54 protein-coding genes, 1 pseudogene and 2 riboswitches (2 of these 57 only partly in view) are annotated in these 55,405 nt (G+C 72.4%); of the genes and pseudogenes, 23 read left to right on the top strand and 32 right to left on the bottom strand.

Translation table 11 applies throughout. The annotated features are described in order from the left end of the window. On the top strand, positions 1-265 hold the 3' portion of the coding sequence (gene bfr, locus ACZ3TI_RS06945) for a bacterioferritin (RefSeq protein ID WP_465724193.1). It extends 215 nt beyond the left edge of the window; only the last 265 of its 480 coding nucleotides appear in the window; its start codon lies off the left edge, out of view; its stop codon occupies positions 263-265. A 46-nt stretch (positions 266-311) separates the two neighbouring features. Here bfr and ACZ3TI_RS06940 read toward each other — a convergent pair whose 3' ends face one another. Continuing rightward, positions 312-656: a (2Fe-2S)-binding protein gene (locus ACZ3TI_RS06940; RefSeq protein ID WP_465724191.1), complete on the bottom strand. Its 345-nt coding sequence runs from the start codon at positions 654-656 to the stop codon at positions 312-314. Between the two features lie 165 nt (positions 657-821). After that, positions 822-2,171 (bottom strand): class II 3-deoxy-7-phosphoheptulonate synthase, encoded by a 1,350-nt coding sequence (locus tag ACZ3TI_RS06935; protein ID WP_465724189.1) that lies wholly within the window; start codon positions 2,169-2,171, stop codon positions 822-824. 280 nt (positions 2,172-2,451) lie between these two features. Between ACZ3TI_RS06935 and ACZ3TI_RS06930 the strand changes: the two genes are divergently transcribed. Beyond that, on the top strand, positions 2,452-4,413 hold the full coding sequence (locus tag ACZ3TI_RS06930) for an anthranilate synthase family protein (RefSeq protein WP_465724187.1): 1,962 nt from the start codon (positions 2,452-2,454) through the stop codon (positions 4,411-4,413). A gap of 87 nt (positions 4,414-4,500) precedes the next feature. Here ACZ3TI_RS06930 and ACZ3TI_RS06925 read toward each other — a convergent pair whose 3' ends face one another. The 3 genes from ACZ3TI_RS06925 to ACZ3TI_RS06915 are packed head-to-tail and all read right to left on the bottom strand — an operon-like array spanning position 4,501 to position 7,243. Then, positions 4,501-5,196 carry a response regulator gene (locus tag ACZ3TI_RS06925; RefSeq protein ID WP_465724185.1) on the bottom strand — a complete coding sequence of 232 codons (696 nt, stop codon included), beginning with the start codon at positions 5,194-5,196 and terminating at the stop codon, positions 4,501-4,503. Further along, positions 5,193-6,404, bottom strand: a complete 1,212-nt coding sequence (macS, locus tag ACZ3TI_RS06920; protein ID WP_465724183.1) for a MacS family sensor histidine kinase — start codon at positions 6,402-6,404, stop codon at positions 5,193-5,195. Before macS ends, ACZ3TI_RS06925 begins: the two co-directional genes overlap by 4 nt. Before the next feature lie 29 nt (positions 6,405-6,433). Further along, positions 6,434-7,243, bottom strand: coding sequence for a lysophospholipid acyltransferase family protein (locus ACZ3TI_RS06915; RefSeq protein ID WP_465724182.1), 810 nt, complete (start codon positions 7,241-7,243; stop codon positions 6,434-6,436). Positions 7,244-7,418: 175 nt separating this feature from the next. Here ACZ3TI_RS06915 and ACZ3TI_RS06910 point away from each other — a divergent pair, with 175 nt between their 5' ends. Together ACZ3TI_RS06910 and ACZ3TI_RS06905 are read left to right on the top strand one after the other, a co-directional pair. Then, positions 7,419-8,213, top strand: coding sequence for an alpha/beta hydrolase (locus tag ACZ3TI_RS06910; protein ID WP_465724180.1), 795 nt, complete (start codon positions 7,419-7,421; stop codon positions 8,211-8,213). Continuing rightward, positions 8,206-8,946: a hypothetical protein gene (locus tag ACZ3TI_RS06905; protein ID WP_465724178.1), complete on the top strand. Its 741-nt coding sequence runs from the start codon at positions 8,206-8,208 to the stop codon at positions 8,944-8,946. Before ACZ3TI_RS06910 ends, ACZ3TI_RS06905 begins: the two co-directional genes overlap by 8 nt. Here ACZ3TI_RS06905 and ACZ3TI_RS06900 read toward each other — a convergent pair. From ACZ3TI_RS06900 to ACZ3TI_RS06880, 5 genes are all read right to left on the bottom strand, one after another. Next, positions 8,943-9,752, bottom strand: coding sequence for an endonuclease/exonuclease/phosphatase family protein (locus ACZ3TI_RS06900; protein ID WP_465724176.1), 810 nt, complete (start codon positions 9,750-9,752; stop codon positions 8,943-8,945). The genes ACZ3TI_RS06905 and ACZ3TI_RS06900 overlap by 4 nt on opposite strands. A 115-nt stretch (positions 9,753-9,867) precedes the next feature. Next, the gene (locus ACZ3TI_RS06895; protein WP_465724174.1) at positions 9,868-10,812 is read right to left on the bottom strand and encodes an ROK family glucokinase; all 945 of its coding nucleotides are present in this window, start codon (positions 10,810-10,812) and stop codon (positions 9,868-9,870) included. Between the two features lie 192 nt (positions 10,813-11,004). Then, positions 11,005-11,493, bottom strand: coding sequence for a DUF5304 family protein (locus ACZ3TI_RS06890; protein ID WP_465724172.1), 489 nt, complete (start codon positions 11,491-11,493; stop codon positions 11,005-11,007). Positions 11,494-11,586: 93 nt separating this feature from the next. Then, entirely contained in the window at positions 11,587-12,759 is a 1,173-nt protein-coding gene (locus tag ACZ3TI_RS06885) for an ArsA family ATPase (protein ID WP_465724170.1), read from the bottom strand. Positions 12,760-12,783: 24 nt separating this feature from the next. Beyond that, positions 12,784-13,218, bottom strand: a complete 435-nt coding sequence (locus tag ACZ3TI_RS06880) for an SRPBCC family protein (RefSeq protein ID WP_465724168.1) — start codon at positions 13,216-13,218, stop codon at positions 12,784-12,786. Between the two features lie 333 nt (positions 13,219-13,551). On the opposite strand from ACZ3TI_RS06880, the gene ACZ3TI_RS06875 reads away from it, so the two are divergent. Next, entirely contained in the window at positions 13,552-15,345 is a 1,794-nt protein-coding gene (locus ACZ3TI_RS06875) for an AMP-dependent synthetase/ligase (RefSeq protein ID WP_465724166.1), read from the top strand. 62 nt (positions 15,346-15,407) lie between these two features. Here the strand turns inward: ACZ3TI_RS06875 and ACZ3TI_RS06870 are convergent, their stop codons facing one another. Beyond that, a complete protein-coding gene (locus ACZ3TI_RS06870; protein ID WP_465724164.1) occupies positions 15,408-16,544 on the bottom strand; it encodes a glycosyltransferase family 4 protein in 1,137 nt (378 codons plus the stop codon). A 238-nt stretch (positions 16,545-16,782) separates the two neighbouring features. Between ACZ3TI_RS06870 and ACZ3TI_RS06865 the strand changes: the two genes are divergently transcribed. After that, positions 16,783-18,153: a glycosyltransferase 87 family protein gene (locus ACZ3TI_RS06865; protein WP_465724162.1), complete on the top strand. Its 1,371-nt coding sequence runs from the start codon at positions 16,783-16,785 to the stop codon at positions 18,151-18,153. Positions 18,154-18,162: 9 nt separating this feature from the next. On the opposite strand, the gene ACZ3TI_RS06860 is transcribed toward ACZ3TI_RS06865, so the two are convergent. The 6 genes from ACZ3TI_RS06860 to ACZ3TI_RS06835 all read right to left on the bottom strand — a co-directional run bounded on the left by ACZ3TI_RS06860 (position 18,163) and on the right by ACZ3TI_RS06835 (position 25,565). Further along, entirely contained in the window at positions 18,163-19,203 is a 1,041-nt protein-coding gene (locus ACZ3TI_RS06860) for a hypothetical protein (RefSeq protein ID WP_465724160.1), read from the bottom strand. Positions 19,204-19,376: 173 nt separating this feature from the next. Continuing rightward, entirely contained in the window at positions 19,377-20,423 is a 1,047-nt protein-coding gene (locus ACZ3TI_RS06855; RefSeq protein ID WP_465724158.1) for a C40 family peptidase, read from the bottom strand. 223 nt (positions 20,424-20,646) lie between these two features. Beyond that, positions 20,647-21,768 (bottom strand): NlpC/P60 family protein, encoded by a 1,122-nt coding sequence (locus ACZ3TI_RS06850; protein WP_465724156.1) that lies wholly within the window; start codon positions 21,766-21,768, stop codon positions 20,647-20,649. 10 nt (positions 21,769-21,778) lie between these two features. Then, a riboswitch (cyclic di-AMP (ydaO/yuaA leader) is annotated at positions 21,779-21,933 on the bottom strand. A gap of 356 nt (positions 21,934-22,289) precedes the next feature. Beyond that, positions 22,290-23,327 carry a C40 family peptidase gene (locus tag ACZ3TI_RS06845; protein ID WP_465724154.1) on the bottom strand — a complete coding sequence of 346 codons (1,038 nt, stop codon included), beginning with the start codon at positions 23,325-23,327 and terminating at the stop codon, positions 22,290-22,292. A gap of 200 nt (positions 23,328-23,527) precedes the next feature. Beyond that, complete coding sequence (locus tag ACZ3TI_RS06840) at positions 23,528-24,910, bottom strand: NYN domain-containing protein (RefSeq protein WP_465724239.1); 1,383 nt, start codon at positions 24,908-24,910, stop codon at positions 23,528-23,530. A gap of 391 nt (positions 24,911-25,301) precedes the next feature. After that, on the bottom strand, positions 25,302-25,565 hold the full coding sequence (locus ACZ3TI_RS06835; RefSeq protein ID WP_465724152.1) for a hypothetical protein: 264 nt from the start codon (positions 25,563-25,565) through the stop codon (positions 25,302-25,304). A gap of 201 nt (positions 25,566-25,766) precedes the next feature. Between ACZ3TI_RS06835 and ACZ3TI_RS06830 the strand changes: the two genes are divergently transcribed. Continuing rightward, the gene (locus ACZ3TI_RS06830) at positions 25,767-26,549 is read left to right on the top strand and encodes a rhomboid family intramembrane serine protease (RefSeq protein WP_465724150.1); all 783 of its coding nucleotides are present in this window, start codon (positions 25,767-25,769) and stop codon (positions 26,547-26,549) included. Between the two features lie 41 nt (positions 26,550-26,590). Beyond that, complete coding sequence (locus tag ACZ3TI_RS06825; protein ID WP_030240061.1) at positions 26,591-26,872, top strand: Lrp/AsnC ligand binding domain-containing protein; 282 nt, start codon at positions 26,591-26,593, stop codon at positions 26,870-26,872. Positions 26,873-26,886: 14 nt separating this feature from the next. Here ACZ3TI_RS06825 and ACZ3TI_RS06820 read toward each other — a convergent pair whose 3' ends face one another. From ACZ3TI_RS06820 to ACZ3TI_RS06810, 3 genes are all read right to left on the bottom strand, one after another. Further along, positions 26,887-28,266: an aminotransferase class V-fold PLP-dependent enzyme gene (locus ACZ3TI_RS06820; RefSeq protein WP_465724148.1), complete on the bottom strand. Its 1,380-nt coding sequence runs from the start codon at positions 28,264-28,266 to the stop codon at positions 26,887-26,889. A 52-nt stretch (positions 28,267-28,318) separates the two neighbouring features. Next, positions 28,319-28,437: riboswitch (SAM riboswitch) on the bottom strand. Between the two features lie 108 nt (positions 28,438-28,545). Further along, a complete protein-coding gene (trpD, locus tag ACZ3TI_RS06815) occupies positions 28,546-29,622 on the bottom strand; it encodes an anthranilate phosphoribosyltransferase (RefSeq protein WP_465724146.1) in 1,077 nt (358 codons plus the stop codon). Positions 29,623-29,738: 116 nt separating this feature from the next. Further along, complete coding sequence (locus ACZ3TI_RS06810) at positions 29,739-30,164, bottom strand: response regulator (RefSeq protein ID WP_465724144.1); 426 nt, start codon at positions 30,162-30,164, stop codon at positions 29,739-29,741. 397 nt (positions 30,165-30,561) lie between these two features. Between ACZ3TI_RS06810 and ctaE the strand changes: the two genes are divergently transcribed. The 5 genes from ctaE (at position 30,562) to ACZ3TI_RS06785 (ending at position 35,382) form a co-directional block, all read left to right on the top strand. Continuing rightward, positions 30,562-31,182, top strand: a complete 621-nt coding sequence (gene ctaE, locus ACZ3TI_RS06805) for an aa3-type cytochrome oxidase subunit III (RefSeq protein WP_097238232.1) — start codon at positions 30,562-30,564, stop codon at positions 31,180-31,182. Positions 31,183-31,369: 187 nt separating this feature from the next. Beyond that, entirely contained in the window at positions 31,370-32,179 is an 810-nt protein-coding gene (qcrC, locus tag ACZ3TI_RS06800; RefSeq protein ID WP_465724133.1) for a cytochrome bc1 complex diheme cytochrome c subunit, read from the top strand. An 8-nt stretch (positions 32,180-32,187) separates the two neighbouring features. Continuing rightward, entirely contained in the window at positions 32,188-33,240 is a 1,053-nt protein-coding gene (gene qcrA / locus ACZ3TI_RS06795) for a cytochrome bc1 complex Rieske iron-sulfur subunit (protein WP_465724131.1), read from the top strand. After that, positions 33,237-34,898: a cytochrome bc1 complex cytochrome b subunit gene (gene qcrB / locus ACZ3TI_RS06790; RefSeq protein ID WP_465724130.1), complete on the top strand. Its 1,662-nt coding sequence runs from the start codon at positions 33,237-33,239 to the stop codon at positions 34,896-34,898. The genes qcrA and qcrB overlap by 4 nt, the downstream gene beginning before the upstream one ends. 112 nt (positions 34,899-35,010) lie before the next feature. After that, entirely contained in the window at positions 35,011-35,382 is a 372-nt protein-coding gene (locus ACZ3TI_RS06785; RefSeq protein ID WP_465724128.1) for a GntR family transcriptional regulator, read from the top strand. Between the two features lie 25 nt (positions 35,383-35,407). On the opposite strand, the gene ACZ3TI_RS06780 is transcribed toward ACZ3TI_RS06785, so the two are convergent. From ACZ3TI_RS06780 to ctaC, 4 genes are all read right to left on the bottom strand, one after another. Next, entirely contained in the window at positions 35,408-36,664 is a 1,257-nt protein-coding gene (locus ACZ3TI_RS06780; RefSeq protein WP_465724126.1) for a L,D-transpeptidase, read from the bottom strand. A gap of 171 nt (positions 36,665-36,835) precedes the next feature. After that, a complete protein-coding gene (locus ACZ3TI_RS06775; protein ID WP_465724124.1) occupies positions 36,836-37,252 on the bottom strand; it encodes a cytochrome c oxidase subunit 4 in 417 nt (138 codons plus the stop codon). After that, positions 37,252-39,027, bottom strand: coding sequence for an aa3-type cytochrome oxidase subunit I (gene ctaD, locus ACZ3TI_RS06770; protein WP_465724122.1), 1,776 nt, complete (start codon positions 39,025-39,027; stop codon positions 37,252-37,254). Before ctaD ends, ACZ3TI_RS06775 begins: the two co-directional genes overlap by 1 nt. Continuing rightward, positions 39,024-39,878, bottom strand: coding sequence for an aa3-type cytochrome oxidase subunit II (gene ctaC / locus ACZ3TI_RS06765; protein WP_465724120.1), 855 nt, complete (start codon positions 39,876-39,878; stop codon positions 39,024-39,026). Before ctaC ends, ctaD begins: the two co-directional genes overlap by 4 nt. Before the next feature lie 363 nt (positions 39,879-40,241). Here ctaC and ACZ3TI_RS06760 point away from each other — a divergent pair, with 363 nt between their 5' ends. Beyond that, positions 40,242-41,642 carry an aminotransferase class V-fold PLP-dependent enzyme gene (locus tag ACZ3TI_RS06760; protein WP_465724118.1) on the top strand — a complete coding sequence of 467 codons (1,401 nt, stop codon included), beginning with the start codon at positions 40,242-40,244 and terminating at the stop codon, positions 41,640-41,642. Here ACZ3TI_RS06760 and ACZ3TI_RS06755 read toward each other — a convergent pair. Further along, positions 41,635-42,612 (bottom strand): carbohydrate kinase family protein, encoded by a 978-nt coding sequence (locus ACZ3TI_RS06755; protein ID WP_465724116.1) that lies wholly within the window; start codon positions 42,610-42,612, stop codon positions 41,635-41,637. The genes ACZ3TI_RS06760 and ACZ3TI_RS06755 overlap by 8 nt on opposite strands. A 280-nt stretch (positions 42,613-42,892) precedes the next feature. On the opposite strand from ACZ3TI_RS06755, the gene ACZ3TI_RS06750 reads away from it, so the two are divergent. Both ACZ3TI_RS06750 and ACZ3TI_RS06745 read left to right on the top strand, forming a co-directional pair. Then, entirely contained in the window at positions 42,893-43,099 is a 207-nt protein-coding gene (locus ACZ3TI_RS06750) for a hypothetical protein (RefSeq protein ID WP_465724114.1), read from the top strand. Positions 43,100-43,212: 113 nt separating this feature from the next. Next, positions 43,213-43,902 (top strand): hypothetical protein, encoded by a 690-nt coding sequence (locus ACZ3TI_RS06745; RefSeq protein ID WP_465724112.1) that lies wholly within the window; start codon positions 43,213-43,215, stop codon positions 43,900-43,902. A gap of 79 nt (positions 43,903-43,981) precedes the next feature. Here the strand turns inward: ACZ3TI_RS06745 and erpA are convergent, their stop codons facing one another. After that, a complete protein-coding gene (gene erpA, locus ACZ3TI_RS06740; protein ID WP_030061066.1) occupies positions 43,982-44,335 on the bottom strand; it encodes an iron-sulfur cluster insertion protein ErpA in 354 nt (117 codons plus the stop codon). A 246-nt stretch (positions 44,336-44,581) separates the two neighbouring features. On the opposite strand from erpA, the gene ACZ3TI_RS06735 reads away from it, so the two are divergent. Beyond that, entirely contained in the window at positions 44,582-45,442 is an 861-nt protein-coding gene (locus tag ACZ3TI_RS06735; protein ID WP_465724109.1) for a GNAT family N-acetyltransferase, read from the top strand. 94 nt (positions 45,443-45,536) lie between these two features. On the opposite strand, the gene ACZ3TI_RS06730 is transcribed toward ACZ3TI_RS06735, so the two are convergent. The 3 genes from ACZ3TI_RS06730 to ACZ3TI_RS06720 all read right to left on the bottom strand — a co-directional run bounded on the left by ACZ3TI_RS06730 (position 45,537) and on the right by ACZ3TI_RS06720 (position 48,638). Then, a complete protein-coding gene (locus ACZ3TI_RS06730) occupies positions 45,537-46,904 on the bottom strand; it encodes a pyridoxal phosphate-dependent decarboxylase family protein (protein WP_465724107.1) in 1,368 nt (455 codons plus the stop codon). A 197-nt stretch (positions 46,905-47,101) separates the two neighbouring features. After that, positions 47,102-47,566 (bottom strand): Lrp/AsnC family transcriptional regulator, encoded by a 465-nt coding sequence (locus ACZ3TI_RS06725; protein WP_465724103.1) that lies wholly within the window; start codon positions 47,564-47,566, stop codon positions 47,102-47,104. A 148-nt stretch (positions 47,567-47,714) separates the two neighbouring features. Beyond that, positions 47,715-48,638 (bottom strand): NADP-dependent oxidoreductase, encoded by a 924-nt coding sequence (locus ACZ3TI_RS06720; protein WP_465724101.1) that lies wholly within the window; start codon positions 48,636-48,638, stop codon positions 47,715-47,717. A gap of 220 nt (positions 48,639-48,858) precedes the next feature. On the opposite strand from ACZ3TI_RS06720, the gene nadA reads away from it, so the two are divergent. Further along, on the top strand, positions 48,859-50,043 hold the full coding sequence (gene nadA, locus ACZ3TI_RS06715; RefSeq protein ID WP_465724099.1) for a quinolinate synthase NadA: 1,185 nt from the start codon (positions 48,859-48,861) through the stop codon (positions 50,041-50,043). Positions 50,044-50,180: 137 nt separating this feature from the next. On the opposite strand, the gene pspAA is transcribed toward nadA, so the two are convergent. Both pspAA and ACZ3TI_RS06705 read right to left on the bottom strand, forming a co-directional pair. After that, positions 50,181-50,474, bottom strand: a complete 294-nt coding sequence (gene pspAA / locus ACZ3TI_RS06710) for a PspA-associated protein PspAA (RefSeq protein ID WP_465724097.1) — start codon at positions 50,472-50,474, stop codon at positions 50,181-50,183. 37 nt (positions 50,475-50,511) lie between these two features. Continuing rightward, complete coding sequence (locus ACZ3TI_RS06705) at positions 50,512-51,315, bottom strand: PspA/IM30 family protein (protein ID WP_465724095.1); 804 nt, start codon at positions 51,313-51,315, stop codon at positions 50,512-50,514. 301 nt (positions 51,316-51,616) lie between these two features. On the opposite strand from ACZ3TI_RS06705, the gene ACZ3TI_RS06700 reads away from it, so the two are divergent. Both ACZ3TI_RS06700 and ACZ3TI_RS06695 read left to right on the top strand, forming a co-directional pair. Further along, positions 51,617-52,216: a DUF3043 domain-containing protein gene (locus ACZ3TI_RS06700; RefSeq protein ID WP_465724093.1), complete on the top strand. Its 600-nt coding sequence runs from the start codon at positions 51,617-51,619 to the stop codon at positions 52,214-52,216. Between the two features lie 173 nt (positions 52,217-52,389). After that, positions 52,390-53,130, top strand: a complete 741-nt coding sequence (locus tag ACZ3TI_RS06695) for a methyltransferase domain-containing protein (protein WP_465724237.1) — start codon at positions 52,390-52,392, stop codon at positions 53,128-53,130. Positions 53,131-53,151: 21 nt separating this feature from the next. Here the strand turns inward: ACZ3TI_RS06695 and ACZ3TI_RS06690 are convergent, their stop codons facing one another. Further along, entirely contained in the window at positions 53,152-53,349 is a 198-nt protein-coding gene (locus ACZ3TI_RS06690) for a hypothetical protein (protein ID WP_465724091.1), read from the bottom strand. Between the two features lie 64 nt (positions 53,350-53,413). Between ACZ3TI_RS06690 and cobU the strand changes: the two are divergent. From cobU to ACZ3TI_RS06675, 3 genes and pseudogenes are all read left to right on the top strand, one after another. Continuing rightward, positions 53,414-54,031, top strand: a pseudogene (cobU, locus tag ACZ3TI_RS06685) (bifunctional adenosylcobinamide kinase/adenosylcobinamide-phosphate guanylyltransferase); the annotation flags it as partial. Positions 54,032-54,059: 28 nt separating this feature from the next. Next, a complete protein-coding gene (locus tag ACZ3TI_RS06680) occupies positions 54,060-55,184 on the top strand; it encodes a nicotinate-nucleotide--dimethylbenzimidazole phosphoribosyltransferase (RefSeq protein ID WP_465724089.1) in 1,125 nt (374 codons plus the stop codon). An 86-nt stretch (positions 55,185-55,270) separates the two neighbouring features. After that, positions 55,271-55,405 carry the 5' end (the start) of an adenosylcobinamide-GDP ribazoletransferase gene (locus ACZ3TI_RS06675; RefSeq protein ID WP_465724087.1) on the top strand. 657 nt of this gene lie beyond the right edge of the window, so only the first 135 of its 792 coding nucleotides appear in the window; it begins with the start codon at positions 55,271-55,273; the stop codon falls past the right edge of the window.

The raw sequence follows: 55,405 nt of genomic DNA, 5'->3' as shown, positions 1-55,405 counted from the left end.
GCGACTGTTCCACGTCCGGATCGGCCAGACGGTCAAGGAGATGTTCGAGGCCGACCGCCAGATCGAGGTGGAGGCGATCGACCGGCTCAAGCGCGGGGTCGTGGTGATGCGGGCCAAGAACGACGTCACCTCGGCGAACATCTTCGAGGACATCCTGGCCGACGAGGAACACCACATCGACTACCTCGACACCCAGCTGGAGCTCCTGGAGAAGCTCGGCGAGCCTCTCTACCTCGCCCAGCTCATCGAGCAGCCGGAGTCCTGAGCCCCCGGACGGCAGACCCAGGACGGCAGACCCCGGGCGGCGGGCCTCAGGCCACGCGCAGCGGGACCATCGGGGCGACCGGCGCGAACGGGGCGACCGGGGCGAGCGGCGCCGCAGCCGGAACCGCCACGGTCGCCGGGGCGGTCGGCGCTCCGGCGACGGGCGCGTCCTGCGCCTCCGGGTCGGCGAGGCCGAGCTTCGCGGCCAGCCTGGCGGTCGGGCAGGGCCGGGCGCCGTGCTCGCCGAGCAGCGCCTGGATCCGGCGCACGCAGGAGCCGCAGTCGGTGCCGGCCTTGCAGCCCTTCGCTATCTGGCGGGGGGTGTTGGCACCCCCGTCGATCGCCTTCTTCACCTGGTCCTCGGTGACCGCATGGCACATGCACACGTACATCGCGGTCTCTCCCAGGGTGAAGCGTGGAGTGGATCTTGACTAAGGCTTGCCTTAGTTCACTAAGCCTCACCTTACCCGGCGATCCGGGTACGAAAAAGCCCCTCCGGGCTCGGGAATCCCGAAACCGGAGGGGCCTTCGTCACATTCGCCCGCGGAGCGGAGGGCTCACTGCCCCCGGTACATCTCCGCGACCAGGAACGCCAGGTCCAGCGACTGGCTGCGGTTGAGCCGCGGGTCGCAGGCCGTCTCGTAGCGCTGGTGCAGGTCGTCCACCAGGACCTCGTCGCCGCCGCCGACGCACTCGGTGACGTCGTCGCCGGTCAGCTCCACGTGGATGCCGCCCGGGTGGGTGCCGAGCGCGCGGTGCACCTCGAAGAAGCCCTTGACCTCGTCCAGGACGTCGTCGAAGCGGCGGGTCTTGTGCCCGCTGGAGGCCTCGAAGGTGTTGCCGTGCATCGGGTCGCAGATCCACACCGGCTTGGCACCGGAGGCGGTGACCTTCTCCACCAGGGCGGGCAGGTGGTCGCGGATCTTGCCCGCGCCCATCCGGGTGATGAAGGTCAGCCGGCCGGGCTCGCGCTCCGGGTCCAGCTTCTCGATCAGGGCCAGTGCCTCGTCCACCGAGGTGGTCGGGCCGAGCTTGACGCCGATCGGGTTGCGGACCTTCGAGGCGAACTCGATGTGCGCGTGGTCCAGCTGCCGGGTGCGCTCACCGATCCACACCATGTGGCCGGAGACGTCGTACAGCTCGCCGGTGCGCGAGTCCACGCGGGTCAGCGCGGTCTCGTAGTCGAGGACCAGCGCCTCGTGCGAGGAGAAGAACTCGACGGTCTTGAACTCCTCCGGCGCGACACCACAGGCGTTCATGAACGCCAGGGCGTTGTCGATCTCCCGGGCGAGCTGCTCGTAGCGCTGACCGGCCGGCGAGTTGCGGACGAAGTCCTGGTTCCAGGCGTGCACCTGGCGCAGGTCGGCGTAACCACCGGTGGTGAACGCGCGCACCAGGTTGAGCGTCGCGGCGGACGCGTTGTACATCCGCTTCAGGCGCTCCGGGTCCGGGATGCGGGACTCCGGGGTGAACTCGAAGCCGTTCACCGAGTCGCCCCGGTAGACCGGCAGGGTCACGCCGTCGCGGGTCTCGGTCGACTTGGAGCGCGGCTTGGAGTACTGGCCGGCGATCCGGCCGACCTTCACCACCGGCACCGAGGCCGCGTACGTCAGCACGGCTGCCATCTGCAGCAGGGTCTTCAGCTTGTTGCGGATGTGCTCCGCCGAGACGCCGTCGAAGGCCTCGGCACAGTCACCACCCTGGAGGAGGAAGGCCTCCCCGCGCGCCACGGCTCCGAGCCGGGCGCGCAGCTGGTCGCACTCGCCGGCGAAGACGAGCGGCGGATACGAGGCGAGCTCGGCAAGGGTCTTGCGCAGAGCCTCTTGGTCCGGCCATTCAGGCTGCTGCGCCGCGGGCAGGGACTGCCAGGAGTGGGCAGCCCTCGATGTCTCAGTCGTAGCGGTCACACCGCCAAGGCTACGGGGTGACACGGCCGATCCGTGACCATTGCCCGAGTGGTGAGACGCATCTCGGACAAACGCGTGATTCAGCCTCACCCGTCCTGCCGGATCCGCTACGCTCGAGCCATGCACGCGCACCACAACTACTCCTGGTGGTGGGCCTCCCCCATGGGTGGCCCACCGATCGCGCGTTCCTGAGCGAACACACGACGGCCGCCCCTCGGGGCGGCCGTCGGCGTTTGAGCAGACGGCCCCTCCGGGAGCGGATCCCAGCACCGCCCTCGCCATGCACCCGGAAGGAAGCCGCACCGTGACCACCGCCACCGACCTGCTCACCCGTCTCACCAGCCCCGGCGCTCCCGCCTTCGCCCTGCTGCACCGCCGCACCCCCCGCATCGCCCCGGACACCGTCGAGGTGCTGCTCGGCACCGTCGACAGCTACGAACACCTCGCCGACCTCCCGGTGCGCACCGGCATCCCGGCCGACGGCGGCCCGGTGCACGACCTGCTCGCGCTCGTCCCGTACCGGCAGATCCGCGAGCGCGGCTTCGAGGCGCACGACGACGGCACCCCGCTGCAGGCCCTCTCGGTAGCCGAGCAGCACGTCCTCTCCTTGGCCGAATTCACCACCGCCCTACCGAAGTTGCCGGTCTCACTCACCGGCGGCGCGTTCGATGTGGACGACGATTCGTACGCCTCGATCGTCCGTCGGGTGATCGAGGACGAGATCGGCAACGGCGAGGGCGCCAACTTCGTGATCCGGCGGGACTTCCACGCCACCCTGGAGGACTTCTCCCCGGCCCTCGCCTTGACGCTGTTCCGGCGGCTGCTGGAGCAGGAGCGCGGCGCCTACTGGACCTTCCTGGTGCACACCGGCGAGCGGGTCCTGGTCGGCGCCTCGCCCGAGGTGCACGTCCGGCAGAGCGGCGGCACCGTCGTGATGAACCCGATCTCCGGCACCTACCGCTATCCCGCGGGCGGCTCCGACCTCGACTCGCTGCTCCAGTTCCTGCACGACCCCAAGGAGTTGGAGGAGCTCACCATGGTCGTGGACGAGGAGCTCAAGATGATGTGCACGGTCGGCGACCTCGGCGGCCAGGTGCTCGGGCCCCGGCTCAAGGAGATGGCCCACCTCGCCCACACCGAGTACGAGCTGCGCGGACGCACCTCGCTGGACGTCCGCGAGGTGCTCCGCGAGACGATGTTCGCCGCCACCGTCACCGGCAGCCCGGTCGAGAACGCCACCCGGGTCATCCGGCGCTACGAGCCCTCCGGGCGCGGCTACTACTCCGGCGCGCTCGCCCTGATCGGACGGTCCGCCAGCGGCGGGCAGCTGCTGGACTCCCCGATCTGCATCCGCACCGCCGACATCGACCCGGCCACCGGTCGGCTGGTCGTCCGGGTCGGCGCCACCCTGGTGCGCCACTCCGTCCCCGAGTCCGAGGTCGCCGAGACCCACGCCAAGGCCGCCGGGGTACTCACCGCGATCGGCGCCCGGCCCGCGCCCACCAGGCTGCCCCACCCGGTCGGCCCCCGGCTCGCCGACGACCACCGGGTGCAGGCCGCCCTCGACGCCCGCCGGGCCAGCCTCGCCCCGTTCTGGCTGCGGATGCAGACGCCGACCCCGGTCACCGAGGCCGAGCCGACCCTGGTCGTCGACGGCGAGGACACCTTCACCTCGATGCTCGCCCACCTGCTCGGCTCGCTCGGACACCGGGTGCGGGTCGTGCGCTACGACGAGCCGGGGCTGCGCGAGCTGGTCGCGGCGCACCGCGGCCCGCTGGTGCTCGGCCCCGGCCCCGGCGACCCGGCGCTCGCCGACGACCCCAAGATGTCCGTGCTGCGGCCGATCGTCGCGGACACCCTGGCCGCCGTCCGCTCCGGTGCCCGGACCGCGCCGCTGCTCGCGGTCTGCCTCGGCCACCAGCTGCTCTCCGCCGAGCTAGGGCTGGCGCTGGGCCGCAAGGCCGTCCCGTACCAGGGGGCGCAGGAGAGCATCGACCTGTTCGGCACCAAGCGGACGGTCGGCTTCTACAACGCCTTCACCGCGCGCTGCTCGGAGGCCGACGTGGTCCGGCTCGCCGCGGAGGGCATCGAGGTCTCCCGGGACGCCGCCACCGGCGACATCCACGCCCTGCGCGGGCCCGGCTTCGCGGGCCTGCAGTTCCACCCCGAGTCGGTGCTCACCCGCGAGGGCGTGGACATCGTGGCCGGCCTGCTCCGCGAGGTGGCGGCGGTACAGCGCTGAGCAGCCGAGTGACCGGGTGGCCGACGGGCCCCGGGCGGACGCACCGCCCGGGGCCCGTCGGATCCCGCCGTCTCGGATCCCGCCGTCTCAGATCTCGTCGTCCAGGCCCTGCTCGATCGCGTACCGGACCAGCTCCACCCGGTTGTGCAGCTGCAGCTTCCCGAGCGTGTTCTGCACGTGGTTCTGCACCGTGCGGTGCGACAGCACCAGCCGGTCCGCGATCTGGCGGTACGACAGGCCCTTCGCCACCAGCCGCAGCACCTCGGTCTCCCGGGTGGTCAGCTGCGGGGCGGCCGGCGCCGAGGCCGGGGCCGGCTCGGCGGCCAGCCGGCGGAACTCACCGAGCACCAGGCCCGCCAGGCCCGGGGTGAACACCGCGTCGCCGACGGCCGTACGCCGCACCGCGTCCAGCAGCTCCTCCCGCCCGGCCGACTTCACCAGGTACCCGGTCGCGCCGGACTTCACCGCCTCCAGCACGTCCTGGTGCTCCCCGCTGGCCGACAGCACCAGCACCCGCACCGCCGGGTCGTGCGCGACCACCTGGCGGCACACCTCGGCACCGGGCAGCCCGGGCAGGTTGAGGTCCAGCACGACGACCTGCGGCGAGCATGCGCGGGCACGGCGCACGGCCTCCTCGCCGTCGCCCGCCGTGGCCACCACGTCCAGCCCGGACTCGGCGAGGTCGCGCGAGACGGCGTCCCGCCACATCGGGTGGTCGTCCACCACCATCACCCGCACCGGCCGGTCGGTGGTCGGCTGATCGGTCATCAGCTGGTCGGTCATGGAGTGGCCTTCCTCGGGACGCGCAGTTCGACCTCGACACCCTCCCCGGGCGCCGAGTACAGCTCGGCCGTGCCGCCGAGGTCCAGCAGCCGGCCGCGGATGGACTGGGAGACGCCGAGCCGCCCGGCCCGCTCCGCCTCGCCGAGCCGGCCGGGGGCGAAGCCCGGGCCGTCGTCGCGGATGCTGACCGTCACGGCCTCCGGCTCGTCCTCGACCAGGATCCAGGCCCGGGCGTCCTCCCCGGCGTGCCGGCGGACGTTGTCGACGGCCGCGCCGACCGCGGCGGCGAGCTCGCCCGCCGCCGGGGCGGGCAGCAGCACAGGGGTACCGGGAGCGGAGAGCGTGATCCGCTCGTCGGCGTACGGGCGCAGCAGCGCGGTGAGGTCGCGCGGCTCGGCGGCGTCGGGCTCCGGCAGTCGCTGCGCCGGGATCGGGCCGCCGGTCATCAGCGTCCGCAGCGCCCGCTCCTGCTCCCCGGCCAGGCGGCCCAGCTCGGCGAAGGACGCGCCGGCGCCGGTGTCCGTCCCCCCGCCCAGCTCCGCGCCGCGCCGCTGGACCAGCGCCAGCACCTGCAGCACGCCGTCGTGGATGTCCCGGGAGAGCCGCTCGCGCTCCCGGGTGGCCGCCTCGACCTGCAGCGCCCGGGTGAGCGTGGCCTCACTGGCCCGGGCCAGCTCGATCACGTAGCCGATCGCGCACCCGGCGACCATCAGCAGCACGATGTTGTGGATGTTGTCGCCGGTCGGCCCGCCGTGGCCGAGGATGTTGGCGACGCCGATCACGGAGCCCGAGGCCGCAGCCGGGCGCCAGCCGCCCTTCGCGGCGCAGCCGAGCACCGTCCCGGCGGCCCAGATGGTGGGCAGGGTGGGGGCGCCGTGGCTGATCCGGGCCGGGGCGTCGGTCAGGCCGCTCATCACGACGCCGGTGACGACGAGGGTGAGGTCGACGCCCAGGACGTACCAGGTGCAGCGCTGCGGGTTGGCGAAGGCCCGGGTGGTGGCGAGGGTCCAGAGGGTGAGCGCGCCGAGGAAGATCCAGCCGGCCACCGGGTGCAGGAAGTGCAGGTACGAGTTGAAGTACCGCAGCAGCGCGTAGATCAGGGCCAGCACGCGGAAGTAGGAGATGGCCTTCCACAGCGGGAGTTCGACGGACATGCCGCCGGCCGCCACCGTGCCGCCCACCGCGCCGGCTCTGCCGCCGTCCGTCATCCGTCCCTCCCCCGGGCCCGGCCGGGCCGTCAGGACGACCCGGTCTCCTTGTCCTTCTCCGCCTCGGCTGCCTTCTCGGCCTTCTCGGCTTCGGCGGCCTCGGCCTTCTCCGCCTTGGCGGCCGCGCGGCGTTCGGCGTCGGCCTTCTTCTTCTCGTCGGCGATCTGCCGCTTGGCGGCGGTCGCGTAGATGTCCACGTACTCCTGGCCGGAGAGCCGCATGATCTCGTACATCACCTCGTCCGTCACCGAACGGAGGATGAAGCGGTCGTTCTCCATGCCGTGGTAGCGGGAGAAGTCCAGCGGGCGGCCGATCCGGATGCCGGGGCGGATGCCGAAGTTCGGGATCACCTGGCCGGGCGGCTGCACCTTCTCGGTGTCGATCATGGCGACCGGGATCACCGGGGCGCCGGTGGCCAGCGCGACGCGGGCCAGACCGCCGACCTTGCCGCGGTACAGCTTGCCGTCGGGCGAGCGGGTGCCCTCCGGGTAGACGCCGAACAGCTCGCCGCGCTCCAGCACCGCGATCGCGCTGCGGATCGCGGCCTCGCCGGCGCCGCGCACGCCCGAGCGGTCCACCGGCAGCTGGCCGACGCCCTTGAAGAACGCGGCGGTCAGCCGGCCCTTGAGGCCCGGGGTGTTGAAGTACTCGGCCTTCGCGATGAAGGTCACCCGGCGCTTGATCAGCGCGGGGAAGAAGAACGAGTCCGAGAAGGACAGGTGGTTGCTCGCGATGATCGCCGCACCCTCGGTGGGGATGTTCTCCTCACCCTCGATCCACGGCCGGAAGAAGATCCGAAGCAGTGGCGCGACGATCATCTTCATCAGTCGGTAGAACAACCCGGGCCTCCTGTTATGCGGACCGGTCGATCCTAATGCCCCGCGGCCGTCGGCTGTGCCCGGCCCCGCCGAAGGGGGTGTACGACCCGGCGCGGGGCGTGGGACGATGCGAATTCCTGCAGCTCCCCTCCAGCGTTCCCTCCCCCAGCGCCACCCGCCCGCGAAGGAGTCCGCCATGCCGCTGCTGCCCGGTGCCGAACCATACCGCCACCGCGGCGGACCGGTGGGGGTGCTGCTCTGCCACGGCTTCACCGGATCGCCCCAGTCGCTGCGGCCGTGGGCCGAGGAGCTGGCCGCGGCCGGGTTCACCGTGTCGCTGCCACTGCTGCCGGGGCACGGCACGCGCTGGCAGGACATGCAGCTCACCCGCTGGGAGGACTGGTACGCCGAGGTCGAGCGCGAGCTGCTGGCCCTCGCCGAGGAGTGCGAGCAGGTCTTCGTCTGCGCGCTGTCGATGGGCGGAGCGCTGGCCCTGCGGCTGGCCGCGGTGCACGGACCGACGGTCTCCGGGCTGGTGCTGGTCAACCCGTCGGTGCGCTCGGACACCCCCGCGAGTGCGCTGCTTCCGGTGCTGCGCCACCTCGTCCCGAGCACGGCCGGGGTCGCCAACGACATCGCCAAGACCGGGGCCACCGAACTCGGCTACGACCGGACGCCGCTGCACGCCGCCTGGTCGCTGAGCCGGCTGTGGCGGGAGGTGCAGCACCGCCTGCCGGAGGTGACCCAGCCGGTGCTGCTCTTCCACAGCCCGCAGGACCACGTGGTCTCGCCGGCCAACTCGGAACTGGTGCTGGCCCGGATATCCTCGACCGACGTGACGGAGCGGCTGTGCCAGCGCAGCTTCCACGTCGCGACGCTGGACCACGACGCGGCGGAAATATTCGCGGCCAGCCAGGACTTCATCCGACGGCTGGCCCCCGCGCACGCGGCGGGCGCAACCCGGGACGAATCCGACGATCACCATGGCTGAAGGGCCGGAAGTGCACGAGAGCAGCACGGCGGGCGGCGGGGACGAGGCTCCCCGCGAGGACGGCGCGACGAGGGACGACGGGGTGAAGGACGGCGTCACCCCCGGCGGTGCGCCGACGGACCGTACCGGCGCGGACGGCGCCGTGACGCCCCCCTCCGCCGAGGACGCCGGCGGGGACGCCGCCGAACCGCGGCCGCGCCGCGCGCCCGAGCGCAGCCAGGCCGAGCAGGACGAGATCTTCGCCGCCCTGGTCGCCCAGTTCGACGACCCGGTCGACCTCAACAACCCCAACTGGCCCGAGGTCGAGAACCTCCGCGCCCAGAACGAGCTCAAGGGCGGCTACAAGGACGGCACCGGCGGCCGCGGCGAGCCGGACGACCTCTCCGACCTCGCCCCGCAGCCGCGCCCCCGCTCCGGCCGCCCGGTGCTGCCGGCCGCCACCGCGGGCCCGCGCGACTTCGAGCTGGCCGAGGAGACCGACGAGGGCCACTACGTCCCGCCGGAGCCCCCGCCGCTGCCCGCCGCCGACGTGACCGCCAAGTTCGCCTGGCTCGCCGTGCTCGGCGGCCCGGCACTGCTGCTGATCGACGCCGTGGTCTGGCAGGAGATCTCGGGCTGGCCCGCCTGGGTCGGGATCACCGCCTTCCTCGGCGGCTTCGTCACCCTGGTGGCCCGGATGCGGGACCGCGACGAGGACGAGCCTGAGGACCCGGACCACGGCGCGGTGGTCTAGCGTTCCGGGATCTCCAGGACGGCGAGCACCGGCAGGTGGTCGGTCGCGGCCCGCAGGTCGGCCTCGGTGACTCCGGGCAGGCCGTGCGGCACCCCGCAGCCGAGGACGGTGATCCCGGGCGTGGCGAAGACGGCGTCGATCCGCTGGTAGGGGCGTTCCGGTACGGAGGTGAACTCGCCGCCCCAGGGCGCGGTCGGGTACCCGTCCTGCAGCCGGGCGGCCAGCAGCTGCCAGCCCGGCCCGTCCGGGTGCTCGTTGAAGTCCCCTGCCACGATGCCGTGTTCGGCGATCCCGAGCTGGTCGAGCAGCAGCTCGAACTGCCCGTATCGCTCCTCGGCGTCCAGGCTGAGGTGGCAGCTGGTCAGGGTGAACGGTGCCGAGCCGGGCAGCCGCAGCAGCGCGGTGGCGAAGCCCCGGGCGTGCAGGCCGCGGGTCTTGGGCAGCAGCCGGTCGTGTACGCCCAGCACCTGCGCCGCGCCGGGCCGGCCGAGTAGCAGCGGACCGGCGGCGGTGCGGCCGCCACCGGCCAGGACCACCGTCCCGGTGTTCCGGGCCAGCCGGCCCGCCTGGCCCTCGGGGCGCCAGTAGCGCGGCGACTCCTGGATGCAGACCAGGTCCGGCGCGCAGGCCCGGATCACCCGGGCCAGCGCCCGCCGGTCGTCCCGCAGCGAGCGGATGTTGTAGCTGAGCAGGCGCAGCCGGCGCGGCCCGGCCGGCGGCAACGGTTCGACGGCCGCGGCGGTCGCGGTCGCTCCGGTCGTGGTCGCGGCGGTCGCGGTCGCTCCGGTCGTGGTCGCGGCGGTCATCGAGGCCCTCCCCGGTACGTCGTCACCCTCACGACGGTAATGCGACGGCGACGGCGCGTCCGGGATTGGTCGGGGCCCGGTCGCACCGCCGCCGGCGGGCTTGGGAGAGCTCTACTCAGGGGGTGCGGGCCAGGTCGGCGGCGCCGACGATGCCGGCGGCGGAGCCCATCGAGGCCAGGACGACCTCGGCGCGCGGGCGGTGCACACCACCGGTCAGGTAGTGCTCGAAGGCCTTGGCGACCGGGTCGAGCAGCAGGCGGCCGGAGTCGGAGACGCCGCCGCCGAGCACGAAGACGCCCGGGTCGAACAGTGCGGCGAGGTCGGCCATGCCGCGGCCCAGCCAGTCGGCCAGGTCGGCGTAGCACTCCAGGGCGAGCGGGTCGCCGTCCTCGGCCGCCTCGGTGATGTGGATGCCGCGGATGGTCTCGGCGACGCCGTCGTTGAGCTCCAGCATCCGGCGGCCGCGCACCGGGTCGGCCGCCGCCTTCTCCCGGCCGTATCGACGCAGCGCGCGCCCGGAGCCGTACTGCTCCCAGCAGCCCTTGCCGCCGCAGCCGCACTGCAGGCCGTCCGGGACCATGTTGAGGTGGCCGATCTCGCCGGCCACGCCGAAGCGGCCGCGGTGCAGCCGGCCGTCCAGGACGATGCCGCCGCCGATGCCGGTACCGACGGTGATCAGCACCATGTCCTGGTGGTCGGCGGCCGCGCCGAAGCGGAACTCGGCCCAGGCGGCACAGTTGGCGTCGTTCTCGACGACCGTGGACAGACCGGTGAGTTCCTCGATCCGGCCGCGCAGCGGCTCGTTCTCCCAGTCGATGTTGGGCGCGAAGATCACCGTGGAGCGGTTGCCGTCCACGAAGCCGGGGGCGCCGACGCCGACCGCGGCGACGTCGGGGTGCTGCTCCTTGAGCTCGCGCACCGCCTGCGCGATGGCGTCGACCGCCCACTGCGGGTCGGCCGGGGTGGGCACCCTGGTCCGGGCCAGGATCGCGCCCGCCTCGTCGACCACGCCTGCCGCGATCTTGGTCCCGCCGACATCGACGCCGATGGTCAGAGCCATGTGTCCCTCAGCTATTCACTCGTTCCCGCTGGACGGAACGGTACCGCCCAACCCTGCCCCCGTCACCACCCTCGCATACATTATCCGAAGACAATCTCGGGACAACCGGGCCGCAATGCTTCAAAAGTCGTATCTAATCTCCTTCTTCGTGACGCACGAGAGCAACGCGGTCACCCTCCGAAAGTTACGGTTTCACTGCTTGGCGGACGGCTCGTCAGGCCCGTCGAGGTCGATCTTCTCGGTGGCCGCACTCTGCCCGGCGGTCCAGCGGCTCTCGTGCCCGGCGACGGCGGCGCGGTAGGCGGCCAGCAGCTCGACGCCCGCGGCGGCGATCCCGGAGCCGGCGGCGGCGAGGTGGGTGTAGACCTCCGGCTGCTGGGTGCGCAGGCGGTCGGCCAGACCGGACAGGGTGATCAGGGTGGTGGCACTGGCCTCCTGGGCCTTCTCGCCGAGCGCGCCCGCGAACCGGCGCACCTCGTCCACCAGCGGGCCCAGCTCCGGCCCGAACGGGTGAGCCTGCCCGTCAGCCCGATCCGCCTGCTCGGCGTGATCGGTACGGTCCCCGGCGGGCTCGGTGCGGTCCCCGGCGGGCTCGGTACGGTCCCCAGCGGGCTCAGTGCGGTCCCCGGCGTGATCGGTGCGGTCCCCGGCGGGCTCGGTGCGGTCGTCGGTGCTGGTCATCGCGGGCGCCTCCTCGGCCGTGGCCGCACCCCGCGGCCCTCCGGCCCGACGCTACCCGACCGGCCACCTGGCCCGGCAAGGCCGGACGGCCCGTCAGCCCTGCGGCCAGAGCGAAGGGTCGGGCGCGAACCGCACCGAGAGCACCGTGCCCTGCAGCCCCGCCCCGGCCACCGTGCAGCGGCGCAGCGCGGAGGGCAGGGAGAGCACCCGGCGGTGGGCACCGAGGCCGACCACCAGGTCGTCGCCCCGGCGGACCAGGTCCAGCTCGGCCCGGTCGGCGCCGGGCAGGTCGAGGTGCCAGACCAGCAGGCCCTCCGCGGCGAGCCGGTCCTCGACCGTCCAGGGCGACGGGTCGAGCCGCTCGGGCCCGGGGCCGTCCCCGTACAGGCGGTCGGCGACGGCTTCCAGGGTGGCCTCGGCGAGACCGGTGACCAGCACCGGGGCGTCGGTCGCGGCGGCGAGCCCGGCCAGCTCCTCCTGCCGGCGGCGGGCCAGCGCGGCCAGCCAGGGGTCGGGCGAGGAGGCGGCGGCCTCGGGCAGCGCGCCGTGCACGACCACCGCGTCCGGCCGGTGCCCGTACAGCGCGAGCCCGGCCCGGATCCGGCGCAGCTCCTCGTACGGGTGGCCGTCGGCCGGGACGACCAGGCGCACGCTGGTGCCGGGGTCGGTGATCGCGGCGCGGGACTCGGCGAGCGCTGCGGCGGCCTTGCCTCGGCCTTCGTAGAGCCAGTCGGCGGGCATCGGGACCCCGGCCAGTCCGGCCAGCAGCGGGCGCAGCGCGCGGGCGGCCTGCCGCTGCTCGGGGACGAGCCGGTCCAGGTAGCGCGCCAGCTGCTCGGGCAGGGCGAGGGTGGCGATCAGCTCGGCGGGCGGCGGGGCGAGCACGACCAGGACGTCCTGGTCGGCGGCGGGCAGGGCGCGCAGCAGGGCGAGCCGGGCGATGCCGGGGAGGGCGGTGAGCTCCTCGGGGTCGAGCTGTTCGGCGCCGAGCAGGTCGAGGGCGGGCTTGAGCCGGCCGGTGAGCTCGCCGACGGCGTAGCGGAAGGCGGCCTGCTCGTCGATCCGGGAGACGGTCAGGCCCGCTGCGTACCGGAGCGGCTCGGGCTCCAGCCGGGTGCCGAGGGCGGAGTCCAGCGCGCGGTGCGGGTCGTCGGCCGCCAGCAGCCAGGTGCGGTGGCCGCGCCGCGCGGCGTGCAGGGCGGTGGCGGCGGCCACCGCGGGTGCGCCCGCGTCGCCGCTGACCAGGATGGTGCGTGTCGCCGTCATGCCGTCGGCCCCCGTTCCGCCGTGTCAGCCCTCGACGCGCTTCTTCAGCCCGGCCAGGGCGCGGTCGATGATGACCTTCTCGGCCTTGCGCTTGATCATGCCGAGCATCGGGATCTTGACGTCCACGGCGAGCTGGTAGGTCACCTCGGTGCGGCCGCCGGAGAGCGGGGCGAGGGTGTACGAGCCGTCCAGCGAGCGGAGCATCTGGCTGCGCACGAGGGTCCAGCCGACCTCGCGGTCGCCGTTCCAGGTGTAGGCGAGGACGTGCTCGTCGCGGATGGCACCGGCGTCGAGCAGCAGCCGGACCTGGGCGGCGCGGCCGTCCTCGCCGGTCTCCAGGACCTCGATCTCCTTGACCTCGCCGGTCCAGGCCGGGTAGGCGGCGAAGTCGGCGATCACGGCCATGACCGTGGCCGGGGTCGCGTCGATGGTGATGCTCGACCTGGTGTGCTCCGCCATGGAATGGCCCTCCGCGTCGTCCCTCTGCCTGCCGGTCCGGCCGGGGCGCGCTCGGCCCGGTCCGCCCGGAGCAGGCTATCGCGACCGGCGATCGGCTCGACGGCGCGGGCCTTGCCGGGCGGGCGTACGCGGAGGCGAGCGGGCGATAATCACCCACGCTACCGCCCGGTCAGCACGGGCTGCCGTAGGGTGCCATTCGAACGACCCGGTCACGGCCTGGTCGGACCCGGCCGGGTGTGACACTTCGAACACCGGGGCCGACCCCCCTGGTCGAAGCTGCCTACCGGGCAGTAACGTCCTGCCGTCCCGCAGCGTCGCGAACGAGGAGCAGTCTTGCTCGACTTCAGCCTTCCGGCCCTCTACCAGGTACCGAGCGGCGGTAACCTCTCCGACCTCGTGCACCAGAACGCCGAGCGGCACCCCGACGTCGCGGTGCTCAGCCGCAAGGTGGACGGCCAGTGGCAGGAGTTGACGGCCGCCCAGTTCCTGGTCGAGGTGCACGCCGCCGCGAAGGGCCTGATCGCCGCCGGCATCCGCCCGGGCGACCGCGTGGGCATCATGTCCCGGACCCGGTACGAGTGGACGCTGCTGGACTTCGCGATCTGGTCGGCCGGTGCCATCACCGTGCCGGTGTACGAGACCTCCTCCCCCGAGCAGGTGGAGTGGATCCTCGGCGACTCCGGCGCCGTCGCCGTGCTCACCGAGACCGACCAGCACCGCAAGGTGGTCGAGGAGGTCCGCGGCCGCCTCCCGGAGCTGAAGCACACCTGGCAGATCGAGCAGGGCGCGATCGCCGCGCTCGCCGAGGCCGGCCGCGAGGTCTCCGACGAGACCGTCGCCGAGTACCGCGGGACCGCCGACTCCGACTCGATCGCCACCATCGTCTACACCTCGGGCACCACCGGCCGCCCGAAGGGCTGTCAGCTGACGCACGGCAACTTCATGGCCGAGTGCGGCAACGTCGTCGAGCGCCTGACTCCGCTGTTCCGCACCGGTGAGAGCTCCGTCCTGCTCTTCCTGCCACTGGCCCACGTGCTCGGCCGGATCGCCGAGATCGCCCCGGCGATGGCCCCGATCAAGCTCGGCCACGTCTCGGACATCAAGGACGTCACCGCCGAGCTGGCCGCCTTCAAGCCGACCCTGATCCTGGGCGTGCCCAGAGTCTTCGAGAAGGTCTACAACACCGCCCGTGCCAAGGCCCAGGCCGACGGCAAGGGCAAGATCTTCGACAAGGCCGCCGAGACCGCGATCGCCTACAGCCGGGCGCTGGACGCCGGCGGCGCGGGCCTGGTCCTGCGGCTCAAGCACGCGGTCTTCGACAAGCTGGTCTACAGCAAGCTGCGCGCCGCCCTCGGCGGCCGGGCCACCCACGCCATCTCCGGCGGCGCCCCGCTCGGCGAGCGCCTGGGCCACTTCTACCGGGGCATCGGCTTCACCGTCCTGGAGGGCTACGGCCTGACGGAGACCTGCGCGGCCACCACCTTCAACCCGTGGGACAAGCCGAAGATCGGCACGGTCGGGCAGCCGGTGCCCGGCGCCTCGGTCCGGGTCGCCGAGGACGGCGAGGTCTTCTTCAAGGGCCCGCACGTCTTCACCGGCTACTGGAACAACCCGCAGGCCACCGCCGACACCCTCAAGGACGGCTGGATGGCCAGCGGCGACATCGGCTCGCTGGACTCCGAGGGCTACCTGACGATCACCGGCCGCAAGAAGGAGATCATCGTCACGGCCGGCGGCAAGAACGTCGCCCCCGCCGTGATCGAGGACCGGATCCGGGCCCACGCCCTGGTCGGCGAGGTCATGGTGGTCGGCGACCGCAAGCCCTTCATCGCCTGCCTGGTCACCGTCGACCCGGACTTCTTCCCGAAGTGGAAGGAGCTCAACGGCAAGCCCGCCGCCGCGACCGTCGCCGACCTCGCCGAGGACCCGGACCTGCTGGCCGCCCTGCAGAGCGCGGTGGACGACGGCAACGCGGCCGTCTCGCACGCCGAGGCGGTCAAGAAGTTCCGCCTGCTGGACGCCGAGTTCTCCGAGGAGAGCGGCCACCTGACGCCCTCGCTGAAGCTCAAGCGCAACGTCGTGCTGAAGGACTACGCGGCCGAGATCGAGGCGCTCTACAAGAAGTAGCCGCAGCACCGGAAGCCGGGCCCCGTCTCCTCCCCGGGGAGGAGACGGGGCCCGGCGCCGTACTACGCGGCCAGCAGCGAGGTCAGCCGCCCGGCCAGCAGGTCCCAGCGCCAGGAGCGCTCCACCCAGCGCCGCCCGGCCTCGCCCATCCGCCGCCGCAGCTCCTCGTCGCGCAGCAGCCGTACGATCCGCTCGGCCGCCGCGGGGGCCGAGCCGCCGGGCACCACGTACCCGGTCTCGCCCTCCAGCACGGCGTCCGGCGCGCCTCCGGAGTCCCCGGCGACCACCGGCAGGCCGGTCGCCGAGGCCTCCAGGTAGACGATGCCCAGGCCCTCGACGTCCAGCCCCCCGCGCCTGGTCCGGCAGGGCATCGCGAAGACGTCCCCGGCGCCGTAGTGGGCGGGCAGCTCCTCCCAGGGCACCGAGCCGGTGAACCGCACCGAGTCCCGTACGCCCTTGGCGTCCGCCAGCTTCTCCAGGTCCGCCCGGTACGGGCCGCCGCCGACGATCAGCAGCACCGCGTCCGGCACGTCCGCCAGGATCTGCGGCATCGCCTCGATCAGGGTGTCCTGGCCCTTGCGCGGCACCAGCCGGGAGACGCAGACCACCACCGGCCGGTCCGCCAGCCCGAGCCGGCGGCGGACCTCGGCGCCCCCGGAGCCCGGGTGGAAGGTCGTCTCGTCCACCCCCGGCGGCAGCTGCACCATCCGGGCCGCGGCCTGCGGTCCGACCGCGGCGGCGATCCGGGAGCGGGTGTACTCGCCCAGGTAGGTCAGCACGTCGGTGCCCGCGCCGATCCGGCGCAGCAGCTGCCGGGAGACCGGCAGCTGGGCCCAGGCGGCCTCGTGCCCGTGGGTCATGCCCAGCAGCCGCCCGGCCCCGGCCCGGCGCAGCGTGGGCGCCATCAGGCCGAGCGGGGCGGCGGCGCCGAACCAGACCGAGTCGCACTTCTCGGCGCGCAGGATCTCGGCGGCCCGCCGGGTGACCCGGGGTGTGGGAACCATCACCTTCGTCCGGTCCCGGATGACCGGGAACGGCTGCTCGGCGTCGAAGCGCGCCACCTCGCTGCCGTCCCGCCAGGTCGAGGCGTACACCACGATGCTTCCTGCGGGCTGACGGACGGCCATGTTGTGCACGAAGGCCTGGATGCCGCCCGGGCGGGGCGGGAAGTCATTGGTGACGATCAAGGTTCTGTGCATCAGGCCACGGCTCGTTCGGTCGGGGGGTGCGCGGTGTACCGCCGGGTGATCCGTACGATAGGTCAACACCATGACCCGCCGGGAACGGAAGCGCGCACGGCAACCGTTTGACCCCCGGGTCAGTCCTAGTACCTGGGTCCGGAGACCGGCCCCAGGGCCGCCGACGACGGAGCGCGGCCCGGGCGTCCGTCGGTACGACGCCTCCGGTGAGGACGTCCGAGACGAACGAGGGAGCGCAGTGGAATTGGCCCCGGCCACCGAGCCCGGTTCTTCGCGCGGCCGTCTCGGCCGCCCGCTCGGGGCGCTCGCCGCTCTCGGCGCGACCTGGGTGGCCACCCGGACCCTGCTGGTGCTGCTGATCACCGGCGTGCTGAAGTCGCCCGGCGGCGACGTCACCGCCGACGTGTGGATGATCTACCACGCCTGGTACGGCGTGCTGCAGACCGGCACCTTCCCGTTCGACGACGTGACCTGGCAGTACCCGCCGGGTGCCGCCCTGGTGATCCTGCTGCCGGGCCTGCTGCCCTGGTCGTACCTGGTCTCGTTCTGGGTGATCTGTGGGATCGCCGACGCCGCCGCGACCGCGCTGCTGGTCCGCACCGGCCTGCGCCGGGGCCGGGCGCTGACCGGCGCCTGGATGTGGGTGGCGGGCGTCCCGCTGCTCGGCCCGATGATCTACAACCGCTTCGACGTCATCGTCACCGCGGTCGCCCTGGCGGGGCTGCTGGCGCTGATCCGCCGTCCGGCCGTCGGCGGGCTGCTGCTGGGCCTGGGCGGCATCGTCAAGGTCTGGCCGCTGCTCGGCCTGATCGGCACCCCCTCCGGCCGCCGTACCCGCCGTTCCTGGACGCTGGCGGGTGCCACCGCCGTCTCGACCGGCTTCCTGCTCGCGGCCGGCATGAACGGCGCCTTCGACTTCCTGGCCTTCCAGAAGGACCGCGGTATCGAGGTCGAGTCGGTCGGCGCGCTGCCGTTGCACTTCGCCCGGATCGCCGGGGGCTGGGACGGCAAGGTCACCATGAACTACGGCTCCCCCGAGATGCTCGGGCCGTGGGTCGGCGTGGTCAGCAAGGTGATGATGGCCGGCACCGTGCTGGGCTTCCTCTGGCTGCTGCTGTGGCGCTTCACCTCCAAGCGCCGCAACGCGGCCACCATGTACGACGCGGCGCTGTGCGCGCTGCTGATCTTCGTGGTGACCAGCCGGGTGATCAGCCCGCAGTACCTGGTCTGGCTGATCGGCGTCGCGGCGGTCTGCCTGACCGTGCGCGGCACCAGCCAGCGGCCGGTGGCGCTGCTGATCCTGCTCGCCTGCCCGCTGACGCTGGTCGAGTTCCCGACGATGTTCACCCAGGTCCTGGCCAGCGACCCCGGTGCGATCACCGTCCTGGCCCTGCGCAACCTGCTGCTGCTGGCCGCGACCGTGCTCTCCTGCGTCCGGCTCTGGCGCTCCACCCGCGGCGAGGCGCCGCTGCCGGCGACCGTGGTGCTGGACCGCGAGCCCGCCGCGCTGCCCGCCGCCGGCTACCCGGTGCGCCCGGGCATCGCGTACGAGCAGGACCTGCTGGACGGCATCGACCACCCGGGCACCCCGGCCGAACAGCGGCGCTGAGCAGACCCCTTATCGGTCCCGGTCCTTCAGCGCCGCCACCTCGCCCAGCCAGAGCCGGGTGAACTCGGCCAGGCCGACGCCCAGTTCGGCGCGCAGCAGCCGGTCCGTGCGGCGCTCGCGGTCCTCGTCCGGCCCGTCGGCCGCGCCGACCGCCCGGTAGAAGGCGACCAGCCGCTGCGGCCCGTAGCGGCGGGCGATCAGCTCGCAGGCCAGCCAGGACTGCTCGTAGGCCTGGGCGATGCCGGCGGCACCGGCGGCGAAGTCCCGGTCCTCGGGCAGCTCGGTGGGCAGTCTCCCGGCGGCGACGTCCCGGGCCAGCTCGGGCGCGATCTGCTGGGGGCTGCGGCCGGAGTCGCGGTAGGCGGTCCAGTCGGCGGCGCCCTCGGAGAGCCACAGCGGCGTCCAGGCCCGGGTGTCGGACCTGGTCGCGACGTGGGTGGCCTCGTGCGTGACGACCACCTGGCGGCCGAAGTCGCTGAGCCGCCCGTACGCCTCGGGATTGACCAGCACCCGGTCCGCCGGGGTGTTCCGGGGCGCGCCGGGGGCGGCGACGGTGACCGCCGCCATGTCCGCCCAGTCGGCCGGGTCGGCCTCCAGCAGCCGGGCGAACTGCTCCTCGGTGGCGGGCAGTTCGAGCAGCAGCCGGCCGAGCCGGCCGCCGCCCCAGACCTCCTCGACGGCGGGCAGCGCCTTGTCCCCGACCGCGGCGAGCCCGGCCGGGTCGGAGCCGTCGGCCGACCCGAGCACCAGGCAGCGCGCGCCCGGCACCGGCCGTACCGGCCCGAAGTCCCACAGCGCCGGCGGCCCGCTCGCGCTCTCCTCCCGCTCGACCCGCCAGCCGGCTTCCGTCCGGACCAGCCCGATCCGGCGCGGGTACACCACGGGGTGGTCGTCGTACCCGGCGATCCGCACCGCCAGGTCGGCCGCGGCGGTCAGCCGGTCCGGCCCGTCGCCCGCGGCGAGCACCAGGTTGCGGTACGCCGCCTCGGCCGCCGGCACCCCCGACCGGGCGGGCAGCGAGCGCGCCCGCTCCGCCAGCACGGCGGCCACCTCACCGCGCCGGTCCTCCGCCTGCCGGACGGGTGCCGCCGCGGGGGCGACCGGCGGCAGCGACAGCTGGGCCAGACCGCCTGCCGCGAGCAGCAGCGCACCCCGCCGGGACAGCAGGCGGCGGGGCCGGTCTACCGGGTGGGGGTCGCGGGAGGGGCCGGACGGCGACGCGCTCAGAGCCGGACCACCCCCGAGACCGGCATGGCGTTGACGCTCTCGTAGCGGACCCTGGCGCCCGGGTAGGGGGCGTGCACGATCACACCGCCGCCGGCGTACATGCCGACGTGGTGCATGTCCCGGTAGAAGATCACCAGGTCTCCCGGTCGCGCTTCGGAGAGGTTGATCCGCTGGCCCGCGTACGCCTGGGCCTGCGAGGTGCGCGGCAGGGTCACTCCGGCCTGCCGCCAGCTGTAGTACATCAGACCGGAGCAGTCGAACGCGCGGGGCCCGGTCGCTCCGTAGACGTACGGCGAGCCGACCATCCGCACCGCGGCGGCCAGCGCGGCCGCACCGCGCTCGGAGGCGGGCGGGGCGGAGCCGAGGTCCAGCCGGTCCGTGCCGCGGGTGGCGCGCTGCTCGGCGTCCCGGGCGTCCTGGGCGGCCATCCGGGCCCGCTCTCCGGCGGGCAGGCTGTTGAGCAGCTTCTGCGCCGCGTCCAGCCGCTGCTGGATCTGCTGCTTGCTGTCGGCGAGCGAGCGGCGGGCCTGGTCCAGCTCGGCGAGCTTGCCGGTCGCCTCGATCCGCCGCTGGTCGAGCCGGCGCTGGCGGGTGACCAGCTCGTGCAGCGTCTCCTGCTGCCGCTCCGAGGCCTGGCCCAGGGTGCGGGCGCGGGCGAGGTAGCCCTCCGGGTCGGGGGACAGCATCAGCTGGGCGGTCTGGGTCATCCCGCCGCCGCGGTACTCCGCCCCGGCCACGGTCGCCAGGTCGCCGCGCAGCTCGTTGAGCTGGTCCTGGGCGACGGCGATCTCGCCCTGCAGGATCGTGGCCTCGCCCTGGAGCCGCCGCTGCGCATCCTGGGCCGCGTTGTACTTCTCCGAGGCCTGCTCGGCCTCGTCGTAGAGCTGCTCCACCTGCGCCTTGACGTCCTTGCGGTCCGCCGGGTCCGGGCTGCCGGGGGCGGCCCGGGCGCTGCCGCTGGTCGCCACGCCCAGCACGGTGGTGGCGGCCGCCGTCAGCACCAGCGCACGGGCGAGCAGTTGGGAACGGCGGTGCACGGGCACGGCGGCGGCTCCAATCCTGCGGCGCGGTCCCGCCGCCGCTCCACTGCGGGCGGCCCTCGAGCGGGAGTCCGGTGGCAGACGTTAGCGAGTCCGGGCAAGTGAGTCCAAACCCCTCCCGACCCGAATATTTGACCCGTAATCGGACATCAGCCCGACTCGCCGACAAAGCCGCAGGCCCGGCCTTCCGTGACGGAAGACCGGGCCTGGAGGCGCGGAGCGGGGATCAGACCCGCACGATGCCGGACAGCGGCATGTTGGTGACGGCCTCGTAGCGGACCGAGGCGCCCGGCTTGGGCGCGTGCAGCACCTGGCCGTTGCCCGCGTAGATGCCGACGTGGTGGGCGTCGCTGTAGAAGATCAGCAGGTCGCCGGGCTGGGCCTGGGACAGGTCGGTGCCGATCCGGGTGCCGGCGTGGGCCTGGTCCTGCGAGGTGCGCGGCAGCGAGACGCCGACCTGGTTGAACGCCCAGACCATCAGGCCGGAGCAGTCGAAGGAGCTCGGGCCGGTGGCGCCCCACACGTACGGGCTGCCGACCTTGGAGGCGGCGGCGTTCAGCGCGGCGGCACCGCGCGAGCTGCCGGGCGCGGGCAGCTTGGCGACCGGCGTGGACGAGGGCGCGGAGAGGTCGCCGCGGCTGTTGTCGCGCGAGGCGCGGTCGGCGGCCTGCTGCTGGGCCTTCGCGGCGTCGGCCTGGGCCTTGGCGTCGGCGGCGGCCTTCTCCTCGGCCGCGCGCAGCGCCTGGCGCTCCTGCTCGGTCAGGGTGTTGAGCAGGTCCTGGGCGGCCTTCAGCTTGTTCTGGACCTCGTCCTTGGAGGCCTTCAGCTGCTGGGTGGTCGACTCCAGCTCGGCGAGCTTGCCCTGGGCCTCGGCACGGTCCTGGTCGAGCTTGCGCTGCTGCTCCTGGAGCTGCTTCAGCTGGTTCTTCTGGGTGTCACCGGCCTGGTTGAGCGCACCGGCCTGGTTGAGGAAGTTGTCCGGGCTGGACGAGAACATCAGCTGGACGGTCGGGGATATGCCGCCGTTGCGGTACTGCTCCCCGGCGATCTCGGCGAGTCCGCCCTGCAGGTCGGTCACCTGCGCCTGCTGGCGGGCCACCTGGTCCTGCAGACCGGCGACCTGCTTCTCCAGGGCCTGCTGCTTCTCCTGGGCGGCGTTGTACTGCTCGGTCGCCACCTCGGCCTGCTCGTTGAGCTGGTCGACCTGCTCCTTGACCTGGTCCTTGGTCGGCTGCGGGTCGGCGTGGGCGCCGGTCTGCGCGGAGAGGGCGACCGCAGCGGCGGCGACACCGGTCAGGATCGAGACACGGGCGCGGCCGGCGGGCTTGGGACGACGATGGGACGCCACGAAGGCGGACTCCTTCTTCCTACGTCCGCCTACCGGGTGAGCTGACGGGTTCGGGCCGGAAGCAGTGCCCTACGACGCCTCACGGCCGTTCCAGCGGCCGACCTGGCGCCGATTCACCCCGGAGGAACGTGGTTCCCCGGCTCCGCTCCGCAGCGCCCCCGACCACTGGGCTCCCCTGTCGGGCAGTCGCTTCGACCTGCCCCGCTGCCTCGCGAACTCGGCGGTAACCACCGCCGCCACCCTGGCTGGGTGATCGACAGTGCGGTGGTTCGGAGCACGACCCTAGTAACTGAAGCGTGATCGGTTCAAATCCTTGTCAGAAAAAAGACGGAAGATTATCCAAGTTCTCTTGTGAAAATGACCGATGGTGACCGTCGACGCACGCAAGGCTGATCAGGTCTCACCCACCGGTCGCAAAACGGTCGAAAACCCGAACGCCACCCCCGTCGGAGGTGGCGCGGATCACAGGGCCCGGACGGGCCCGTTCGGCGTGTCGGACTGTCAGACCCGGCGGGCCGCTGTCAGACCCGGCGGATCGTGTTGATCGGCATCGCGTCGGCCTTCATCACCTTCACCACGTCACCGGTGTGCGGCGCGTGGACCACCATGCCGTTGCCGATGTACATCCCGACGTGGTGCATGTCCCCGCCGTAGATGACCAGGTCGCCGGGCAGGGCCTGGTCCATCGAGGGCACCCGGGTCCCGTAGTGGCCCTGCTCCTGCGAGGTGCGCGGCAGCGAGACGCCCGCCTGCCCGTACGCCCAGAGCATCAGGCCGGAGCAGTCGAAGGTGCTCGGGCCGGTGGCGCCCCAGACGTACGGCGAGCCCTGCTTGCTCATCGCCTTGGCGACGGCCACGGCCGCGTAGCCGCTGGCCGGCGGCAGGCTGCTCAGGTCGACCCGGTCGGTGCCGCGCGAGGCGCGCTCGTCCTGCGCCTGCTGGGCCTTCAGGGCGGTGCGCTCGGCGGCGCTGAGCGAGTTCAGCAGGTCCTGGGCGGCCTTCAGCTTGGTGTTGACGTCCGCCTTGGCCTGGTTGAGGTCCTTGGTGGTCGTGTCCAGCGAGGCCAGCACGGCGGCCGCCTCGGCCTTCTCCTGGTCCAGCCGGCGCTGCTGGTCCAGCAGCGACTTGAGCGCCTCGGCCTGGGTGGTGCTGGCCTGCTGGACGGTGGAGGCCTTGTCCAGGTAGCCCGACGGGTCGGAGGAGAGCATCAGCTGGACGGACGGGTCGATGCCGTTGGTGCGGTACTGCTCGCCCGCCACCTCGGCCAGGCCGACCTGCAGCTGGGTCATCTGCTCCTGACCGCGGGCCACCTGGTCCTGCAGCTGGTCGGCCTGCTTGCGCAGCTGGTCGGCCCGCTCCTTGGCGCCGTTGTACTTCTCCGCCGCCTGCTCCTGCTCCTCCTGGAGCTGGTCGATCTGCGCCTTGACGTCCGTTTTGTTCGGCTGCGGCGCGGCGTGCGCGGCCACCTGGGCGGAGAGGGCGACCGCGGTCGCAGCGGCAGCGGTGAGCACGGAGATCCGCGCGCGGCTCGGCTGCTTGGGACGGCGGTGGGAGGCCAAGGGACCGGCTCCTTCTTCCATCGGACTCACCTGATCGGATGAGATTCCGGAAAATAGGTTTGACGCCAGACCCTAGTGAAGATCTATCCGTTTTGCTACTCCCCCGTAAGCGTGAACCCGCTTTCCCACACCGGCTTCACCGGACCCGCACACGGCCCCGGAACCGGCACTGACCAGGCGTCATTCCGCCCGGTCGGCGCTCACGGCCGGGCCAGCCGATTCAGCAGCAGCACCGAGGCCACCGGGCGCGCGCCCGCCTTCCGCACGCCCTCCGCGACCTCCCGGTCGGCGGACACCACCACGACCGGACGGCCCTGCGGCTCGGCCCGCACCAGACGGCGGATCAGCTCGTCCGCGGTCTCCCCGGTCCGGCTGAACCGCACCCGGACCCCGCGCGGCGGCGCCATGATCACCGGCACGTCCAGGTCCTGCCCGTCGAACACACAGGTGACCTCCGCCTGCGTGCGCTGCGCCAGCATCGCCAACCCGCCCAGCAGCCGGATCCGCTGCTGCTCCAGCGGCAGCGTCGGATAGCCGGTCTTGGTCACGTTGTAGCCGTCCACCACCAGGTGCACCTGGGGGATCGCCAGCAGCTGGTCCAGCAGGGCCGGATCGTCCTCGGCCAGCCCGCGCCGCGCCACGTCGTGCGGCGAGGCCGCCCCCGGCACCACCGCCTCCACCAGGTCCGCCGGGCGGATCTGGGAGACCGGCAGCGCCAGCTCCCGCTGCAGCCCCTGGGCCGACTGCAGCACGGTGTCCAGCAGCAGCCGCAGCCGCATGTCCTCGACGCTGCGCCCCTCGCGGGCCGACCGGCGGCCCTGCTCCACGGCGTTCTCCAGCTCGGAGACCCGGTGCCTCAGCCGACGCGCCTCGGTCTCGGCCGCGCTGCGCTCCGCCGCGCCCTGGGCCTTCACCGCCTCCAGCTCCCCGACCACCCGGCGCGTCTCGGCCTGCGCCCGGCGGGTGTCGCTCTCCAGCGACCGCAGCTTCTTGCGCAGCGACTCGGCCTCCCGCCGCACGCCCTCGGACTCCGCGCGCTGCCGCTCCAGGTCCGCCCGCGCGGCGGCCCGCACCTCGGCCAGCTCGGTCTGCAGCTTCTCCACCAGCCGGGCCGACTCCGCGGCCGCGTCCTCGGCGCCGGCCCGCTCGGCCTCCTCGCCGGCCTCGGCGACCAGCCGGCTCCAGCCCGCCGAGCGCACCAGGTAGGCGGCGGCCGCGACGTCCATCGGATCGGCGGCGCCCGGGACGCTGCCCGACTCCAGCGCCCGCACCAGGTCCGGCTGCCCGAGGCGCAGCCGCTCCGCTATCCGCACCCGGAAGGCCGGCTCCGCCTCCAGCGCGGCCGCCAGCGCGGTGGCCGCATACTTGGCACGCCGCGCGGGAGTGAACTTCACGTACTGACGCAGGCTCTGCGGGAGCTCGCCCGGCGGCAGCCCGCCCAGCGCGTCCGAGGCCAGCCCGACCACGCGCCGGCGCACCCCCTCGGGCAGCGGCCGGTCGAGCTTCTCGACGGCACGCTCCGCCGCGGACTCGGAGGGCTCGGAGGACTCGGAAGCCTCGGAGGAGTCAGAGGTATCGGACAAACCAGCGGTGCCGGGGGCGTCGGACGTGCCGGAGGTGCCGGAGGTGCCAGAGGTGCCGGGGGTGCCGGGGGTGCCGGGGGTGCCGGGGGTGCCGGGGGTGCCGGGGGCGCCGGGGGCGCCGGGGGCGCCGGAGGCCCCGCCCTCCGGCCCGACGGCTCCGGACGCGGCGCTCTCCGCCGGGCCCGTCCCGGCCTCCGACGCCTGCTCCTGCGCAGCGGGCCGAAGCCCCTGCGCTTCGCCGGGCTCCTTCGCTGCGTCCACCACGTCCTCGGCTCCGATCCTGTTCTTCCGGCGGGTACGGCCGCGACCGCCCCCTGTCGTCACGCTCCGTGCGTCTTGTCTGTATTGTCCCGTGCGGCGGACGGGCGCACCGCCCGCCGCAGCTGCGGGGTCAGCCCTGCTCGGTCGGGGTCTCCGCGCCCTCGGCGCCCGGACGGGCCACCAGCTCGACCTGGTCCACGGCGTTGCACCAGCGGCAGCGCACCGACTCGACGGTCTCGCTCAGCACCTCGGTCTCCTCGACCTTGGAGTCGCCGGCCAGGTCGAAGTGCAGGAACTCGGTCACCCGCGCGGTGCGGGTCACGTCGAACCGGGTGAGGTTGCCGCACAGCGTGCAGCGCCAGCGCGTCTCGGACGTCAGGGCGGGGACGGTCATCGGGGGTCCTCTCGGGTGGTCCCTGCGTGGGCTAGGCGCTCCCCCCGGAGCCCCGGCGTCGGCGGCGGGAGGCGGGATTGCCCGGCCCAAGCCTATTGCCTGGGGCAACCACCGCGACCACCGGTCAACGGAATAGCGGGGCTGGTCCACCTGCCGTAAACCACCGTGTCACCTGGCGCGCCCGGAGGGATGCTTGGCCGCATGGCGCTCGCGGCTCCCGACCACACCGCCGAGCGGGGCGGCCGGCCGGAAGTGCCCGCCCCGGCGGTCACCTACGCCCTGATCGCGGTCAACACCCTGGTCTTCCTGCTCGGTCCGGCCGCCGGGCTCAATCCGCTGTACGGCACCGGCCAGGCCCGGGTCTGCGCGGAGCAGCGGTACGAGCAGCGCTGGGGCGCCGTCCCGGTCGAACTGCTGACCGGTCGGACACTGACCGCCGAACAGCTGGCCGAGGCCCCCGACCCGGTCCCCGGCTGCCCGGCCGCCCCGACCCCGGGCAAGCACCCTGCGCTGTCCGTCCTGACCGGCCTCTTCCTGCACGCCGGCTGGCTGCATCTACTGGGCAACCTGCTCTTCCTCCACGTCTTCGGCCCCACCGTCGAACGGCGGCTGGGCCGGCCCCGGTACGCCCTCTTCTACCTGGCCGCCGGCAGCCTGGCCGCGTACGGCTTCGCGATCGCCGAGGCGCACTCGCCGGGTTCCACCCGGGTGCTCATCGGAGCCTCCGGCGCGATCTCCGCCGTCCTGGGCGCCTACCTGCGCTTCCACCCGCGCTCCCGGGTGACCACGCTCGTCCCGCTGCTCTTCTTCCTACCGCTGCGCTTCCCCGCCTGGCTGGTGCTCGGCCTCTGGTTCGCGCTGCAGTGGTGGTCGGTGCACGCGGCGGGCCCGGGGGTGGCCTACCTGGTCCACGTGATCGGCTTCTCGGCGGGCTTCCTCTACGCCTGTACCGCGGTCCGCCACCCCCCGAGACGACCCGGCTGATGCCCGATACGCTGGCGGCACCCCACAAAGGAGCCCGAACAGTGATCACTGCCATCGTCCTGATCAAGACCAGTGTCGACCGCATCCCGGAGATCGCCGAGGCCATCGCTGCCATCGAGGGCGTCAGCGAGGTGTACTCGGTGACCGGTGGCTACGACCTGGTGGCGATGGTCCGGGTGCGCCGTCACGACGACCTGGCCGAGGTCATCCCGGGCCGGCTCAACAAGGTCCCGGGCGTGGCCCACACCGAGACCCAGATCGCCTTCCGCACCTACTCCCAGCACGACCTGGAAGCGGCCTTCGCCCTCGGCCTGGACGAGTAGCGGGGCGTACGGGCTCAGCCCTCTCGCGGGCCCCGGTCGATCTGCCCGGTGGCGACGCAACGCCCGCCCTCGTTGCGGTAGTTCCACGCCGCGCCGTCCGTGACCAGCTCGCGGACCGCGGCCAGGAAGCGGTCGACGTGCTCGTCCGGCGTCCCGGCGCCGAAGCTCACCCGGATCGCGTTCAGGCTGCGCTCACCCGGCAGCGAGGGCTCCGGCGCGCCGCACTCGGAGGGGGCGACGTCCTCGTCCCCGAGCAGCGTGCGCACCAGCGGGTGGGCGCAGAACAGGCCGTCGCGCACGCCGATGCCGTACTCGGCGGACAGCGCAGCCGAGAAGTGCGAGCTGTTCCAGCCCCGGACGACGAAGGACAGCACGCCCACCCGCGCCGAGCCGGCCCCGAACAGGTTCAGCACCTTGACCTCCGGGATCTCCGCCAGCCCCGCGGTCAGCCGGTCGACCAGCTGCCGCTCCCGGGCCTCCAGCGCGTCGAAACCGGCTTCGCTCAGCGCCCGGCAGGCGGAGGCGATCGCGTACGCGCCGATGACGTTCGGCGAGCCGGCCTCGTGCCGGGCCGGGCCGGTGTGCCACTGCACGGCGACCGAGCCGTCCGTCTCCCTGGCCACCGTCCGGGTCGCCCCGCCGCCGGCCAGGTACGGCTGCGCCGCGTCCAGCCAGTCCGCCCGGCCGGCCAGCACCCCGGCGCCGAACGGCGCGTAGAGCTTGTGGCCGGAGAAGGCGATCCAGTCGACGTCCAGCTCGCGCACCGAGACCCGGTGGTGCGGGGCCAGCTGGGCGGCGTCCAGCACCACCCGGGCGCCGTGCCGGTGCGCGGTCGCGGTCAGCTCGGCGACCGGCCACAGCTCGCCGGTCACATTGGAGGCGCCGGTGACGCAGAGCAGCTTCGGGCCCTCGGGCGCCTCGGCGAGCGCGGCGTCCAGGGCTGCCACCGCCTCGGCCCGCGAACGCGGTGCCCGCAGGTAGGTGACGCCCAGTCCGGCGTGCGCCCACGGCAGCAGCGAGGCGTGGTGCTCGGTCTCGAAGGCGAACACCCGGGTGCCGGCCGGAACGGCGCCGGCCAGCAGGTTGAGCGAGTCGGTGGTGGCCCGGGTGAACACCACCTGGTCGCCCTCGCGCAGGTCGAGGAACTCGGCGACGGTGCGGCGGCTCTGCTCGAAGAGGTCGGTGGACAGCTGCGACAGGTAGCCGGCCCCGCGGTGCACGCTGCCGTAGTACGGCGCGTAGGCGGCGACGTCGTCCCACACCCGCTGCAGCGCCGGCGCGCTGGCCGCGTAGTCGAGCGCCGCGTAGCCGACCTTCTCGCCGCTGGCGAGCGGGACCTGGACGTCGGAGCCCAGCACGGCGAGGGGGGCGCAGATCTCGGTGGAGAGAGACATGAGGATGCACTCCTTCAGGGGTGTAGGGACCCCGGGAGTGTCAGTCGTCGGGCGTCCGCGCTTGCCGCACGGACGGTTTGCCGTGGCGACCCGGTCCTCACCCAGGGCACCCCGCCACGGACGGAGGGTTGCCGGACAGCCAGCTGGGGCTTGACGCTGTCACTCATGACCTGCCGATGACTCTAGGTCGCGCCCGCCGGGTGGTCAAACAGGCATCCACCATCCGGACAGCGCGAAGGGCCTGCGGGAAGCGCTTCCCGCAGGCCCCCAACTACCGCCTCAGCTCCGGCTGGTGGCCCCCGACCAGCGCCGCAGCAGGTCCTGCGCGGCGCCCGAGTCGATGGCCTCCGCGGCCCGCGCCATGCCCGCCGCGAGCTGCTCCGTCAGCGGTGCGTCGCCCAGGTCGAGCGCGACCAGCGCCGCGGCCGTGTTCAGCAGGACGGCGTCCCGCACCGGCCCGTGCTCCCCCGCCAGCATCCGGCGCGCGACCTCCGCGTTGTACGACGGGTCCCCGCCGCGCAGCGCCTCGATGCCGACCAGCTCGATGCCGACGTCCCGCGGGTCGAAGGTGGTCTCGGTGACCGCCCCGTCGCGCACCACCCACACCCGCGAGGTGGTGGTGATGGTCAGTTCGTCCAGCCCGTCGTCGCCGCGGAAGACCAGCGCGGTCGAGCCGCGCCGGGCGAGCACCCCGGCGATCAGCCCGGCGAGCCGGGTGTCGAAGCAGCCGATGGCGTGCGAGGTGACCTTGGCCGGGTTGGTCAGCGGGCCGAGGATGTTGAAGGCGGTCGGCACCCCGAGGTCGCGCCGGGCCGTGGCGGCGTGCCGCATCGAGGGGTGGAACTTCGCCGCGAAGCAGAAGGTGAGCCCGACCTCGTCGGCGACCTCCGCGACCCGCCGGGCGGACAGGTCCAGCGCCACGCCGAGCTTCTCCAGCACGTCCGAGGACCCGCTGGAGGAGGAGGCGGCCCGGTTGCCGTGCTTGACCACCTTGGCACCGGCCGCCGCCGCGACGATCGCCGACATCGTGGAGATGTTGACGGTCTTCGCCCGGTCCCCGCCGGTGCCGACGATGTCCACCGCCGGGCCGGGGATCTCCAGCGGCTCGGCGTGCGCGTACATCGCGTCCACCAGACCGGTGATCTCGTCGACCGTCTCGCCCTTGGCCCGCAGCGCGATCATGAAGCCGGCAACCTGGACGGGGGACGCCTCGCCGCTCATGATCCGGTCCATCGCCCACGCGGTGGCCGAGCGGTCGAGGTCCTCCCCCTTCAACAGCGCCGCCAGGAGATCCGGCCAGGAGCGGACCACCTGCGCGGGGTCGCTACCGCCGTTCGCAGGGTTCACGTTCACCATGGCTGACTCCAGGTTGTCGGTTCCCCGCCGAGGGGGACGTCCGTACGGATGGAGCCAGCCTATCGAGCGGCGGGGCGGCTACGGTGCCGTCTTCTCCGATGCGGAAACACCGCTGTTCAACGGGTGGCCGGAGCCCGCTTCGCCAGCCGCGTCCGCAGCAGGGTGGCGACCGCCTCGGCCAGCGCCACCGGGTCCACGGGGTGGGAGATCGCGGCGTCGGCCCGGCTCCAGGCGGCGAGCCAGGAGTCCTGGGGCCGGCCGATCAGCACCAGCACCGGCGGGCAGCCGTAGATCTCGTCCTTCAGCTGGCGCCCGAGCCCCAGCCCGCCGGCCGGGACCGCCTCGCCGTCCAGCACGCAGAGGTCCACGCCACCCTTCTCCAGTGCCTTGAGCACCGCGGGGGTGGTCGCGCACTCCAGGTAGGACAGCTCCGGAAGATCCTCGGCGGGCCGGCGGCCGAGGGCCGTCAGCACCTGCTCGCGGGTGTTGCGGTCGTCGCTGTAGACGAGGACGGTGAGCGTCTCATCGGTCGTGTACGCCATGGACCCTGCTCCCTCAAGTGTGATCCGGACCACGTTCGCCTGATCCGGATGCTACTCCCGATCACCCTCCGCCGAGGCCCCCTCGCGCACGTTCCCCATCAAGCCGCCGCGCCCCGGGCTCACCCGGCTGGAGGACGGCTCGTCACCCGGAGCCGTCCAGTCCACCCGTACGGCCGACCGCGACCCCCGCTCCCCTACCTCCTGGGGCTACGCCGCCCGTGCAGCGACGCGCCGGGCAACGGGGTCGCGGGCCGCTCCGAGGAACCGTCAGAAAAGGGACACGCCGCTGCTCAGCCGCCGTACGGACACCCCGCCGCCCCCCAAGCGGGCATACCGCACGCACCGGACACTCCGAGGGACACCCCCCGGCGTGAAGACGGAATAAGGGACCGACATAATGTCCGTCGTGGCGACAGCAACAGCAGTAGAAACCGGGCACGCGCACGGATCGGTCAACCGGCCGAACATGGTCAGCGTCGGAACGATCGTCTGGCTCAGTTCCGAGTTGATGTTCTTCGCGGCCCTCTTCGCGATGTACTTCACGCTCCGCTCCGTCAAGGGAGCCGAGTTCTGGACCGAGAAGGCCCACGCCCTCAACGTGCCCTTCTCCTCGGTCAACACCACGATCCTGGTGCTCTCCTCGCTGACCTGCCAGCTCGGTGTGTTCGCTGCCGAGCGCGGTGACGTGAAGAAGCTCCGCGCGTGGTTCATCCTCACGTTCGCAATGGGCGCGATCTTCATCGGCGGCCAGGTGTACGAGTACACCGCGCTGGTCAAGGAGGACGGCCTGTCCCTGTCCTCCGACCCGTACGGCACGGTGTTCTACCTGACCACCGGCTTCCACGGTCTGCACGTGACGGGTGGTCTGATCGCCTTCCTGCTGGTCCTGGGCCGGACGTACGCAGCCAAGCGCTTCACGCATGAGCAGGCCACCGCCGCGATCGTCGTGTCGTACTACTGGCACTTCGTCGACGTCGTGTGGATCGGCCTGTTCGCGACCATCTACCTGATCAAGTAACCAGCTGATCAGGTCGCTGGCCACCGGCTGCGGCCCCCGCCCTCACCGGCGACGGGCCGCTTCTGCCGGTGCCGACGCTCCCACCGACCGACCGCGCGCGCAGCCCTAGACAGGCAGCCTCGTGCCGGCCAGACCGGCCGCCGGGTGCACCCACCAGTCGACCAGATCCTGACACCGGGGTTATTCCGTGAAAAAGCTCTCCGCACGACGGCGCCACCCATTGGCGGCGCTGGTCGTCCTACTTCTCGCCCTGGCGGCAACCGGGGGGCTGTACGCCGCGTTCGCGCCCGCCGACAAGGCGCAGGCCGACGTCGCCGCGCAGTCGCTCGCGATCGATGAGGGCAAGAAGCTCTTCGCCGTCGGTTGCTCTTCCTGCCACGGCCTGAACGGCCAGGGCGGCAGTGACGGTCCGAGCCTGGTCGGCGTCGGTTCCGCCGCCGTCGACTTCCAGGTCGGCACCGGCCGCATGCCGGCCCAGCAGCCCGGCGCCCAGGTGCCGCGCAAGAAGACCATCTACACGCAGGCCGAGATCGACCAGCTCGCCGCCTACGTCGCCTCCCTCGGTCCCGGCCCGGTGACCCCGAAGGAGGAGCAGTACACCTCGACCAACCCCGAGGACATCTCCAAGGGTGGCGAGCTGTTCCGCACCAACTGCGCCCAGTGCCACAACTTCGCCGGCCAGGGCGGTGCCCTGACCAAGGGCAAGTACGCCCCGTCGCTGGAGGGCGTGGACGCCAAGCACATCTACGAGGCCATGCAGACCGGCCCGCAGAACATGCCGTCGTTCCCGGACGGCACCATGCCCGAGGAGCAGAAGAAGCAGATCGTGGCCTTCGTCCGCCACACCACTAGCGAGGAGCCCAACCCCGGTGGTCTCACGCTGGGCAGCCTCGGTCCGGTGACCGAGGGTCTGTTCGGCTGGATCTTCGGGCTCGGCACGCTCATCGCGGTCGCGATCTGGGTCGCCGCCCACACCACCAAGGCCAAGAAGTCATGAGCCACGACATGTCAGAAGAGAAGCTCCCGGAGTCGCACGGCTCCGCCGGCGAGGTGGCCGAGCACGGCAACCCGTTCGCCGACCCGGGCCTGCCGGCCCACGAGCCCCGTCGCACCGACATCGACGAGAAGGCCGCCGCGCGCGCCGAGCGCCAGGTCTCGCTGATGTTCGTGATCTCGATGCTCGCCACCGTCGGCTTCATCGCCTCGTACGTGGCCATCGACCCGGACAAGATCGTCTACATCTTCCCGCTGGGTCACGTCAGCGCGCTGAACTTCGCGCTCGGCCTGACCCTGGGCGTCGCCCTCTTCATGATCGGCGCGGGCGCGGTCCACTGGGCCCGCACCCTGATGTCGGACGTCGAGCTGCCGGCCGAGCGTCACCCGATCGAGGCCTCCGACGAGGTTCGCGCGGACGTCATCGAGCAGTTCAAGACCGGCGCCGCCGAGTCCGGCTTCGGCCGCCGCAAGATGATCCGCAACACCCTCATCGGTTCGATGGCGCTGGTCCCGCTCTCCGGCGTGGTCCTGCTCCGCGACCTCGGCCCGCTCCCGGAGAAGAAGCTCCAGGAGACCGGCTGGAAGGAAGCGACGCCGACCAAGCCGCTGGCGCTGGTCAACATGAACACCATGCAGCCGATGAAGCCCGAGGACGTCCTCATCGGCTCGCTGACCTTCGCCATGCCGGAGGGCCTGTCCACCCACGACGAGGACTTCCAGCAGGCGATCGCCAAGGACGCCCTGATGCTGGTGCGCATCGCGCCGGAGGACATCAAGGACGAGAAGTCCAAGGAGATGGGCTTCGAGGGCATCCTCGCCTACTCCAAGATCTGCACGCACGTCGGCTGCCCGATCAGCCTCTACGAGCAGCAGACCCACCACGCGCTCTGCCCCTGCCACCAGTCGACCTTCGACCTGGCGGACGGCGCGCGCGTGATCTTCGGCCCGGCCGGCCACCCGCTGCCGCAGCTGAAGATCACCACTGACGAGAAGGGCTTCCTGGTCGCCACCGGCGACTTCGACGAGCCCGTCGGCCCGAGCTTCTGGGAGCGTGCTCGATGAGTAGCGCGAGCAGCACCACCACCGGTGCCGCCAAGCCCTCCAGCACGCGCGCCAAGCCCGCCAACAAGTGGGAGGCCGCGGCTGACTGGACGGACGGCCGGCTGGGGATCTACTCCCTCGCCAAGGCCAACCTGCGGAAGATCTTCCCGGACCACTGGTCCTTCATGCTGGGCGAGATCTGCCTCTACACGTTCGTCATCATCATCCTGACCGGTGTCTACCTGACGCTGTTCTTCAAGCCCTCCATGGGCGAGGTCATCTACAACGGGTCGTACGTCCCGCTCAAGGGCATCCCGATGTCCGAGGCGTACGCGTCGACGATGGACATCAGCTTCGAGGTCCGCGGCGGCCTGCTGGTCCGTCAGATCCACCACTGGGCCGCGCTGGTCTTCGTGGCCGCGATGCTCGTGCACATGCTGCGCGTGTTCTTCACCGGCGCGTTCCGCAAGCCGCGTGAGATCAACTGGGTCTTCGGCTTCCTGCTGCTGGTCCTGGGCATGTTCGACGGCTTCTTCGGCTACTCGCTGCCCGACGACCTGCTGTCCGGTACCGGTATCCGGTTCATGGAGGGCGCCGTCCTGGCGACGCCGCTGATCGGCACCTACCTGCAGATGTTCCTGTTCGGGGGCGAGTTCCCCGGCCACGACATCGTGCCGCGGTTCTTCACCATCCACGTGCTGCTGATCCCCGGCATCATGCTCGGCCTGCTGGTGGCGCACCTGATCCTGGTCTTCTACCACAAGCACACCCAGTGGGCGGGCCCGGGCAAGACCGAGCAGAACGTCGTCGGCATGCCGCTGATGCCGGTCTACATGGCCAAGGCCGGTGGCTTCTTCTTCCTGGTGTTCGGTCTGATCGCCGCCATCTCGGCGATCGCCTCGATCAACCCGATCTGGGCGTACGGCCCGTACCGCCCGGACCAGGTGTCCACGGACGCCCAGCCGGACTGGTACATGGGCTTCTCCGAGGGCCTGATCCGCATCATGCCGGGCTGGGAGATCAGCCTCTGGGGCCACACCCTGAACCTGGGCGTCTTCATCCCGCTGATGGTCGTCTTCCCGCTGGTCCTGGTCTCGATCGCGGTCTACCCGTTCATCGAGGGCTGGATCACCGGCGACAAGCGCGAGCACCACATCCTGGACCGCCCGCGCAACGCGCCCGTCCGCACCGCCCTGGGTGCCGCCTGGATCAGCCTCTACCTGATCCTGCTGGTGGCTGGTGGCAACGACCTGTTCGCCACCCACCTGCACCTGTCGCTCAACGCGGTCACCTACTTCGTCCGCGTGGGCATGTTCGCGGTGCCGGTGCTGACCTTCATCGTCACCAAGCGCTGGTGCCTCGGCCTGCAGCGCCGTGACAAGGAGAAGGTGCTGCACGGCCGCGAGACGGGCGTCATCAAGCGCCTGCCGCACGGCGAGTTCGTCGAGGTGCACGCGCAGCTGCCGCAGCAGGACCTGTACAAGCTCACCGCGCACGAGCAGAACCAGCCGGTCGAGCTGCCGGCCCAGACGGACGAGAACGGCGTTGCCCGCAAGGCCGGCGTCGTCACCCGCACCCGGGCCAAGCTGTCCCGCGGCTTCTACGGCGAGGGCGCCCAGATCCCCAAGCCGACCGCCGAGGAGCACCACGAGATCACCAGCGGCCACGGCCACCACTGATCCCGTACCCGCGCCACCCCGAGGGCCGCTGACCAGAGTTCACCTGGTCGGCGGCCCTCGGGCTTTGCCGTACCTGTCAGCCCGTACCCGTCCGCGCCCACAGGAGCCTCCCGTGCAACTCTCCGTCGACCCCGCCGCCGCCACTCCCCCGTACGAGCAGATCCGCACCCAGATCTCCGAGAAGGCCCGCACCGGTGAGCTGCCCGCCGGGCTGAAGCTGCCCACCGTACGGGCCCTGGCGGAGGAGCTGGGGCTGGCCGCCGGCACCGTCGCCCGCGCGTACCGGGAGCTGGAGGCGGACGGCGTGGTGGAGACCCACGGCCGGCGCGGCACCCTGATCGCCGCCGCCGGGGACAGCGCGCACCGGCTGGCCGCCGCGGCCGCCACCGAGTACGCCGAGCGCGCGCACCGCCTCGGGCTCTCCCACCCGGACGCCCTGGCCGCGGTGGTCACCGCCCTGGGCCTGGCCTACCCGGAGGCGTAGGGCCCGTCCGGCGGATGTGATGAGGTCACACCTCCGGGCGGATCATTCCGGAGGCGGGGGCCTGGGCCCGCGGTGCGGTGGTGCTGAGGGGCTGTCCGACGGCGCTGTGCTTGACCCAGTCGACCCAGGCGATGTTCCAGTCCCCGAAGCCGTTGCCGAACGGCTCCATCATGGCGCCGCGGCTGTTCACCACCGTCACCAGGTCCCCCACCCTGGTGTGGTCGTAGAACCACTTCGCGTTCTCGGTGCTCATGCCGGTACAGCCGTGGCTGACGTTGTCCACGCCCTGCGAGCCGACCGACCAGGGCGCCGCGTGGACGTACTCGCCGCTCCAGGTCACCCGGGTGGCCCACTCGACGTTCAGGTCGTAGGCCTCCGAGCTGCCGGTGGCTATGCCGATCGTCTCGCCGTTCATCCGGACGGACCGCTCCTGGCCGAGCACCACCTTGACGCCGTTGCGGGTGTCGAAGCCGGGCTTGCCGGTGGTGACCGGGATGGTCCGGACCACCTCGCCGTCCCGCTTGAGGGTGAGCTGGTGGGCGGCCGCGTCGACCACCGACTCGACCCGCTCGCCGATCCGCAGCTTCAGCGAGCTGCGGTCGCCGCCGTAGAGGCCGTCGGCCATCCGGCTGCCGGTGCCGTCGAAGGCCAGCTCGACGGTCGTCCCGGCCGGCCAGTACTCCTCGGGGCGGAAGTGCAGGTTCTTGTCGTCCACCCAGTACCAGGCGCCGGTGACGGCGGGCTGGGAGGAGACGGTCAGGGCCTGCTCGACCTCCTGACGGGCCTGCGGGTCCTTCACCGCCTCGGAGAGCTGCACGGTGAGCGGCTGGCCCACCCCGTAGACGCCGCTGCCGGAGGAGTCCGGGCCGAGCTTGGCGGTGAGCAGGCGCTGGCCGGCGAGGGTGCTGAAGTTCGCGGTGGTGTCGCCGCGGCCGCCCTTGCCGTCGTCGGCGGAGATCCGGACGGTGTACGCGGTGGCGGCCTTCAGCCGCCCGGTGGTCTGCCAGCTGCGCTGGTCGTCGGCGAGCCTGCCCGCGACCACCCGGCCGTCCGGGCCCACCACGGTGACGTCGGTGAGCCGGCTGCCCTTGACGGCCGTCACGGTGACCGGCTGGGAGGGGTCGAGCTTGTCGTCCGCCGAGAGGTGGACCAGCGGGGCCGCGTCGATCCGGTGCGGTCCGGCCGAGTCCTCGTCACCGGACGAGCAGGCGGCCAGCGGGGCCAGCACTGCGAGGGTCAGCGAGATGCTGCCTATGCCTGCGATTCCGTGCCTGTCGGCCATGACCGCCTCCGGGGGTTCGCACGATTGATCAGATCGTAGGAACGTCTGCTGGAGAAGCGACATCCGAGGGACCCGCCGTTCACCCGGGTGAGTGAGGCCGTCACCCCCGCAGACGCACCAGGGCCGGTCCTCCCGTGCGGGAGGACCGGCCCTGGTGTCGGATGCGGAACCCTACTGGTTCTGGTTCTCGCCCCGGTAGAACTCGAAGACCCATCCGAAGATGCCGATCGCGATGATCGGGGCGGCCCAGAACATCAGCCACCAGCCGAAGATCACGCCCAGGAAGGCGAGGGCGCCACCGAGCGCCAGCGAGAGCGGCTGCCAGCTGTGCGGGGCGAAGAAGCCCAGCTCACCGGAGTCGTCCGCGACCTCGGCCTCGGGGTTGTCACCCGCGCCGCTGTCCACCCGGCGGGCGGTGAAGGCGAGGTAGTACCCGATGAAGGCGCACAGCGAGAAGGCGAGGAACAGCGCGGTGGTACCGGCCGCCTCCAGACCCGGCTCGGAGTTGTTGGTCCACAGGCCGTAGGTGATGGCCATCGCCAGCACGAAGACCGACAGGCCCAGGAAGATCTTTCCCTGTTCCTTCATCAGGCGTCACCCTCCTGCTTGCCCTTGCCCAGCTTCGGGGCGTCGTACTTCGCCGGGGTCACACCGGCGAGGTGCTTGGCCGGCTCACCGTGGTTCTCCAGGTAGTCCAGCGCGGCGATCTCCGGGTGGTGGAGGTCGAAGGCCGGGGATTCGGAGCGGATCCGGGGCAGGGTGAGGAAGTTGTGCCGCGGCGGCGGGCAGGAGGTCGCCCACTCCAGCGAGCGGCCGAAGCCCCACGGGTCGTCCACGGCGACCTTCTCGCCGTACTTGGCGGTCTTCCAGACGTTGTAGAGGAACGGCAGGATCGACAGGCCGAGCACGAAGGAGCCGATGGTCGAGACGGTGTTCAGGGTGGTGAAGCCGTCCGCGGCCAGGTAGTCGGCGTAGCGGCGGGGCATGCCCTCCGCGCCAAGCCAGTGCTGCACCAGGAAGGTGGCGTGGAAGCCGAAGAACAGCGTCCAGAAGGTGATCTTGCCGAGGCGCTCGTCCAGCATCTTGCCGGTCATCTTCGGCCACCAGAAGTGGAAGCCGGCGAACATCGCGAAGACGACGGTGCCGAAGACCACGTAGTGGAAGTGGGCGACGACGAAGTACGAGTCCGAGACGTGGAAGTCGATCGGCGGGGAGGCCAGCAGGACACCGGTCAGACCGCCGAAGAGGAAGGTCACCAGGAAGCCGACCGTCCAGAGCATCGGGGTCTCGAAGCTCAGCGAGCCCTTCCACATGGTGCCGACCCAGTTGAAGAACTTCACACCGGTCGGGACCGCGATCAGGAAGGTCATGAACGAGAAGAACGGCAGCAGTACCTGTCCGGTGACGTACATGTGGTGCGCCCACACCGTCACGGACAGACCGGCGATCGCGATGGTGGCCGCGATCAGACCGGAGTAGCCGAACATCGGCTTGCGGCTGAAGACCGGGATGATCTCCGACACGATGCCGAAGAACGGCAGCGCGATGATGTACACCTCGGGGTGGCCGAAGAACCAGAACAGGTGCTGCCACAGCATCGCCCCGCCGTTGGCCGGGTCGAAGACGTGGGCGCCGAACTTGCGGTCGGCCTCCAGGGCGAACAGCGCGGCGGCCAGGACCGGGAAGGCCAGCAGGACCAGCACCGAGGTCAGCAGGACGTTCCAGACGAAGATCGACATCCGGAACATCGTCATGCCCGGGGCGCGCATGCAGATGATCGTGGTGATGAAGTTGACCGCACCGAGGATCGTGCCGAAGCCGGAGAAGGCCAGACCCATGATCCACATGTCGCCGCCGACGCCGGGCGAGTGCACCGCGTCCGACAGCGGGGAGTAGGCGAACCAGCCGAAGTCGGCGGCGCCGTTCGGGGTCACGAAGCCCGCCACCGCGATGGTCGAACCGAAGAGGTACAGCCAGTACGCGAACATGTTCAGACGCGGGAACGCCACGTCCGGGGCGCCGATCTGCAGCGGCATGATCCAGTTCGCGAAGCCCGCGAACAGCGGCGTCGCGAACATCAGCAGCATGATCGTGCCGTGCATCGTGAACGCCTGGTTGAACTGCTCGTTCGACAGGATCTGGGTCCCGGGACGAGCCAGCTCGGCACGCATGACCAGGGCGAGGATGCCACCGATCAGGAAGAAGGCGAACGACGTGCCCAGGTACAGGGTGCCGATCGTCTTGTGGTCAGTGGTGGTCAACCACTTGATGATGGTCGAACCCGGCTTCCGGGTCCGCTGCGCCCCGACCGTGACGGCCTCGGCGCCCCCGCCGGCCGCGGCGGGCTCGTTGAGGATGGTCACTTCTCTTCACTTCCCATGGTGATGAGGCCGGAGGGCACCGCACCGTTCTGGCCCTTGGCGCGAAGCTCGGCCAGGTGCTTGTCGTAGTCGGCGCGATCGACGACCTTGACGTTGAACAGCATGCGCGAGTGGTCGGTGCCGCAGAGCTCGGCACACTTGCCCATGTACTCGCCCTTGACGGTCGGAGTGACCTCGAACTTGTTCACCACGCCCGGCACGACGTCCATCTTCATCATGAAGTTGACGGGCCAGAAGTCGTGGATGACGTCACGCGAGGTGAGACGGAACTGCACCGTCTCGTTGACCGGCAGCCAGAGCGTCGGCGCGTCCTTGGGGGTGCCGACCTCGTACGCGGCGTCCTTGTTGGCCGGGTCGGGGGTCTCGGTGTTCTCGTAGTTGAACGCCCAGCTCCACTGGAAGCCGACCACGTTGACGTAGTGCTGCGGCTTCGCGGAGACGGCGGTCAGCTTGCTCTCGTCGCGGGCGACGAAGTAGAAGAGCACCGAGACGATGATGATGGGGACCGCGGTGTAGAGCGCCTCGATGGGCACGTTGTACCGGGTCTGCGGGGGGACCTCCACACCGGTGCGCTTGCGCCGGTGGAAGATCACGCTCCAGATGATCAGACCCCACATCAGTACGCCGACCACCAGTGCCGCGATCCAGGACCCCTGCCACATCTGGAGGACCATCGGCCCTTCCTTGGTGACGGGGCTCGGGAGGCCAAGCCTGGGGAGGTCGTTGGCCGAGCAGCCGGTGGCGGTCGCGATGACGAGGCCCAGTGCCAGCGCCTGAGGCAGCTTCCGCCGCATCGTGCGCCGCGGCGAGCGGTCGGAGCCGTTGGGACTCACGTAGCGCCTTCCCGAAGTCTCGCCCGCCTTCGCGTCGCCCCGTGGAGGATTGTGAGCCTCCCCGGCGACCCGTCCACGGGCACGGTTTGAATGCTTATGCGGGCCAAACCCTACTCCAGCCTTATGCGCTCCTGACGGGCAGCCCCCGGTAACGCGCCGCCCCGTAGCCCGATCAGGCCCGGCAAGGGCTACGCCGCAGGTCATCGTAGGCATTCGAGGTCCGTACGCCCGATCGGGGGATGACCTCGAACAACGCCCGTGACGACCCGTCGGACGCGGACGAAGCGGACATTCGGGGTGATCGACTGACGGTGGGTGAGCCGGAGCAACGGACCGGAATCCGCCCCAGGTGTGTCGTTAAATGTGACCGTGTACTTCGACGCGGCCTCGACTGCCCCCCTGCACCCCGTCGCGCGACAGGCGCTGACCGCCGCCCTGGACGAGGGCTGGGCCGATCCGGCCCGGCTGTACCGCTCCGGCCGACAGGCCCGGATGCTGCTCGACGCCGCCCGCGAGACGGTCGCCGCGGTGCTGGGCGCACGGGCCGACGAGATCGCCTTCACCGCCAGCGGGACGCAGGCCGTCCAGCTCGGCCTGCTCGGCGCCCTGGCCGGCAACCGGCGGCGCGGCAGCCACCTGGTGCACTCCGCGGTGGAGCACTCCAGCGTGCTGCACGTCGCCGAACGCCACCAGGGCGCGGGCGGCGAGGTCTCGGTGGTGCCGGTGGACCGGGGCGGACGGGTCGACCCGGCGGCCTTCGGCGCGCTGCTGCGCCCGGACACCGCGCTGGCCGCACTGCAGAGCGCCAACCACGAGGTGGGGACGGTCCAGCCGGTCGGCGAGGTCGCCGAGCTGTGCGCCGCGGCCGGCGTCCCGCTGCTGGTGGACGCCGCGCAGAGCGCCGGGCGGGTGGACGTCCCGGCGGGCTGGTCGCTGCTGACCGCGAGCGCCCACAAGTGGGGCGGCCCGCCCGGGGTCGGGGTGCTGGCGGTGCGCAAGGGCGTCCGCTATGCCTCGCCGCTGCCGGCCGACGAGCGCGAGGGCGGGCGGGTGCCCGGCTACGTCAACGTCCCGGCGATCGTGGCCGCGGCCGCCTCGCTGCGCGCCGTACGGGCCGAGGCCGAGCAGGAGAACGCCCGGCTGCACGCGCTGGTGGAGCGGATCCGGGCCCGGGTGCCGCAGCTGGTGCCCGAGGTCGAGGTGGTGGGCGACCCGGTGCGGCGGCTGCCGCACATCGTCACCTTCTCCTGCCTGTACGTGGACGGCGAGGTGCTGCTGACCGAGCTGGACCGGGCGGGCTTCGCGGTCTCCTCCGGCTCCTCCTGCACCTCCTCCACGCTGACGCCCAGCCATGTGCTGGCGGCGATGGGGGTGCTCACCGAGGGCAACGTCCGGGTCTCGCTGCCCTCCGGGACGGCCGAGGCGGACGTCGAGCGCTTCCTCGCGGTGCTGCCGGATCTGGTGGCCGGGGTCCGGGCACCGCTGGGGCTGGACCTGCCGGCACCCGCGAGCGCGGCCGAAACGCTCCTGATCATCGACGCCCTGGGCAAGCGCTGCCCGCTGCCGGTGATCGAGCTGGCGAAGCGGATCGGCGAGGTGCCGGAGGGCGGCACGGTCGTCGTGCTGGCGGACGACGAGGCGGCCCGGCTGGACATCCCGGCCTGGTGCGAGATGCGCGGGCAGGAGTACGCGGGCGAGGCCCAGGCCGCCGACTACGGCGGCGACCGGGGCTCGGCCTACCTCGTCGTGCGGCGGACTACTTGACCAGGTGCGCGCGGATCTCGGCGGCCGCCTCGGCGCCGTAGCTCTCCTCGAAGCGCTTCAGGAAGCCGGCCGGGCGCAGCTCGTACTCCTGGGTGCCGACGGTCTCGATGACCAGGGTGGCGAGCATGCAGCCGAGCTGGGCGGAGCGCTCCAGGTCGAGGTCCCAGGACAGGCCGGCGAGGAAGCCGGCCCGGAAGGCGTCGCCGACGCCGGTCGGGTCGACCTTGGCCTCCTCCTGGGCGCAGCCGACCAGGATCGGCGCCTCGCCCTTGCGCTCGATCCGGACGCCCTTGCTGCCGAGGGTGGTGATCCGGGTGCCGACGCGGCTGAGCAGCTCGTCGGCGTCCCAGCCGGTCTTGCTCTCGATCAGCGCGGCCTCGTACTCGTTGGTGAAGAGGTACGCGGCGCCGTCCACGATCTCGCGGATGTCGTCGCCCTCGAGGCGGGCCAGCTGCTGGGAGGGGTCGGCGGCGAAGGCGTAACCGCGGGTGCGGCACTCCTGGGTGTGCCGGACCATGCCCTGCGGGTCGTCGGCGCCGATCAGGACGAGGTCCAGGCCGCCGACGCGGTCGGCGATCGGCTTCAGCTCGATGTTGCGGGCCTCGGCCATGGCACCGGTGTAGAACGACGCGATCTGGTTGTGGTCCTCGTCGGTGGTGCACATGAAGCGCGCGGTGTGCCGGGTCTCGGAGATGTGGACGGACTCGCAGTCCACGTTGTTGCGCTCCAGCCAGCTGCGGTACTCGGCGAAGTCCGCACCGGCGGCGCCGACCAGGACCGGGCGGAGCCCGAGCACACCCATGCCGAAGGCGATGTTCGGGGCGACCCCGCCGCGGCGGATGTCCAGGGTGTCGACCAGGAAGGACAGCGACACGGTGTGCAGCTGCTCGGCGACGAGCTGGTCGGCGAACCGGCCGGGGAACGTCATCAGGTGGTCGGTGGCGATCGAGCCGGCGACGGCGATACGCACGGAAGGTCTCCTCAAGGTGGCTGCGGGGCCAGCGGTAAGGCGCGGGTGAACCCACTCACGGTACCGGGCCCCGGGATGTGCCCCGGCAAGAGTGCCGCAAATTGCTGCCCGCACGGCCATGGTGGCACCCGTTGCCGTCGAACGTGTACTACCTCCGGGTAGCACTGGTGGGCGGGACGAGGCCCGGCCTAGGGTCGGCCCCAGGAGGCCCGCCGCGCGGGCGGGCCCCGACGTCGATCCGTGGCAGCACGGCCACGGCTCTGGATCGGAGCGATGCCCGATGACCACCGACGACTCCCCGCTGTCCGCCCGGCGGGCCGAGGACGGCGAGACCCTCGACGCCCTGGTGGACTCCTCCCGGCGGCTGCGCCGGTTCTGGCCGCTGCTGGTGGCCGGACCGGAGCCCACCGCCCCCGCGTCCGCCGGCTTCCGGGTCCCGTCCGGGGCGCAGCGGGTGGTCGCCGGGATGGCCGAGTACGGCTTGTGAAGACTCCGGAAGCCGGGCCTGATCGAAGCGGAACCGGATCCGTCCGGGGCACGTCACATCCGCGCGGAGCGGCCGAGGAGGCGGCGCCGCTGAGCTCTCGGGAGGATGTGCAGATGGATCTGGAGACGATGCCCCGGCGCGGTCGGCGGGCGATGGCCCTGGCGGGTCTGGCGCTGGCGGCGGTGGTGACGGTGGCCGGGTGCAACGGGGACGGCAAGTCCGCCTCGGATTCGGCGACGGGCGGCGCGGCCACCGGCTCGGCCTCGGCGAGCGCCTCCCCGCAGGCCCCGACGCCCTCCGGCAGCCCGTCCGCGGCTCCTACCGGGAGCCCCTCGGACGCCGGGCAGCCGGCCCAGACGCCGCCGACCGGTTTCACCCCCACCCTGGGCTCGCCCGCTCCCGGGCAGCCGGTGCCGGGCACTCCCCCGGTCAACGGGATCGCCCCGGGCGAGCCGAACCCGAACGGCTCGACCTCACCGGCGCGTCCGCCGGTGTCCTACCGGGTGGACGGCACCACCAAGCTGACCGTCTACTTCTTCGGCGGGGTCTGCACGAAGTACGCGCTGAAGGCGGACGAGTCGCAGCCGGGCCGGGTGGACGTCACGGTCGTGACGGGTCCGCCCACCGTGGGCCCCGGGCAGGTCTGCAACGCGCTGGCCAAGCGGCAGTCGGTGTCGACCGATCTGCGCTCGCCGCTGACCGGGCGGACGGTGGTCGACAAGACCAGCGGGCAGGAGGTGCCGCTGGACGCCGAGCCGCACGCCGGGCCGGACCCGGTGACCCCGGACGTCGCCGGCCAGTAGAAGCCCGACGAACGAAGAAAACGAAGAAGAACGAAAAGGCGGCCCCGGGAACTCCCGGGGCCGCCTTTTCGCAGCGGGCTTAGCTGAACGAGTCGCCGCAGGCGCAGGAGCCGGTGGCGTTCGGGTTGTCGATGGTGAAGCCCTGCTTCTCGATGGTGTCGACGAAGTCGACGGTGGCGCCGCCCAGGTACGGGGCGCTCATCCGGTCGGTGACGACCTTCACGCCGCCGAAGTCCTTGATCACGTCGCCGTCGAGCGAACGCTCGTCGAAGAACAGCTGGTAACGCAGGCCGGAGCAGCCACCGGGCTGGACGGCGACGCGCAGCGCGAGGTCCTCGCGGCCCTCCTGCTCCAGCAGGGCCTTGACCTTGGCCGCGGCGGCATCGGTGAGGAGGATGCCACTCTCGACGGTGGTCTCGTCCTGGACGGTCATCTGCTTTCTCCCGGTCTTTGACGACGGTCTGCCGCCAGTGCCAACCAACGGCCGTCCGGTTTCATTTCCCGGGCGGCGATGGATTTCCTCGGCCTGTTTCGCGGCTGGTTTCCGTGGGCCGGGTGTGCCACCCGTGTCCCCTACGCTCCCCATGCTCGCACAACCCCGGAGGACCGGACACCGCCCGAGCCGTGGATCCGGGTGAACCGGCCCCGCCGCGGGCCGTCGGACGCCAGGATGGTGGGCATGATCCTTCGCCCGGTCAGGGACACCTCCGCGGACGCGGAGGCCGTCCACGAGCTGTCCGCCGCCGCGTTCGCCGACCCCGCCGGGGCCGCGCCGGTGCCCGAGCCGACCCCGTTGCGGCTGGCCAGGACGAGACACCTGGCGCGCACCGACCCCGGGGGCTGCTGGCTGGCGGAGAGCGGGGGCGAGCCGGTCGGGGCGGTGCTGTCGATGCGGCGGGAGGGCCTGTGGACGCCGTCCCTGTACGCGGTGCGGCCGTCCGCGCAGGGCAAGGGCGTCGGGCGGCTGCTGCTGGAGCGGGCGGCGACGCACGCCCGGGGCTGCCTGCGCGGGATGGTCTGCGCCTCCGACTCCCCCGCGGCGGCGCGCCGCTACCGGCTGGCCGGGTTCACCCTGCACCCGGCGATGCGGCTGGCCGGGCGGGTGGACCGGGACGGGCTGATCGACCCCGGGGACATCCCGGTGCACCGCGGCAGCGCCACCCACCTGCACCTGCTCGACTCGGTGGACCGGCGGCTGCGCGGGTCCGCGCACGGGCCCGACCACGAGCTGATGCTGGGCCACTTCGAGGAGCTGCTGGTCGCGGACGCGCTGGCCGGCAGCGGCTACTGCTACCGCGACGGCGGCGCGGTGCGGCTGCTGGCGGCCACCAGCAAGCGGATCGCCGCCCGGTTGCTGCGCGAGGCGCTGGCCCGGGTGCCGGACGGGGTCGAGGCGCGGGTGGAGTTCCTGACCGCGGAGCAGGAGTGGGCGCTGGACGTCGGGCTGGAGGTCGGGCTGACGCCGCGGGCGGGCGGCTTCGTCGGGGTGCGCGGGATGCGGCCGCCGATGCCGTACGTGCCGAACGGCGTGTTCCTGTAGGCGCGACGCGTACGGCCCCACCGGGAGCCGGTGGGGCCGTACGTCTCGGCCTCGGTCCGGAGCCGGTGTCCGGAGCCTCGTGCGGGAGCCTGGGTCAGACCATGGTGTCCAGGATCTCCTTGACCATCTCCATGGTGGTGCCCGGGTGCAGGAAGGCGAAGCGGGCGACCGTCTCGCCGTCCCAGCCGGTGGGGGTGACGAAGCCGATCTGGTCCGCGAGCAGCTGCTGCGACCAGCGGTAGTAGTCGTCGTTGGTCCAGCCGGTGCGCTTGAAGCAGACCGCCGAGAGCTGCGGGTCGAACAGCAGCTCCAGGTGCTCGGTCTCGCGGATCAGCTGCGCGGTCTCCCGGGCGAGCGTGAGGCCGGCCTCGATGGCGTCGGTGTACGCCTGGACGCCGTGCACGGCGAGCGAGAACCAGAGCGGCAGGCCGCGGGCGCGCCGGGTCAGGTGGTAGGCGTAGTCGGTGGGGTTCCACTCGTCGCCCTCGGTGTGCAGGACGTCCAGGTAGGAGGCGTCCTGGGTGTGCACGGCGCGGGCGAGCTGCGGGTTGCGGTAGATCAGCGCGGCGCAGTCGAAGGGGGCGAACAGCCACTTGTGCGGGTCGACCACGAAGGAGTCGGCGTGCTCGATGCCGTTGTAGCGCTCGCGCACCGAGGGGGCGAACAGGCCCGCGCCGCCGTAGGCGCCGTCCACGTGGAACCACAGGTCGCGCTCGCGGGCGACCTCGGCCAGGCCCGCGAGGTCGTCGACGATGCCCTCGTTGGTGGTGCCGCCGGTGCCGACGACGGCGATCACCGTCTCCGGGTTGGGGTCGGCGGCCAGCGCGGCGCGCAGCGCCTCGCCGGTGAACCGGCGGTTCACGGTCGGGACCATGAAGGCCTCGACGCCGATGATGTTGAAGGTGTTCTTGACCGAGGAGTGGACCTGGTCGGCGACGGCTATCCGCAGCCGCGCCTCCGGGCCGACGCCGAGCCGGCGGCGGGCGGTGTCGCGGGCGACCACGAGGGCGGAGAGGTTGCCCGCCGAGCCGCCGGAGACGAAGGTGCCGCCGGCCGACTGGGGCATGCCCGCACGGTCGGCGATCAGGCGCAGCACCTGGTTCTCGGCGGCGATCGCGCCGGCCGCCTCCAGCCAGGAGATGCCCTGCAGCGAGGCGCAGGAGACCACCATGTCGAACAGCAGCGCGGCCTTGGTCGGGGCGCACGGGATGAAGGACAGGTAGCGCGGGCTGTCGGCGGAGATCACCGCGCGGGACAGCTCGTGGTCGTAGAGCTTGAGCACGTCGGCCGGGTTGTTGCCATCCTGGTTGAGCAGGCCGGCCAGCTGGGCGCGCAGGTGCTCGCCGTCACCGGGGTGGTCGAGCGGAACGGGGTCGTACTGCAGCCGCTCCCGCATGTAGTCGAAAACCAGGTCGACCAGTTCGTTGTCGGGCCGGTGCATGCGGTCGGGGGCTGCGGACACGGCGGGGTCCCTCTCGGCTGTGGGGTGTCGGGGGGTGTGGATCCGGCCCGGTCGGCGGGGGTCGTCACCGCGATGACCGGACGTGATCAGCGTAGGCAGCCGGAGTGCTTCGCCGCGCGTCGGAACGCGGCTGGTCAGGCAGGTTTCGGGCGTCTTCGGGCCGGTCCGCGCAGGATTCCTGCGTACCCTGCCGGGGGTCAGCCGATGAGCTGGGAGAGGACCACCGAGGAGCGGCTGCGCTGGACTCCGGGCTCCCGCCGGATCCGCTCGATGACGGCTTCCAGATGGCGCATGTCGGCCGCCCGCAGGTGGACCAGGGCGTCCGGGTCGCCGGTGACCGTCCAGGCGGCGACGACCTCGGGGAACTGGCGCAGGCTGGCGAGGATCTCCTCGGGCCCGGTGCGCTCGCGGCAGTAGACCTCGACGAAGGCCTCGGTCTGCCAGCCGAGGACGGCCGGGTCGAGCACCACGGTGAAGCCCCGCACCACGCCGCGCGCCCGCAGCCGGTCGATCCGTCGGCGCACGGCGGTGGCGGAGAGGTTCACCTGCAGGCCGATCTCGGCGTACGAGGCGCGGCCGTCTCTGCCGAGCCGGGCGAGCAGGAGCCGGTCGGTCTCGTCCAGGTCGGCCCCGACCACCTCGTGTGCTCGGCTGCTGGTCATCGGTGCGGGGCTCCACGGGTCGTGCGGGGGTTCGGCGGGGCGTCACGGCGGCGACTGCCATTGCCGAAACGGTTCGCCAACCATTCTGGCGGATGACCTGAACGAGTTCACCGCCGACGGATGACGGGCCGGAGGCCGCCGGCCCGTCCTAATCCACCAGCAGGACGATCTTGCCCCGGGTGCGGCCCTCGGCGCTGAGCGCCTGGGCGGAGGCGGCTTGGGCCAGCGGGAAGGTGGAGGCGACGGTGACGGTCAGCCGGCCGTCGTCGGCGAGCGTGGCAAGTTCGGCGAGGCCCTCGGCGTCCGGGCGGCCCCAGACGTACCGGCCGCCGAGGGCCTTGACCCCGTAGTCGGTGACCGAGGCGATCCGGCCCGGGTCGGCGACCAGGCCCGCCGAGACCTGGACGGCGCCGCGGCCGACCAGGTCGAGGGCCGCGTCCACCCCGTCCGGGGCGAGCGCGCGGACCCGGTCGGCCAGGCCCTCGCCGTAGCTGACCGGCTCGGCGCCCAGGCCCCGCAGGAAGTCGTGGTTGCGCTCGGCCGCGGTGCCGATCACCCGGGCGCCGAAGGCCCGGGCCAGCTGCACCGCCAGATGGCCGACTCCGCCCGCCGCCGCGTGCACCAGGACGGTCTCCCCCTCCGCGACCCGCAGCGCCCGCAGGCTCTGCAGCGCGGTGAGCCCGGCCAGCGGCAGGCCGCCGGACTGCGCCCAGTCCAGCGCGACCGGCTTGCGGGCGAGGGTGCGGACCGGGGCGGAGACCAGCTCGGCATAGGTGCCGTGCTCGACGGCGTCCTTGCGGACGTAGCCGTACACCTCGTCGCCCGGGGCGAACTCGGTGACCCCGCCGCCGACCGCACGGACCACGCCGGCCGCGTCCCAGCCCATGACCAGCGGGAAGTGCGCGTCGAGCATGCCGTCCAGGGCGCCGTCCCGGACCTTCCAGTCCACCGGGTTCACCCCGGCGGCCCGGACCTCCACGAGGACGGAGTCCGGGCCGACCTTGGGATCGGGCAGGTCGGTGTACTCGACCACCTCGGGCCCGCCGTAGCGATTGATCGCGATTGCTTTCATGGCTCAGCCATACCCGGGGCTTTCGAAATATCGATTCGGCTACGCCCGGACCCCCCCAAACCGGTCAACCGGCTCCGCCGGGGGTCCGATCCGGCGAGCGGTTCTCGTCACATCGACAGGATGGCCATCGTCACTCTGACGCTAACCGGTTATCATAGATAGCGTCAGATAGACGAAAAGGCTTCACCGCTTGATCGGCCGCACAGAAGGGCACCCGCCCGTGACCACCACCATCACCGAGACCTCCGGCGTCGACCCCACTCCGACGCCGCTCGCTCTGCTGCTGCTCGGCCGCGAGGCCGACCCGAACAGCGAGCGCGGCGTCGAGTGCCCCGGTGACCTCCCCCCGGCCTCCGACCCGAACCTCGTCGAGCGTGCCCGGGCGGCCAAGGCCGCGCTCGGCGACCGCGTCTTCATCCTCGGCCACCACTACCAGCGCGACGAGGTGATCGAGTTCGCCGACGTCACCGGCGACTCCTTCAAGCTCGCCCGCGACGCGGCGGCCCGTCCCGAGGCCGAGTACATCGTCTTCTGCGGTGTGCACTTCATGGCCGAGTCCGCGGACATCCTGACCACCGAGGCCCAGCAGGTCGTCCTGCCGGACCTCGCGGCCGGCTGCTCGATGGCCGACATGGCCACCGCCGAGCAGGTCGCCGAGTGCTGGGACGTACTGACCGACGCCGGCATAGCCGACGTGACCGTCCCGGTCTCGTACATGAACTCCTCCGCCGACATCAAGGCCTTCACCGGCCGGCACGGCGGCACCATCTGCACCTCCTCCAACGCCCAGCGCGCGCTGGAGTGGGCGTACGAGCAGGGCCAGAAGGTGCTCTTCCTGCCCGACCAGCACCTCGGCCGCAACACCGCGGTGCGCGAGCTGGGCTTCTCGCTGGACGACTGCGTCGTCTACAACCCGCACAAGCCGAACGGCGGTCTGACCGCCGAGCAGCTGCGGGGCGCGAAGATGATCCTCTGGCGCGGCCACTGCTCGGTGCACGGCCGGTTCAGCCTGGACTCGGTGAACGACGTCCGCGAGCGGATCCCCGGCGTGACCGTCCTGGTGCATCCGGAGTGCAAGCACGAGGTCGTCGCGGCCGCCGACATGGTGGGCTCGACCGAGTACATCATCAAGGCGCTGGACGCCGCCGAGCCGGGCTCCAAGTGGGCCATCGGCACCGAGCTCAACCTCGTCCGCCGCCTGGCCAAGGCGCACCCGGACAAGGAGATCGTCTTCCTGGACCGCACGGTCTGCTTCTGCTCGACCATGAACCGGATCGACCTGCCGCACCTGGTCTGGGCGCTGGAGTCGCTGGTCGAGGGCCGGGTGCCGAACGTGATCACCGTCGACCCGGAGACCGAGAAGTACGCCAAGGCAGCCCTGGACCGGATGCTCGCCCTGCCGTAGCCCCGCCCCGAGCGCCCCGGAGGCGAGCGGGCGAGTCCTGCCCGCGAGCCGAAGGGGCGCGAGCGGTAGCAGCAGCGAAGGGCGGGCCCCCTCCCACCGGAGGGGGCCCGCCCTTTCGTCTGGCAGCAGCCGCAGCGTTACTCGGGGAAGCCCGGGATCACGCCCTCGCCGTCGGCCATCAGCAGGTCGCGGACCTCGTCGATCGTCGCGTCGGCACTCGGCAGGATCAGCTCGGACGGCTCCAGCGAATCCAGCGGCACCGGGGTGCCGAACTGCTTCACCGCGTCCAACAGCTTGCCGTAGGCCTGACGGAAGAGCTCCTCGTCCCCCGAGTCCACTGCGGTGACGAGCTCGGCGTCGAGCCCGTTGAGCAGGTTCAGGTGGTCCTCGCCCACCTCGAACTGCCCTTCACCCATGACCCTCATGATCATGCCGTGCGTCTCCCTGGTTCGTGGGGTCGAGCTCAGATCACTTGTTGTAGTTGATGCGCGGGGTGTCCTGCTGCTGCTGCGGCTGGGCTTCCGGCTTGCCCTGCTCGATCGCGGCGGGGCCCGAGGCGGGACCGCCGGACAGCTCGGCCTTCATCCGGGCCAGCTCCAGCTCGACGTCGGACCCGCCGGCCACGCGCTCCAGCTCGGCCTCGATGTCGTCCTTGCGGCCGAGACCGCTGGCGTCGTCGAGGGCGCCGGAGGCGAGCAGCTCGTCGATGGCACCGGCCCGGGCCTGCATCTGGGCGGTCTTGTCCTCGGCGCGCTGGATGGCCAGGCCGACGTCGCCCATCTCCTCCGAGATCCCGGAGAAGGACTCGGCGATGCGGGTCTGCGCCTGCGCGGCGGTGTAGGTCGCCTTGATGGTCTCCTTCTTGGTGCGGAAGGCGTCCACCTTGGCCTGCAGCCGCTGGGAGGCGAGCGTGAGCTTCTCCTCCTCGGCCTGCAGCTGCTGGTACTGCGTCTCCAGATCGGTGATCTGGGACTGCATGTTGGCCCTGCGGGTCAGCGCCTCGCGGGCGAGGTCCTCGCGGCCGAGGGACAGCGCCTTGCGGCCCTGGTCCTCGTACTTGGCCGACTGCTGCTGGAGCTGGGTCAGCTGGAGTTCGAGGCGCTTTCGCGAGGTCGCGACGTCCGCGACACCACGCCGTACCTTCTGCAGCAGTTCGAGCTGCTTCTGGTAGGAGTAGTCGAGCGTCTCACGGGGATCCTCCGCCCGATCCAAGGCCTTGTTCGCCTTGGAGCGGAAGATCAGCCCCATACGCTTCATGATTCCGTCGCTCATGGGCCTCGGGTGCCCCCTTCTCCGGCCTGCGGTCTAAATCTCGTTACCAGACACGACGAGTGTATGTGCAGCGAGCCCGTCGCCGCAGTGCACCTGCCTGCAACAAGACTGCTACAGCGACCAGTGGCGTTTCCTCCTCCCCCGGGTGGATCCGCCCCTCATCCCCCTCATCGTCCATCCGACTGATCCCCTACGGGAAGTCCCCGGGAAACCCGGTTCGGGCGGCTGCCTCGCGGTATCGATATGAGTTCGGGTCCGAGGACACCCGTGGAAGCGGCTCCGCACCCCGTACGCTGGTGGTGTGTTCCGACGCCGTTCAGATGATGCCGCCGCCTCCGCCACCGTGCTGGAGAAGCAGGACGAGACGCCCCAGGCCCGCCACCCCGAGGCCAAGAAGGGCCGCCCCACCCCCAAGCGCAACGAGGCCGAGGCCCACCGGCGTACCCGGGTGACGGTGCCCAAGGACCGCAAGGAGGCCAGCCGCCAGGCGCGCGACCGGATGCGGGTCGAGCGCGAGAAGCAGCGCCAGGCCCTGATGGACGGCGACGAGCGCCACCTGCCGGCCCGTGACAAGGGCCCGGTGCGCAAGTTCGCCCGCGACTACGTGGACGCCCGCTGGTCGCTCGCCGAGTTCTTCCTCCCGGCCGCCGTGGTCATCCTGGTGCTCAGCATCATCAAGGTCACGCAGATCCAGGTGCTCTCCACGCTGCTGTTCCTGCTGTTCTTCGTCTTCGTGATCCTGGACTTCGTCCGCCTCGGCCTCGGTCTGCGCAAGCAGCTCGCCGAGCGCTTCCCGAACGAGAACACCCGCGGCGCGGTCGCCTACGGGATCATGCGCACCCTGCAGATGCGCCGCCTGCGACTGCCCAAGCCGCAGGTGCGGCGCGGGGAGAAGCCCTGACCGCCGAACCGGTCGACTCCGGCTGGGCCCCGCCTTCCTGGGAGGGGCCCGGCCTGTACGCGCTTCCGGGGCAGGGCGACGGCGGCCACGACCGGCTCGCCCAGGAGCGGCTCGCCCAGGAGCGCCGGCTGCCCTCGCGCAGCGGCTCCTTCGCCGGCGGCACCGCCGCCTGGCTGGAGCGGCTCGGCGGACTGCGCAACTACGTCCGCCAGGAGCTCGTCGCCCGCCAGCTCTCCGAACAGCTGACCGGGCGCAGCGCGCAGCGGGTCCTGGACATCGGCTGCGGCCAGGGCACCCAGGCCCTGCGGCTCGCCCGGGCCGGTCACTACGTCACCGGGATCGACTCGGACCCGGTCGCGCTCGGCGTCGCCCAGGGGGCGCTCGCCGAGGAGCCCGCGGAGGTCCGCGGCCGGATGCAGCTGCTCAGCGGCGACGGCCACCAGTGCGGGCGCTGGTTCGGTGCGCGCAGCTTCGACGTGGTGCTCTGCCACGGCGTCCTGATGTACCTGCCCGACCCGGACCCGATGATCGCCTCGCTGGCCCGGCTGCTGGCGCCCGGCGGACTGCTCTCGCTGCTGGTCCGCAACCGCGACGCGCTGGCCCTGCGGCCCGCCGCCGCCGGGGACTGGCGGGCCGCCCTGCACGCCTTCGAGAGCGACCGGTACTACAACCGGCTCGGGCTGGCCGCCCGCGCCGACCGGCTCGCCGACCTCTCCGTCACCCTCTCCGAGGTGTCGGTGCCGATCCGGCACTGGTACGGCGTACGGGTCTTCACCGACAACGCGCCCGACGACGCGGCCCCGCCGGTGGACGGGCGTCAGCTGGCCCAGCTGCTGGAAGCCGAGGACCGGGCCGGCCGCACCGACCCGTACCGGCAGGTCGCCGCGCTGCTGCACGTGATCGGTTCGAAGTAGCCCGGGTGACCTCGGGGCGGACTACGCCTCGTGCAGGCTCATCGAGTAGATCACCCGGTCGTCCTCAAGGAGCACCGCGGTGTCGACGCCGTCCTCGGCGAGCTGCTTCCAGGACTCCCCGATCCAGGTCTCGGCGTCCCCCTGGCCGGCGAACTCCTCCTCGCTGCCGGGCGTCACCACGCTGCCGTCCGCCTTCTCGTACCGCCACGTCCACGCCATGCCCGGCTCCTCCCACTGACGACACTGCCTGTGTTGCTGCGCACCTTAGCCTGCCCGGCCCGATCTTCCGTATGCCTCGTCCGGCAGGATGGGCCGCATGGCGACCCACCCCCCGCTCCCCCGCACGCTGCTGCTCGGCGGCGCGCGCTCCGGCAAGTCCACCCGCGCCGAGCAGCTGCTCGGCGACCGGCCGGACGTCCTGTACGTGGCCACCGGCGGCACCCGGGACGGCGACGCCGAGTGGGCGCAGCGGGTCGCCCTGCACCGGGAGCGCCGGCCGGCGGGCTGGCGCACCGCCGAGACCTGCGACCTGGAGGCCGTGCTGGCCGACACCGCCGACCCGGCGCCGGTGCTGATCGACTGCCTGGCGCTGTGGCTGACCTCCGTGATGGACGAGTGCGACGCCTGGGACGACGACGCCTGGGCGCAGCGGGGCGAGGCCGCGGTGCAGCGGCGCTGCGAGGCGCTGGCGCAGGCCTGGGCGGCCACCGGGCGGACGGTCGTCGCGGTGAGCAACGAGGTCGGCATGGGTGTCGTCCCGGCCACCGCCGCCGGACGCCGCTTCCGCGACACCCTGGGCCGGCTCAACATGGCGGTGGCGGACGCCTCCGAGCGGGTCCTGCTGGTCGTGGCCGGGCAGGTGCTCACCGTCAAGCCGGACGTCAAGCCAGCCGCGGGCTGAACATCTGCGGCGTGTAGCCTTCCGGACGATGGACACCACCGTGGATCTCGATACGTTCTCCTCGCTCGTCGAGCGCCCCGACGAGAGCGCCCGGCGGGCCGCCGAGGAGCGCTGGCAGGCGGCCGACCGACCGCGTGGCGGGCTCGGCAGGTTGGAGGAGCTGGGCAGCTGGCTGGCCTCCGTGCAGGGGCGTTCCCCGGTACGGCCGGTCTCCGCGCCCAAGGTGCTGTTGTTCGCCGCCGACCACGGCGTGGCGACGCTCGGCGTCTCCCGGATGCCCGCCGCGGGCGGCACCGCCGCACGGGTGCGTGCCGTCCTGGACGGCACCGCGCCGGTGGCCAAGCTGGCCGCGCGCTACGGCGCGGCGGTGCGGGTCGTCGACGTCGCGGTGGACACCGACCCGGCGGACTTCCCGGACGAGGTGGTCGCCCACCGGATCCGGCGCGGCTCCGGCCGGATCGATCTCGAGGACGCGCTCACCCCGGAGGAGACCGCCCGGGCTTTCCGGGCCGGCATGGCCGTCGCCGACGAGGAGGCCGACGCCGGCACCGACCTGGTGCTGCTCGGCGACCTCGGGGTCGGCGCGACCACGGTGGCCGGCGTCCTGGTCGGTGCGCTGTGCGGGACGGACGCGGCGGCGGTCACCGGGCGCGGCTCGGGGATCGACGACCGGGTGTGGATGGTCAAGTGCGCCACCATCAGGGACTCGCTGCGCCGGGCCCGGCCCGTGCTCGGCGACCAGCTGGCGCTGCTCGGCGCCACCGGCGGGGCCGACTTCGCGGCGATCACCGGCTTCCTGCTGCAGGCGGCCGTCCGACGGCTGCCGGTGGTGCTGGACGGTGTGGTCTCGGCGGCCTGCGCCCTGGTCGCGCAGCGGATCGCCTTCCGCGCGCCGGAGTGGTGGCGGGCCGGTCAGTCCAGCGGCGAGCCCGCGCAGGCGAAGGCGTACGACCGGCTGACCCTGACGCCGCTGCAGGACCAGGGGATCACCATGGGCGAGGGCGTCGGCGCGCTGCTCGCGCTGCCGCTGCTGCAGGCGGCGGGGGACGCGCTCGCGGACGAGGCTCCGAAGCCGTACGTGCCGGTGGCTCCGGCGGGGCCCGCGGAACCGCCGAAGCTGCCCTCGGCGGCGGACCTGCTGCGGAAGCTGTAGGCAGCGCCCGCGGCGGGGCACGTGAGCCCGACAGGTCGAAGAACGCCCCTGCGAAGGGGCGTTCTTGCTGTGAGAGGAACGTACGCATGACGGACGGCGACGGCCGGGCCACCTGGGGGGACGGGCTGCGGTTCGGGTTCGGGACGCTGTCCGTCCTGCGGGTGCGGGTGGAGCGGTGGGACCGTGCGGCGGGGGCGCGGGCGATGGCGGCGGCTCCGGTG

Source organism: Kitasatospora sp. NPDC023120 (genome assembly GCF_055560835.1).
The sequence above is the reverse complement of the archived record's forward strand: the minus strand, read 5'-3'. Positions and strand labels throughout refer to the sequence as shown.

Excerpts from the sequence above, each read along its gene's own strand:
- ACZ3TI_RS06940 (WP_465724191.1), bottom strand. The coding sequence starts at position 656 with ATGTACGTGTGCATGTGCCATGCGGTCACCGAGGACCAGGTGAAGAAG.
- ACZ3TI_RS06930 (WP_465724187.1), top strand. The coding sequence starts at position 2,452 with ATGCACCCGGAAGGAAGCCGCACCGTGACCACCGCCACCGACCTGCTC.
- ACZ3TI_RS06925 (WP_465724185.1), bottom strand. The coding sequence starts at position 5,196 with ATGACCGACCAGCTGATGACCGATCAGCCGACCACCGACCGGCCGGTG.
- macS (WP_465724183.1), bottom strand. The coding sequence starts at position 6,404 with ATGACGGACGGCGGCAGAGCCGGCGCGGTGGGCGGCACGGTGGCGGCC.
- ACZ3TI_RS06910 (WP_465724180.1), top strand. The coding sequence starts at position 7,419 with ATGCCGCTGCTGCCCGGTGCCGAACCATACCGCCACCGCGGCGGACCG.
- ACZ3TI_RS06905 (WP_465724178.1), top strand. The coding sequence starts at position 8,206 with ATGGCTGAAGGGCCGGAAGTGCACGAGAGCAGCACGGCGGGCGGCGGG.
- ACZ3TI_RS06900 (WP_465724176.1), bottom strand. The coding sequence starts at position 9,752 with ATGACCGCCGCGACCACGACCGGAGCGACCGCGACCGCCGCGACCACG.
- ACZ3TI_RS06895 (WP_465724174.1), bottom strand. The coding sequence starts at position 10,812 with ATGGCTCTGACCATCGGCGTCGATGTCGGCGGGACCAAGATCGCGGCA.
- ACZ3TI_RS06890 (WP_465724172.1), bottom strand. The coding sequence starts at position 11,493 with ATGACCAGCACCGACGACCGCACCGAGCCCGCCGGGGACCGCACCGAT.
- ACZ3TI_RS06885 (WP_465724170.1), bottom strand. The coding sequence starts at position 12,759 with ATGACGGCGACACGCACCATCCTGGTCAGCGGCGACGCGGGCGCACCC.
- ACZ3TI_RS06880 (WP_465724168.1), bottom strand. The coding sequence starts at position 13,218 with ATGGCGGAGCACACCAGGTCGAGCATCACCATCGACGCGACCCCGGCC.
- ACZ3TI_RS06870 (WP_465724164.1), bottom strand. The coding sequence starts at position 16,544 with ATGCACAGAACCTTGATCGTCACCAATGACTTCCCGCCCCGCCCGGGC.
- ACZ3TI_RS06835 (WP_465724152.1), bottom strand. The coding sequence starts at position 25,565 with ATGACCGTCCCCGCCCTGACGTCCGAGACGCGCTGGCGCTGCACGCTG.
- ACZ3TI_RS06830 (WP_465724150.1), top strand. The coding sequence starts at position 25,767 with ATGGCGCTCGCGGCTCCCGACCACACCGCCGAGCGGGGCGGCCGGCCG.
- ACZ3TI_RS06820 (WP_465724148.1), bottom strand. The coding sequence starts at position 28,266 with ATGTCTCTCTCCACCGAGATCTGCGCCCCCCTCGCCGTGCTGGGCTCC.
- trpD (WP_465724146.1), bottom strand. The coding sequence starts at position 29,622 with ATGGTGAACGTGAACCCTGCGAACGGCGGTAGCGACCCCGCGCAGGTG.
- ACZ3TI_RS06810 (WP_465724144.1), bottom strand. The coding sequence starts at position 30,164 with ATGGCGTACACGACCGATGAGACGCTCACCGTCCTCGTCTACAGCGAC.
- ctaE (WP_097238232.1), top strand. The coding sequence starts at position 30,562 with ATGTCCGTCGTGGCGACAGCAACAGCAGTAGAAACCGGGCACGCGCAC.
- qcrA (WP_465724131.1), top strand. The coding sequence starts at position 32,188 with ATGTCAGAAGAGAAGCTCCCGGAGTCGCACGGCTCCGCCGGCGAGGTG.
- qcrB (WP_465724130.1), top strand. The coding sequence starts at position 33,237 with ATGAGTAGCGCGAGCAGCACCACCACCGGTGCCGCCAAGCCCTCCAGC.
- ACZ3TI_RS06780 (WP_465724126.1), bottom strand. The coding sequence starts at position 36,664 with ATGGCCGACAGGCACGGAATCGCAGGCATAGGCAGCATCTCGCTGACC.
- ACZ3TI_RS06775 (WP_465724124.1), bottom strand. The coding sequence starts at position 37,252 with ATGAAGGAACAGGGAAAGATCTTCCTGGGCCTGTCGGTCTTCGTGCTG.
- ACZ3TI_RS06750 (WP_465724114.1), top strand. The coding sequence starts at position 42,893 with ATGACCACCGACGACTCCCCGCTGTCCGCCCGGCGGGCCGAGGACGGC.
- ACZ3TI_RS06745 (WP_465724112.1), top strand. The coding sequence starts at position 43,213 with ATGGATCTGGAGACGATGCCCCGGCGCGGTCGGCGGGCGATGGCCCTG.
- erpA (WP_030061066.1), bottom strand. The coding sequence starts at position 44,335 with ATGACCGTCCAGGACGAGACCACCGTCGAGAGTGGCATCCTCCTCACC.
- ACZ3TI_RS06735 (WP_465724109.1), top strand. The coding sequence starts at position 44,582 with ATGATCCTTCGCCCGGTCAGGGACACCTCCGCGGACGCGGAGGCCGTC.
- ACZ3TI_RS06725 (WP_465724103.1), bottom strand. The coding sequence starts at position 47,566 with ATGACCAGCAGCCGAGCACACGAGGTGGTCGGGGCCGACCTGGACGAG.
- ACZ3TI_RS06720 (WP_465724101.1), bottom strand. The coding sequence starts at position 48,638 with ATGAAAGCAATCGCGATCAATCGCTACGGCGGGCCCGAGGTGGTCGAG.
- pspAA (WP_465724097.1), bottom strand. The coding sequence starts at position 50,474 with ATGATCATGAGGGTCATGGGTGAAGGGCAGTTCGAGGTGGGCGAGGAC.
- ACZ3TI_RS06705 (WP_465724095.1), bottom strand. The coding sequence starts at position 51,315 with ATGAGCGACGGAATCATGAAGCGTATGGGGCTGATCTTCCGCTCCAAG.
- ACZ3TI_RS06690 (WP_465724091.1), bottom strand. The coding sequence starts at position 53,349 with ATGGCGTGGACGTGGCGGTACGAGAAGGCGGACGGCAGCGTGGTGACG.
- ACZ3TI_RS06680 (WP_465724089.1), top strand. The coding sequence starts at position 54,060 with ATGGACACCACCGTGGATCTCGATACGTTCTCCTCGCTCGTCGAGCGC.